The 46,358-nt window shown below is 63.2% G+C and carries 40 protein-coding genes; 26 read left to right on the top strand and 14 right to left on the bottom strand.

Annotated features, from left to right (window positions below):
• Positions 1–110 precede the first annotated feature (110 nt).
• Positions 111–512, bottom strand: a complete 402-nt coding sequence (locus M3B90_RS08215) for a YccF domain-containing protein (protein WP_259889764.1) — start codon at positions 510–512, stop codon at positions 111–113.
• A gap of 216 nt (positions 513–728) precedes the next feature.
• On the opposite strand from M3B90_RS08215, the gene M3B90_RS08210 reads away from it, so the two are divergent.
• Complete coding sequence (locus M3B90_RS08210) at positions 729–2,306, top strand: MATE family efflux transporter (protein ID WP_259889762.1); 1,578 nt, start codon at positions 729–731, stop codon at positions 2,304–2,306.
• A 102-nt stretch (positions 2,307–2,408) separates the two neighbouring features.
• A complete protein-coding gene (locus M3B90_RS08205; RefSeq protein ID WP_259889760.1) occupies positions 2,409–2,879 on the top strand; it encodes a MarR family winged helix-turn-helix transcriptional regulator in 471 nt (156 codons plus the stop codon).
• Here M3B90_RS08205 and M3B90_RS08200 read toward each other — a convergent pair.
• The 6 genes from M3B90_RS08200 to M3B90_RS08175 form a co-directional block, all read right to left on the bottom strand.
• A complete protein-coding gene (locus M3B90_RS08200; protein ID WP_259889759.1) occupies positions 2,876–3,199 on the bottom strand; it encodes a DUF2516 family protein in 324 nt (107 codons plus the stop codon). The two genes, M3B90_RS08205 and M3B90_RS08200, sit on opposite strands and share 4 nt — an antisense overlap.
• Positions 3,196–4,446, bottom strand: a complete 1,251-nt coding sequence (locus tag M3B90_RS08195) for an aromatic acid exporter family protein (protein WP_259889757.1) — start codon at positions 4,444–4,446, stop codon at positions 3,196–3,198. The genes M3B90_RS08200 and M3B90_RS08195 overlap by 4 nt, the downstream gene beginning before the upstream one ends.
• Complete coding sequence (locus M3B90_RS08190) at positions 4,443–4,880, bottom strand: hypothetical protein (protein WP_259889755.1); 438 nt, start codon at positions 4,878–4,880, stop codon at positions 4,443–4,445. Before M3B90_RS08190 ends, M3B90_RS08195 begins: the two co-directional genes overlap by 4 nt.
• A gap of 17 nt (positions 4,881–4,897) precedes the next feature.
• Positions 4,898–5,992, bottom strand: coding sequence for a folate-binding protein YgfZ (locus M3B90_RS08185; protein ID WP_259889752.1), 1,095 nt, complete (start codon positions 5,990–5,992; stop codon positions 4,898–4,900).
• The gene (locus M3B90_RS08180; protein ID WP_259889750.1) at positions 5,989–6,669 is read right to left on the bottom strand and encodes an FABP family protein; all 681 of its coding nucleotides are present in this window, start codon (positions 6,667–6,669) and stop codon (positions 5,989–5,991) included. The genes M3B90_RS08185 and M3B90_RS08180 overlap by 4 nt, the downstream gene beginning before the upstream one ends.
• Before the next feature lie 82 nt (positions 6,670–6,751).
• Positions 6,752–7,555: a hypothetical protein gene (locus tag M3B90_RS08175; protein WP_259889749.1), complete on the bottom strand. Its 804-nt coding sequence runs from the start codon at positions 7,553–7,555 to the stop codon at positions 6,752–6,754.
• Positions 7,556–7,685: 130 nt separating this feature from the next.
• Between M3B90_RS08175 and M3B90_RS08170 the strand changes: the two genes are divergently transcribed.
• The 10 genes from M3B90_RS08170 (at position 7,686) to M3B90_RS08125 (ending at position 17,413) form a co-directional block, all read left to right on the top strand.
• Positions 7,686–8,621 carry an NUDIX hydrolase gene (locus M3B90_RS08170; RefSeq protein WP_259889748.1) on the top strand — a complete coding sequence of 312 codons (936 nt, stop codon included), beginning with the start codon at positions 7,686–7,688 and terminating at the stop codon, positions 8,619–8,621.
• A 227-nt stretch (positions 8,622–8,848) separates the two neighbouring features.
• On the top strand, positions 8,849–9,970 hold the full coding sequence (gene pstS / locus M3B90_RS08165; protein ID WP_259889747.1) for a phosphate ABC transporter substrate-binding protein PstS: 1,122 nt from the start codon (positions 8,849–8,851) through the stop codon (positions 9,968–9,970).
• Positions 9,971–10,075: 105 nt separating this feature from the next.
• Complete coding sequence (gene pstC / locus M3B90_RS08160) at positions 10,076–11,074, top strand: phosphate ABC transporter permease subunit PstC (RefSeq protein WP_259889744.1); 999 nt, start codon at positions 10,076–10,078, stop codon at positions 11,072–11,074.
• Positions 11,075–11,085: 11 nt separating this feature from the next.
• Entirely contained in the window at positions 11,086–12,276 is a 1,191-nt protein-coding gene (gene pstA / locus M3B90_RS08155; protein ID WP_259889742.1) for a phosphate ABC transporter permease PstA, read from the top strand.
• A gap of 33 nt (positions 12,277–12,309) precedes the next feature.
• A complete protein-coding gene (gene pstB / locus M3B90_RS08150; protein WP_259889738.1) occupies positions 12,310–13,089 on the top strand; it encodes a phosphate ABC transporter ATP-binding protein PstB in 780 nt (259 codons plus the stop codon).
• 246 nt (positions 13,090–13,335) lie between these two features.
• Positions 13,336–14,061, top strand: coding sequence for an ABC transporter ATP-binding protein (locus tag M3B90_RS08145; RefSeq protein WP_259889736.1), 726 nt, complete (start codon positions 13,336–13,338; stop codon positions 14,059–14,061).
• Positions 14,058–15,413, top strand: a complete 1,356-nt coding sequence (locus M3B90_RS08140; RefSeq protein ID WP_259889734.1) for an FtsX-like permease family protein — start codon at positions 14,058–14,060, stop codon at positions 15,411–15,413. The genes M3B90_RS08145 and M3B90_RS08140 overlap by 4 nt, the downstream gene beginning before the upstream one ends.
• Positions 15,414–15,511: 98 nt before the next feature.
• Entirely contained in the window at positions 15,512–15,853 is a 342-nt protein-coding gene (locus M3B90_RS08135; protein WP_259889733.1) for a rhodanese-like domain-containing protein, read from the top strand.
• Between the two features lie 52 nt (positions 15,854–15,905).
• Entirely contained in the window at positions 15,906–16,622 is a 717-nt protein-coding gene (locus M3B90_RS08130) for an SDR family oxidoreductase (protein WP_259889731.1), read from the top strand.
• Positions 16,623–16,702: 80 nt separating this feature from the next.
• Positions 16,703–17,413 (top strand): DUF5067 domain-containing protein, encoded by a 711-nt coding sequence (locus tag M3B90_RS08125; RefSeq protein ID WP_259889729.1) that lies wholly within the window; start codon positions 16,703–16,705, stop codon positions 17,411–17,413.
• Between the two features lie 79 nt (positions 17,414–17,492).
• On the opposite strand, the gene ppdK is transcribed toward M3B90_RS08125, so the two are convergent.
• From ppdK to purB, 3 genes are all read right to left on the bottom strand, one after another.
• Positions 17,493–20,225 (bottom strand): pyruvate, phosphate dikinase, encoded by a 2,733-nt coding sequence (gene ppdK, locus M3B90_RS08120; RefSeq protein ID WP_259889727.1) that lies wholly within the window; start codon positions 20,223–20,225, stop codon positions 17,493–17,495.
• Positions 20,226–20,378: 153 nt separating this feature from the next.
• A complete protein-coding gene (locus tag M3B90_RS08115) occupies positions 20,379–20,693 on the bottom strand; it encodes a metal-sensitive transcriptional regulator (RefSeq protein WP_259889726.1) in 315 nt (104 codons plus the stop codon).
• Between the two features lie 7 nt (positions 20,694–20,700).
• Positions 20,701–22,101, bottom strand: coding sequence for an adenylosuccinate lyase (gene purB, locus M3B90_RS08110; RefSeq protein ID WP_259889723.1), 1,401 nt, complete (start codon positions 22,099–22,101; stop codon positions 20,701–20,703).
• Between the two features lie 56 nt (positions 22,102–22,157).
• On the opposite strand from purB, the gene M3B90_RS08105 reads away from it, so the two are divergent.
• From M3B90_RS08105 to M3B90_RS08075, 7 genes are read left to right on the top strand one after another with little or no spacing between them, the layout of a single operon-like run.
• Positions 22,158–23,240: a histidinol-phosphate transaminase gene (locus tag M3B90_RS08105; RefSeq protein ID WP_259889722.1), complete on the top strand. Its 1,083-nt coding sequence runs from the start codon at positions 22,158–22,160 to the stop codon at positions 23,238–23,240.
• Positions 23,241–23,272: 32 nt separating this feature from the next.
• Positions 23,273–24,418, top strand: a complete 1,146-nt coding sequence (locus tag M3B90_RS08100; protein WP_259889720.1) for a thiamine pyrophosphate-dependent enzyme — start codon at positions 23,273–23,275, stop codon at positions 24,416–24,418.
• Entirely contained in the window at positions 24,415–25,398 is a 984-nt protein-coding gene (locus M3B90_RS08095) for an alpha-ketoacid dehydrogenase subunit beta (protein WP_259889719.1), read from the top strand. The genes M3B90_RS08100 and M3B90_RS08095 overlap by 4 nt, the downstream gene beginning before the upstream one ends.
• A gap of 34 nt (positions 25,399–25,432) precedes the next feature.
• Entirely contained in the window at positions 25,433–26,848 is a 1,416-nt protein-coding gene (locus M3B90_RS08090) for a dihydrolipoamide acetyltransferase family protein (RefSeq protein WP_259889717.1), read from the top strand.
• Positions 26,849–26,865: 17 nt separating this feature from the next.
• Positions 26,866–27,429 (top strand): fluoride efflux transporter CrcB, encoded by a 564-nt coding sequence (gene crcB, locus M3B90_RS08085; protein WP_259889768.1) that lies wholly within the window; start codon positions 26,866–26,868, stop codon positions 27,427–27,429.
• Positions 27,426–27,815, top strand: coding sequence for a CrcB family protein (locus M3B90_RS08080; protein ID WP_259889714.1), 390 nt, complete (start codon positions 27,426–27,428; stop codon positions 27,813–27,815). The genes crcB and M3B90_RS08080 overlap by 4 nt, the downstream gene beginning before the upstream one ends.
• Positions 27,812–29,614 (top strand): CopD family protein, encoded by a 1,803-nt coding sequence (locus M3B90_RS08075; RefSeq protein WP_259889712.1) that lies wholly within the window; start codon positions 27,812–27,814, stop codon positions 29,612–29,614. Before M3B90_RS08080 ends, M3B90_RS08075 begins: the two co-directional genes overlap by 4 nt.
• Here M3B90_RS08075 and M3B90_RS08070 read toward each other — a convergent pair.
• Positions 29,583–30,989: an NAD(P)-binding domain-containing protein gene (locus tag M3B90_RS08070; protein ID WP_259889710.1), complete on the bottom strand. Its 1,407-nt coding sequence runs from the start codon at positions 30,987–30,989 to the stop codon at positions 29,583–29,585. The two genes, M3B90_RS08075 and M3B90_RS08070, sit on opposite strands and share 32 nt — an antisense overlap.
• A gap of 122 nt (positions 30,990–31,111) precedes the next feature.
• Here M3B90_RS08070 and M3B90_RS08065 point away from each other — a divergent pair, with 122 nt between their 5' ends.
• The 3 genes from M3B90_RS08065 to M3B90_RS08055 are packed head-to-tail and all read left to right on the top strand — an operon-like array spanning position 31,112 to position 37,234.
• Positions 31,112–32,518: an HAD family phosphatase gene (locus tag M3B90_RS08065; protein ID WP_259889709.1), complete on the top strand. Its 1,407-nt coding sequence runs from the start codon at positions 31,112–31,114 to the stop codon at positions 32,516–32,518.
• 1 nt (position 32,519) lies between these two features.
• Positions 32,520–34,448 carry a thioredoxin-like domain-containing protein gene (locus M3B90_RS08060; protein WP_259889707.1) on the top strand — a complete coding sequence of 643 codons (1,929 nt, stop codon included), beginning with the start codon at positions 32,520–32,522 and terminating at the stop codon, positions 34,446–34,448.
• Complete coding sequence (locus M3B90_RS08055) at positions 34,445–37,234, top strand: hypothetical protein (RefSeq protein ID WP_259889705.1); 2,790 nt, start codon at positions 34,445–34,447, stop codon at positions 37,232–37,234. Before M3B90_RS08060 ends, M3B90_RS08055 begins: the two co-directional genes overlap by 4 nt.
• Before the next feature lie 228 nt (positions 37,235–37,462).
• Here M3B90_RS08055 and M3B90_RS08050 read toward each other — a convergent pair whose 3' ends face one another.
• A complete protein-coding gene (locus tag M3B90_RS08050) occupies positions 37,463–39,097 on the bottom strand; it encodes an HNH endonuclease (protein WP_259889767.1) in 1,635 nt (544 codons plus the stop codon).
• A gap of 3 nt (positions 39,098–39,100) precedes the next feature.
• Between M3B90_RS08050 and M3B90_RS08045 the strand changes: the two genes are divergently transcribed.
• The gene (locus M3B90_RS08045; protein WP_259889770.1) at positions 39,101–39,316 is read left to right on the top strand and encodes a hypothetical protein; all 216 of its coding nucleotides are present in this window, start codon (positions 39,101–39,103) and stop codon (positions 39,314–39,316) included.
• Positions 39,317–40,102: 786 nt separating this feature from the next.
• Here M3B90_RS08045 and M3B90_RS08040 read toward each other — a convergent pair.
• Both M3B90_RS08040 and M3B90_RS08035 read right to left on the bottom strand, forming a co-directional pair.
• Positions 40,103–40,726 (bottom strand): response regulator transcription factor, encoded by a 624-nt coding sequence (locus M3B90_RS08040; protein ID WP_259889704.1) that lies wholly within the window; start codon positions 40,724–40,726, stop codon positions 40,103–40,105.
• Between the two features lie 48 nt (positions 40,727–40,774).
• Positions 40,775–42,028 (bottom strand): sensor histidine kinase, encoded by a 1,254-nt coding sequence (locus M3B90_RS08035; protein WP_259889703.1) that lies wholly within the window; start codon positions 42,026–42,028, stop codon positions 40,775–40,777.
• A 139-nt stretch (positions 42,029–42,167) separates the two neighbouring features.
• Here M3B90_RS08035 and M3B90_RS08030 point away from each other — a divergent pair, with 139 nt between their 5' ends.
• From M3B90_RS08030 to M3B90_RS08020, 3 genes are all read left to right on the top strand, one after another.
• Positions 42,168–43,262: an ABC transporter permease gene (locus tag M3B90_RS08030; protein ID WP_259889702.1), complete on the top strand. Its 1,095-nt coding sequence runs from the start codon at positions 42,168–42,170 to the stop codon at positions 43,260–43,262.
• Between the two features lie 57 nt (positions 43,263–43,319).
• Complete coding sequence (locus M3B90_RS08025) at positions 43,320–44,075, top strand: ABC transporter ATP-binding protein (protein WP_259889701.1); 756 nt, start codon at positions 43,320–43,322, stop codon at positions 44,073–44,075.
• 172 nt (positions 44,076–44,247) lie between these two features.
• A complete protein-coding gene (locus M3B90_RS08020; protein ID WP_259889700.1) occupies positions 44,248–46,260 on the top strand; it encodes an FAD-dependent oxidoreductase in 2,013 nt (670 codons plus the stop codon).
• Positions 46,261–46,358 lie beyond the last annotated feature (98 nt).

The raw sequence follows: 46,358 nt of genomic DNA, 5'->3' as shown, positions 1-46,358 counted from the left end.
TGGCAGGGGCACCTTCCTTTCTTACTCGGCGATGACCACGTGCGAATCCTCGTTCGTCAAGTTCTCGCCCCCGATCGTGAATCAGGCATAGTTCGCGATCGACGGACTAATCAGATGACGCTCGCGTCACCTGTCGTGACAATCTCTTTGCCGAAGGGGAAGCACGTAATGGGAATGAGCTTGATGTTCGCCCAGGCGAGCGGGAGGCCAATGATTGTTACTGCTTGCGCGATTGCGGTCACCACGTGGCCCGCGGCGAGCCAGAGCCCCGCGATGAGGAACCACACGACGTTGCCGAGAGTCCCGACCGCACCGAGGGGCCGTACCTGAACGGCCTCTCGACCGAAGGGGAGAATGACGTAGTTCGCGATGCGGAAGCTCGCGAGACCGAAGGGAATCGTGACGATGAAGATGCATGCCACGATGCCAGCGAGGATGTAGCCGAGCCAGAGCCAGAAACCGGCGGTGATGACCCAAATGATGTTGAGGATGACATTAATGATGGTGCGCATGCCTCCAACTTACTCTCCGAACGCTGACATTGTTTGGTAGATCCACGAGACACCGGTAGTCAGTATCCCGAGCATCGCGCGAGGTGGCTACAGGTCCGAGGCGCTCACGATGTGAACACATGGAACGCGTTTTCCGCTTCATCACGCTCGAGCCGTAAGCGGGATTAAACTGGACGAACTTCAGGTCACCCTATGCGCGAGGAAGGCGGAGCTCACGTGCCACAATCGCAAGGCCTCTTGAAGGGAACGCCGTGGAAAGCGATCGTGCTCTTCTCGGTGCCGCTCTTGATCGGCAACGTCGTGCAACAGCTCTACCAGTTCATCGACGCGATGGTCGTGGGCAGATACCTCGGCGTCCTGTCCCTCGCGTCGGTGGGGGCGAGCATGAGCCTCCTGTTCCTCATTACGGGTTTTGCATGGGGCATGACGAGCGGTTTCGCGATCCCCGTCGCGCAGGCTTTTGGCGCAAATGACGTGAAGGGCGTTCGGCGCTCAGTTGCAGCAGGCGCAATTCTTTCGGCACTTTCGAGCCTGGTCATGACCCTCGTGGGCACGATCTTCATTCGGCCCCTGCTCCAGCTCATGCAGACACCGCCGGAACTTTTAGACGATGCCGTGACCTTCGGGTTCTGGAGCTTCCTTTTCATGTTCACGCTCGTCTTCTTCGACTTTCTTGCCGCCGTGATCCGTGCAGTCGGAGACTCTCGCACGCCGCTCGTATTCCTCGTGCTTTCGTGCCTGCTCAACGTTGTCCTCGTGATTCTTTTCGTCGCGGTCTTCGAGTGGGGAATCGCGGGTGCGGCAATCTCCACGGCGGTCTCACAACTCACGTCCGTTCTGGCGTGCGTGGTGTGGGTTCGTAGCCGAATTCCCGTTCTTCATTTGAATCGAGACGACTGGAAGGTGACGCTTCCGGAGCTTCGCGAACATCTCTACCTTGGCCTCCCGCTCGGCTTCCAGACATCGGTCATCGCGATCGGGACGATCGCCGTGCAAGTGCGCCTCAACGCGCTCGGGCCCGATTCCGTCGCGGCGTTTACCGCCGCGGGGAGGGTCGACGGCATCGCCATCACCTTCCTCGCCTCGCTCGGCCTTGCTACCTCGACCTTTGTTGCGCAGAACTACGGTGCTCGGCAGATCGCGCGCGTGAAGCTTGGTGTGCGGCAGGCTCTTGTCGTGAGCATCGTCGTGTCGGTCGCGATTGGAACTTCGCTCTTCATGCTCGGTGGCGTGTTTGTCGAGATGTTTGTCGGCGATGGCGAACCGGGCGTTTTGACACTCGCCCACGACGCGCTCAAGATCTACTCCGTGGCGTACTGGACCCTCGGCATTCTGTTCGTCGTTCGAGGCTCCCTCCAGGGCCTCGGGCACATGAAGCCGCCGTTTTATTCCGGCATCGCCGAGCTCATCATGCGCGTGTTCACCGCCGTGGTTCTCGGTGCATCCTTTGGCTTTATCGGCGTTGCGTGGGGCGGGCCGCTCGCGTGGGTCGGCTCGATCGCGCTTCTCATTCCGTCCTACATCGTGATCAGCCGCAAGCTCAATACCCGCACCTACCGTCAGGGCCCGCGCACCGAAGAGATCGAGGTGCTATCCGCACCGTTCCTTGCTGAGAAAGGTGTCGTCGCCGACCCGACGATTCTTCAGGGCGAGAGTTTCGAGGATGTGCGTACGGGTGCGATCCCGATCGTGCGCGATCGCGGTGAAACGGGGCAGTTCCCCGCGCTTGACGAGGGCGATCTTCTTGACGCGCACGATCATACTTCCGAGGATCCGGAGGATGAACACCGGTAAAACCCCAGGTGTCGCGGGAGTGATTCTTTACCAGGTTTGATGGGGCATACTTGCGTGTGCCCCGGGCGGGGAGAGTACTCGCCACCGAGCAGAAAGGTCACCGTGTCTGCCGAAAGCCGCACACTGACACCACTCGTCGAGATCATCGACGAGATGCTCCTCATTTCGCGTCGGATCCAAGCGCTCCCGGTTGATATTCCCGGCATGCGCGGTCTTTCAACGGTCGAAGCAATGATTCTTCGTCACATCGGGCGAACCCCGGGCGTTACCCCGGGCAAGGTCGCCGAGGACATCATTCTGCGCCCCTCAAATGCGAGCGCCGCGATCCGCGACCTCGAAATAAATGGGCTCGTTGGGCGCGTACCCGATATGGTCGATCGCCGCTCCAACCACCTTTTTATTACGGAGAAGGGCGAGCAGGCCGTCGCAGCGATGCACAAGACCTGGGAAGAGTACTATTCGGGAGCCCTTGCCGCGGACGACCTGGACGAAGCCCGTGCGGTTGTGCATGCCATGGGGGAGCGGGTGCGCGCCACAATGGCAGGCGACAGTGCGGGGAGCGACGAAAGCTAACGTGAGCGGGGTCCCCGTGCGTTTCCCATGACCTGGCGCAAGGCCGGGAGCACGTCGGCGAGAAACACTCCCGCCATGACGAAACCAATGATCTGAAGCATGATCGTGAAAGGACCCACGCCGCGGCCGAAGCCCGTGACTACACCGATCACGAGTGCGCCAGCCGTCATGAGCGACCAAAATGTTTTTGTTCGCTTGAATGCCGCATCGTAGGCGTTCGCCGGAAAGCGGAGCGCGTTGATGAGTGCCCAGGCCTCGATTCCCACGAAAACCACGGCGAGGGCTAGGGACAGGTAGTAGGCAATGGTGTAGGTAATCACGGCTTCATCCTACGGTCGGGATCGGTGCGATCGGTGATGAGCAGCTCGAGCGCTTCCGTAGAGGCAGGGGGCTCAACCGCCTTCATCTCGCGAGTAATGGGGCGCGGGCCCACAATATTGGCGTCGGCAACAACGATGAGGGAGGGGAGGAAGCGGCGGGCATCCGAGCTCGGAAGACCCGTTGCTTCAAGAAGGTCCACCGCGAGGGCTCGCATTTGAATTACGAGGGAGACCCCTTCAAAGTGGCCGAGGCGCCCGACGGTTCCTTCCGCCGTAGCGAGCAGAGTTTCCGGGGTGAGGTGCGCGCAAAAGATGCGGAGTTTGCGCCTGGCAATCGTGAAGTCAGCCTCTGAATCGACCCCTGCCTGAATCTCGTCGACCGCGTCGACTGCAGCCGTGAGAGCCTCGGCGAGGTTCGGGAAGGTGTGGGGTTGCGTGACGCGCAGGAACTCACCCTCTCGCCTCGCAATGACCCGGGCGTTGCGCATAGCGCGATCGCTTCCCACGAGGAGGTGTTGCACGCGGCTCACGTGCTCATAGTGACGGTGAAGCGTGGGGGAGTAGCTCGTGAGCTCGTTGGCGGTCTCGTTCGCGAGGGCCCACGCGTCGGTATAGCGCTGGGAAGTCGTGCGGATCTGGGTGAGGACCTTCGTTGCGAGCCGAGAATCGCCCTTGCGTGCGGCTTCGCTCAGCTTCGTGAGCGCGCCTTTGAGCTCCGTGAAGAATTTGTCGGCCGCTTTGCGCTGCTCGCGGCGCGGGTCACGCGAGAACGCAATATGGACGAGAAGACCGAGCGAGATACCCGTGATCGCGTCAAGAGCCCTTCCCTGCGGAGTCATCATAGGGGTTTGCGGCAGGAGCAAAACGATCATGGACTGGATGCCCACCTGAATCGAGAAAATCACGCTCGCTTTGATAAACCGCGCGAGCATGAGCGAGGCAAAAAGAGTCACAAAGAGCTGCCATGTTCCCGAGCCAATAACGAGACGCGCGAGTTCGCCAAGAATGATCCCCATGAACACCCCCGTGCTCATGTCAATACTCTTGCGAATCTTCGTTTCGAGTGTGAGGCCGATGATGAGGAAGGCCGTGATGCTCGAATAAAAGGGTGCGACGTGCCCCCACACATGCTCGGAGATCCAATACGCGGCCGCCGCGGTCATAGCAGCGAGAAGAATTTGCCATGCGCCACCGCCCGAGCGCGAAGCACCCGCGCGCAGCCAGTCCCTCACCTTCGAGCTTTTCACGCCGTCGGCCTCCTTGCCGGGGCAACGGGTTCGCGAAGGCGCAGTTCGAGGAGCTTATCGATCTCGAACCATTCGCCGTCTCGGCCCCCGCGACCCACGATGAGGGGTGCGCTCTTAGGTTCGAGCGTCGCGCCTTTCAGCCGAGTCACAAGATCGCCCGGGGCGGAGAGAATGTAGTAGTTCCCCTCGGTGTCGATGCCGACCGTGCGATCGGACTTCAAGTACCAGCCGACATGGGTGGTTTTTACGGGACGCGAACCCCTGTAGGGGAGTGCACGCAAAGGATGGGGGTCGATGCCGGCCTCGCGAAAGCGCGCAATACCCTTAAGGATGATCGCCGTGGCCTTTTCGTGTTCCTCGCGCGCGGCACGGCGCAGATTACGTTCTTGGACTTCGAAAATCTCCGCCTTGCGGGACTTCCACTCCTCGTCCACGTGGGGACTCCTCCTGACTACCTGCGAAGTTGGGCCGCTTTCGGCCTCTCACCATGGTCACGCTCGGTCACGATCGTGACCTGTGAGGCGTCGAGTTTCACGCTCGCCTCACCGACCTCAAAGGCCACAATGAGCGCTGCATCGTGAGGCACCGCGCGCTTTATAACAGCAAGGGCGACCGGGCCTTCGTCGGCATGGAGCGCACTTGACGTGAGCGTGCCTACCTTCTTAGCGCCGAAGAAAACTTCCGCGCCCACGGGGGCGGGTAGGTCCTGGGAGCCGTCGAGGTGGAGACGTACGAGGCGCCTCGGCGGTTGGCCGAGGTTGAGGACCTTCGCGACCGTCTCCTGGCCACGATAGCAGCCCTTTTGCGTGTGAACGGCGGTGCGCAGGAGGTCGAGTTCGTGCGGGATGGTTTTCTCGTCGACCTCGTTCGCGAGGCGTGGCCTGTGGTTCACGATTCGCACTGCTTCGGCTGCCCAGAGGCCCGCGAAAAGCTCGGGTTTCCGCCAGGGTGCGTCGGGAGTGCGAAGCTCGGCATCGCTTACAAGCGTGAGATGCCACGGCTCGGGAAACTCCGGATCGGGGCCGTAGGCGACACCACCGGGGGCGACCTCGGGCCACGACTGGCTCCACACGGCGACTGGAGCGGGAAACCCTTCGCCAAATACTTCGGCGAGCGGTGCACACGAGCCGAATGCATGGAGGTCGTCGCGCTCGAAGAGTTCGATGCGGTTCGCGAACGTCATGAGCGCGAGGTAGGCGCGGAGATTTTCGCGTGTTTCGGGATCTGTCACAAGGAAGAACGACTCGGGCCCCGTTGCCACGTGAACGAATGATTCGACGCGTCCCTGTGGGCTCAATACGCACGCCTCGAACGAGTCCCCCTCGCAGCGGTCAGAGAACACCTGGGACGTGACTGTCGTGAGCCATGATGCGCGGTCAGCACCGCGCACTTCGAGTATCTCGAGGTGGGCGAGGTCCACGGCGGCTTCGCCTGCGATAAGACGGCGCTGCTCGCGTATGGGGGCGCCGTAATGCGCGGGAACCGCGGCGTCCGGGCCCGACTCCTCGTGGATTGCGCGGTGAGTGATGAGCGGAGCGGGGCTCACGCTTCGCCACCATCCTCGTTCGCGGCGCGGTCGAGTTCAACCGAAAGGTAGGGACGCAAGGTCGTGAGGGACGAGCCGACCTCTTGAAGCCACATGAGCCGCCCGCCCACGAGCCCAAACATGCGAGCACCGTACGAGTCGGCGCCGGCTTGTGAAGCAAGGTCCTGGGTCGCGACTTGGATGCGGGGCCCTCGGACTTCGCCCGTCCAGTGTTCGGCGGGCGTATCGCCAAATGCGCCTCTACGCTGTATCGTGAGGGTCACTCCGTGCGAAAGATAGCTTTCGGGACTCCCCGGTTTCGCATTCTTCGCTGCTTCTTCGTCTTGGCCGGGGAGCACGCCAGTTGTGCGCCACGTCCCCCTCTCTTCGAGAAGAAGCTCGCGAACGATTTCGGCATCGTCTGTCGTCGAAGAAGCGTCGGACCCCCCTTCAGTTTTCTCGTAGAAAGCCGATGTGGGCGGTTCGGGCGCGGGCGAGTCGAGTACCCACGTGCGCATCGTCCACGTGAGCCCTCCCGTGGAATCCGGGGCTACACTGAGGCGCTGTTCGATCCTCCGACCAACGTCCTGTCCGCTTTCGCCCTTGAGCTGCACGGCGCCTGTGCCCTTCCACGCACCCACGAGCCACGCGAGCGGGTAGAGCGACGGATCGAGGTTCTCATCGATGACAATCGGCACGGAATCTCCCTGGTGGGTATTGGTGAAGGAACTCTTCTTTAACGCTGGGTACGGCGTGAGTATTCCTTCGCGGGACTCCCACTCACGTGCGTGGGATGACGGTGAGCCCGAGATCGGTGGGAACGTAGCTAAGGGCAACTTCGAGAAAGAGGAGCGCAAGAATGCCCGTTAGTGCGATGGGGGCGATTGCGACTGCGAGCGACTGCACCGGGTGAGCGGCACCGATTACGCGCGAAAGCAGGAAAAACACGAAAAGCGCGGCCGTGCACAGAACTATGCCTGCGACAGCGGACATCGTGATGATCGCGAGCGGATAATTCAATGCCCACGCGAGAAAACCCGAAGTGAGCGCGCTAAGGGTGAGCGCGAAACTCACGCGCGCTGCGGAGGGGAGCGGGAGCGCCAGGCACAGGGTCCCGAGTGCAAGCCCCATGGTCATCGTGAGAAGGAATCCGACGCTTGCCGGCCCGTTGGCCGAGGCGAGAGCCCAGCATTTCAGCCAGGTTACAGACAGAGTCGTAATAAGAGCGCCACTCGCTGTTCCGGAAATCGACAGTGTGAGGCGCGAGCGCTCTTGCCGCAGCATTTCGTGAGCGAAACTCAAGAAGAGCGCGACAGCAATGATAATGACGAGTTTCGTTGTGAGGCCCGTCGTGCCGAACGCGAGGGCGATGCCGAGTGAACCGAGGCCCGAAAGCGCCATGATGATGCCGCTGCCCACGCGGCTCGGGAGCTCGAGAACTTGTGGCCAACTTATGCACAAAAGCCCAACGAGCAGGGCCAAGATTCCCGCGAGGGCCGGATCGTTGAACGCGGGAAGTGCCATGGCGGTGGCGAGCGCGAGTGCACACGCGCCCGTGAGGGGTGCCCGCTCACTCGTTGTCATACATCAACCAATCGTTCGTATCGATTACGCCTCATGAAAGTTTACGGGGCATTCAGCGTGAAAAGCACGTAGGAGGGGCGTACTACACTGGGGGCGGCCCTGAGCTGTCGTTCCGAGGAGAGTTAACCCCGTGGCACGCGAACAGTCCCCGATCCTCGCTGCGGGTGCCCTCGTCTGGCGTGAAAAGCACGAGAGGCTTCAGGTTCTCCTCGTGCACCGCCCCAAATATGACGACTGGTCGATTCCAAAGGGGAAGCTCGAGGCGGGCGAATCGTTCGTCGCTGCGGCAGTTCGGGAAGTTGAAGAAGAGACCGGGTATCGGGTTCGCCTCGATCGCCCTCTTCCTACGGTCGACTACCGCACCCATGGCCGCCACAAAACGGTGCGCTACTGGGTTGCGAGGGTACGTGCGCAAACCGGTCCGGGCCCAAAGAACCCCAAGGAAATCGACAAGGTCGAGTGGGTTGACGCCTCAAAAGCGCGGCACGTTCTCACGCGGGCGTCTGACCGTGATCTGCTCAAGCGAGTGCTCGAATTTGCCGATGGTGGCGAGCTCTGCACAACCCCGGTGATCGTGCAGCGGCATGCGGCAGCCCAATCGCGTGCGAAGTGGCGCAAGGGTGACGAAAAGACTCGACCCCTTCGACGAAAGGGTCGCAAGCAGGCTGCTGCGCTGCCGCCCCTCCTAGCCGCGTATGCTCCGAAAACCGTCGTGACCTCGCCGTGGCGCCGCTGCCTCGAGACGATCGAGCCGTTCGCCCTCGAAGGCGGGATCGACATCGTCGAAAAGCCGGAGCTCACCGAGCACGCGCACGCAAAGCGGCCCGCGCGTGCGGCCGCGGTCATGGAACGAGCGATCGCTGAGGCGGCGCGAACAGTCGTGTGTACGCATCGACCAGTGCTTCCCACGATTATCGCGGTGGCGCGGCATGCCTGTACGAAAGACGCGCGGGGGAAGCTGCCTCGTGAGAACCCGTATCTCGCACCGGGGGAGATGCTCGTGCTCCATACGAGTGAGCGAGGCCGCATCGTGGACGTGGAAAGGCACCTCCCCAATATTGGCTAGGATCGCCGCAACGGTGATGTGCCACACGTTTCACTGTCGCCAATCCGGCCAAAAAGACTTGCTGAACTGGCTATATGTCTGAACTCAGGCTGATTGCTCAGAAATTCTTGCATGAGTTCACCTTTTGTTCACCTGGGAATACTCGGGCCTTCACTTCCGGCTTCTACCTTCGTTGATGTCCACTTACGACCCGTATCCCAGGCTCGAAGAGCCTCGAAAGGACACTCGTGAACCTCAAGAAGAAGTTCGTTTCCGCTACCGCCCTTGGCCTCGCCGGCGCCTTCGCCCTCGCTGCTTGCGGTGGCGACTCCGCTGAGAATGGCTCGAGCAACAGCTCGGACGGCGGCTCGGCGGCCGCTCCCGCTGACGTCAAGGGCACCCTTGCCGGCGCCGGCGCCTCCTCGATGGAAGACGCGCAGGGCGCCTTCATCGGTGGCTTCATGGCTCAGAACTCGGGTGCCACGGTGACCTACGACGCCGTCGGCTCGGGCAAGGGCCGCGAGCAGTTCCTCGCTGCCGCTACCAACTTCGCTGGCTCGGATGCCTACCTCAAGGACGAAGAGGTTGAGAAGTCCAAGGATCGCTGCTTCGGTGGCGAGGCCTTCGACATCCCCGTCTACATCTCCCCGATCGCGGTTGTCTACAACCTCGAAGGTGTCGACGATCTCCAGCTCTCGCCCGATACCCTCGCGAAGATCTTCGCCGGCGACATCACCAAGTGGAACGACGAAGCCATTAAGGCCGACAACCCCGATGTTGAGCTCCCCGACACCGACATCGTTCCCGTGCACCGTTCGGACAAGTCGGGCACCACCGAGAACTTCACCGAGTACCTCGCTGCTGCCGCTCCCGATTCGTGGAAGCACGGCGCTATCGAGACCTGGTTCGAGGATGGAGGCCAGTCGGGCGAGAAGACCTCGGGCCTCATCAACACCGTTCAGGGTGGCCAGGGCACGATCGGCTACGCCGATGCCTCGAAGGCTGGCGACCTCGGCACCGCCAAGATCAAGGTTGGCGAGGAGTACGTTGGTTACAGCGCCGAGGCTGCTGCCAAGGCCGTTGAGGTTTCGCCCAAGGCTGAAGGCCGCGGTGAAAAGGACCTCGCCCTCGACCTCGCTCGCGACACGACCGAGTCGGGCTCCTACCCGATCGTCCTCGTGTCCTACATGGTCATGTGTGACACCTACGAGAACCAGGAAGATGCCGACCTCGTGAAGGCCTACGCTTCCTACGTCATCTCGGAGCAGGGCCAGAATGACGCGGCTCAGGCCGCCGGCTCGGCCCCCATCTCGGACAAGATCCGTGAGGACGCTCAGAAGTCGATCGATTCGATCAAGGCTGAGAAGTAATCTGCACTTGACGCCTAAGGCGTAACGGTGCGCCGCCGAGCCCACCAGGTTCGGCGGCGCACTTCTTTTTGAGAACATTCCACCCCTACTGTGAGGAGCGTGCGCGTGAGCACAGCGGCTGCCGAAAACAGCACTCCCGCCAAGGGCGCCCCCCAACCTCCGGGCAATGAAAAGAACGAGAGCTTCAAGAGCTCCGGTGCGCGTCCTGGGGACGCGATCTTCTCGTCGCTCAGTGTCGGCTCTGGCCTCATCATCTTTGCCGTGCTCGCGGCAATCTTCATCTTCCTTCTTATCCAGTCGCTGCCGGCGATTGAAAATTGGAACGCGATTCCCACCAACGGTGGCACGCAGAACATTTTCGAGTTCGTGGGGCCGCTCGTGTTCGGTACGGTGCTCGCTTCGCTGCTCGCCCTCATCATTGCAGCGCCCGTCGCCGTGGGAATCGCGCTGTTTATCTCGCACTACGCCCCACGCAAGCTTGCGACCCCGATCGGGTACGTCATCGACCTTCTCGCGGCCGTGCCGTCGGTTGTCTTCGGTCTGTGGGGTGGCGTGTGGCTGGTGCCGCTCATGCAGCCGCTCTATACCTTCCTCAATACGAGTCCGCTTACCTCCTGGATTCCGTTTTTCCAGGGGAACCCGCATGCTCCCATGCGCAACGTTATGACCGCCGCAATCGTGCTCGCGGTGATGATTCTCCCGATCATCACAGCGGTGAGCCGCGAGGTGTTCCTCCAGGCACCGGGAGCGCAAGAAGAAGCGGCGATCGGTCTTGGCGCCACTAAGTGGGAAATGGTGCGCATGGTCGTGCTCCCCTTCGGCCGCAACGGTGTCGTTTCGGCCTGCATGCTTGGCCTTGGCCGCGCGCTCGGTGAAACGATGGCGGTTCTCATGGTGCTCAGCCCCGGCTTCACTTACTCGTTGCATCTCCTCGAGGTCGGCAGGCACATGACGATTGCCTCGTACATCGCCTCGCAGAATGCCGAGTCGACCGGCATCGACATGTCGAAGCTCATCTTCGCGGGCCTCGTCCTGTTCCTCATCACGTTCGTCATCAACGCGCTTGCCCGCTGGATCGTGGCCGCTAGCGCACGGAAGAAGTAGGGGGATCAGCAATGAGTGAAGCATCAGCAACCCTCAACACGACCAACCTCAACCCGAAGGGTTCGGGCCCTAAGCGCACCCGTCTCGCGAACGCGGGCGAGCGGCGCCTTCCGTGGTGGCACATGGTCCTCACGGGCGTCATAGCCTTCGCCGTCGTGTCGGTGTTCCTTCTTCTCACTGGCGCGTTTACGATTCCCGCGCTCCTTGTTCTCGGCTTCTTCGCGCACCTCGTCATCGGCTACATCTACTCGCGCGTGCGCGAAGGTGAGCGATGGGCCAAGGATCGCCTTATGACCCTCATCCTCGTGGGCGCGTTCGCTACCGCGATGATCCCGCTGATCTCGCTGCTCGTGGAGGTCATCACGAAGGGTGGCCCGCGCTTGCTCACACCGGGCTTCCTCACGGGCGATATGCAGGGCTTCAACGGCGGTGCTGACGGCGGAGGTATTCTCCACGCGATCGTTGGAACGCTCATCATCACGCTTGGTGCCTCGATCATCTCGATCCCGATCGGCCTTCTCACTGCGGTCTTTCTCGTCGAGTACGCGCAGGAGGGCTGGCGAAAGACTCTCGGCAAGGGCATCACGTTCCTCGTCGACGTTATGACGGGCGTCCCCTCGATCGTCGCGGGTCTGTTTACGCTCGCACTTTTCACGACGCTCTCCGGCGAAGCAGGCCTTCGTATGGGTGCCATGGGTTCGGTTGCCCTTTCGGTGCTTATGATCCCCACAGTAGTGCGCTCGAGTGAAGAAATGATTCGCCTTGTGCCGCTTGAGCTGCGCGAAGCGGCCTACGCCCTCGGTGTGCCGAAGTGGCTGACGATCGTGCGCGTCGTGCTTCGAACTGCGATCGCGGGCCTGACGACCGGCGTGACCCTCGCGATCGCGCGTGTGATCGGTGAAACCGCGCCCCTCATGTTCACGATCGGCGCCTTCCAGATGATGAACACGAACCCGTTCGAGGGTCGAATGATGGCGCTCCCGACCTTCATCAACCAGCAGTACGGCTTCGGCCACGCCGTCTGTGGCAAGAACGGTGAGAAGGTCCTGAACTACTTCACGCGCGAAGAGTTCGCGTGTAACCCGGATATCAACTATCAGCGTGCGTGGGCGGCAGCATTGACGCTTATCGTGATCGTCATGGTGTTGAACATCTTTGCCCGCTTCGTCTCCTACTACTTCTCGCCGAAGACCGGCCGCTGAGCCCTTCCAGGCTGATCTTTGAAAGGATTCAAGATGTCACAGAGCATCGACGTGAAGAACCTCAACGTCTACTACGGTGATTTTCTCGCCGTTGAGGACGTCAACGTCAAGATCGACGCGCGCAGCGTCACCGCCCTCATTGGCCCCTCGGGCTGTGGCAAGTCCACGTTCCTCCGTACCCTCAACCGCATGCACGAGGTCATTCCCGGCGCCTACGCTGAGGGCGAGGTCAATATCAACGGTGAGAACATCTACGGCCCTGGTATTGACCCGGTGAACGTTCGTCGCCGCGTGGGTATGGTGTTCCAGAAGGCGAATCCGTTCCCCACGATGTCGATCGCCGAGAATGTGCTCGCGGGAGCGAAGCTCAACAACAAGCGCATGTCGAAAAGCGAGGCCGATCAACTCGTTGAGGAGTCGCTTCGTGGCGCAAACCTTTGGGAAGAGGTAAAGAACCGCCTCAACAAACCCGGCGGTGGCCTCTCAGGCGGTCAGCAGCAGCGTCTATGCATTGCCCGCACGATCGCCGTGAAGCCTGACATCGTCCTCATGGACGAGCCTTGCTCGGCACTCGACCCGATCTCGACCCTCGCGGTTGAGGACCTCATCCACGAGCTTAAGTCCGAGTACACGATCGTGATCGTGACCCACAACATGCAGCAGGCGTCGCGTGTGTCCGACAAGACCGGCTTCTTCAACATCGCCGGCACGGGCACCCCGGGCAAGCTCATCGAGTTCGACGATACGACCAAGATCTTCAACAACCCCGCGCAGGAAGAAACCGAGCGTTACATCTCCGGTAAGTTCGGCTGATCGGCGGGCCCTTTCACGGGCATCGTTCGCGATGAAGGCGCGGCCACGGGAAATCCCGGGCCGCGCCTTCCGCATTCCAGAGGCGCCCTTCACGTGCCACGCTGTGGCACGACAAAAGTATGAGCGAGTCTCCTTCTCCTGGTGTAACTGGCAGCGATGGGTGCTGCGAAACATCCGCCATGCGATGGGCGTACGCGGTCCTCGGGACTGACGCGCCGAACCCTTCCTGCACGGGAATGTAGAGGCATGACAACAACGCACATGTATTCGCCCCAGTCCACCGCCCAGTCAACCGTCCGCACCGTTCTTTCGGCGCGCGACCTTTCACTCGCCTACGACCGCAACACCCATGCCCTGCGCGGCGTGAACCTCGACATTCACGCCGGCCAGAGCCTCGCGATCATGGGGCCCTCGGGTTGCGGAAAGTCGACCCTCCTTCACTGCCTCGCGGGCATCCTCGCCCCTACGGGAGGCCGTGTGATCTATGGCGATCGTGACCTGAGCGAAATGCGCGACGCGGCCCGCACAAAGCTGCGCCGCACCGACTTCGGGTTCGTGTTCCAGGATGGCCAGCTCCTTCCCGAACTGAGCGCTCTTGAGAACGTCATGCTTCCGCGCATGCTCGCGGGTGTTTCGCGCGGCAAAGCGAAGAAGGTAGCCAGGCAATGGCTCGCAGCTCTTGGGCTCGAGGGCCTCGAGGATCGCCGACCGGGCCAGCTTTCGGGTGGTCAGGCCCAGCGCGTCGCGATCGCACGCGCTCTCGCGGGGGAACCGTCGGTCGTGTATGCCGATGAGCCCACGGGAGCTCTTGACCAGCAGACCGGCCAGGAGGTCCTTGCGCTGCTTCTTCAGGCCACGGCCAATGCGGGCAGCGCGCTCGTCATGGTGACCCACGACCCGAACGTCGCTGCCGCGTGCGCACGCACGATTACAATGCGAGACGGCCAGATCGAGCGAGAGGTGACGCGATGAAGGCTCTTCCCATGCTCGTACGGGGGCGAAACTCCCTCGCCAATGCCCTTCCCGTCATTGCGTTTGCGGCGGCAACCGCGATCGTGTGCACCGTGCTCGCGGGCACGGGTGCGTTCTACGGGCGTCTTGGCGCCGAAGGTTTTGACCTTTCGAGCGCGAATGCATCCCCCGAGGCGCAGATCATGCCGATGCTCGTGATATGCGCGGTCTTCGCGTGCGTTCTGCTCGTACCGAACGCAATCGCGCTCGGCGGGGCGGCGGCTCGGCTTTCGCTCGCTCGCCGCGAGAAGGATTTGGCGGCGGTGAGGCTCGTTGGGGGAACGCGCGCGCAGGTCGCGGGGGTCGCGGTGTCCGACGTTGCCTGGCAATCCATCGTGGGAGCAGCGATCGGTGCTGGCGTGCATGTTGCCGCGGCGTGGCCTCTTTCGCACCTCGATTTCGGGATCCGAAAGTTCACGGTGGGCGAGCTCATCTTGCCATGGTGGGCGCTCGCACTCACGCCTTTTGCGCTCGCGCTCTTCGCGGCGCTGTCCGCCGCCATCACTCTCACGGGTGTCGCCCTGAGTCCCCTCGGCATCGCGCGCGGCGCGCATACGGTGCGCATGTCTGTCGTGCGTCTTCTCGTGTGGGTGCTGAGTATCGTCGTGTTCCTGGTTGTGGCAACCTTCCTCCCGAGAATCGAGGGCGTCTCGCTCGGTGCCATCATCGTGGGCGTCCTCGCGACCGTGGGCACGATGGTGTTTGCCGTCAATCTCGCGGGCCCGTTCATCGTGTGGATCGTGGCGCGGTTCGCCGCGTTCCTTGCACCGACCCCGGGCCTCCTTGTGGGGGCGCGGCGCCTCACCTCGGATCCGCGTGCGGGCTGGCGAGCGGTGTCTGGCGTGACGATCGCTCTCGTCGTCGCCGGGTTCGCGTCAATCATCACGACCTTCCCGAATGGTGATGCAGTCGCGCAGCTCATGAATCAGGCTCTCGTGACGGGCGCGCTTCTCACGGTCGGGATCGCCGCGGTGCTTGCTGCCGTGAGCACGGGTGTGACGCAGACCGCGCGCGTGATCGACCAGGCACCGAGGTATCGCGCCCAGCACGTCGCGGGGGCGAGTGTGAGCCAGTTGCACCGCGCGCGCATTGCCGAAATCGCGATTCCCGTGGGGATTTCTCTCGTGGTCTCCGTGTTCATGGCAGCTCTCGTGCTGCTCGCTCTCATGGGGTCGTCGGCCACGAATCCTCTCGTGGCTCTGGGCTTCCTCGTGAGTGTCGTGGCGGCGCTCGGCCTCGTGGCGGCGTCGGCGCTTGTAAGCTCTCCGCTCGTGGCGCGCGCGGCCCGTGCGCGCGTGCGTGCAGCTGGCTAGGAAGCCATAATGTGGGCAGATTTTGCGCCGGCGCGTGGGGTACCCCTCGCGCCGGCGTTTTGCGGTCCGTATGGAGCCCTCGCGTCTACGCTGAAGGCATGGACTTTGAGACTGTAGACCCCCTGAGCGTCCCCGAAGGTGCCGTGCTTTTCGACATCCGTGAGCAGGATGAGTGGGACGCCGGGCACGCCCCAAGCGCCCGCCACCTTCCCGCGAGCAGCCTCGCCGCACACCTCGATGAGCTTTTCGTTGAGGACGATGAAGGCCGCGAACGGGATGTCTACCTCGTGTGCCGCTCCGGCGGGCGCTCGTCGCAGGTCGCCCAGTGGCTCGCGATGCAGGGTATCGAGGCAATCAACGTTGGCGGCGGCATGGACGCCTGGCTCACGCAGGGCCTACCCGTCGTCACAGACGCGGGGGAGCAGGGCCGCGTACTTTAGCCTCGAGTTTCCGGGGCAGGTTTCCTCGAGGCGCGCGTGACACAGTGGGGGCATGACGAATTCGAAGCCCCGCATCCTGATCACGGGCGCCACGCGCGGCATCGGCCGCGCGACCGCCTTCGCTCTCCAAGACTTCGCCCACCTCGTGCTCGTGGGCCGGAACGACAAAGCTCTCGAAACATTGGTGGCCGAGCTACCGTCGGCAGAATACGTGCTTGCGGACCTCGCCGATTCGCAGAAAATCATCGACGGCATGCGTGAAGCCCGCGAAAAGGGTGCGCTTGGAACCGGCAACGGTGGTCTTGACGGCGCCGTGCTGAGTGCCGGCGTGCTCGCCGGCGACACCGTCGAAAACACCAAGCCGAGCGACTGGGAGTTCTTGCTCCACATGAACGTGACGTCGCAAGCTGTGCTCACCGCGCAAATCCTCCCGGAACTTCGCGAGGCGCGCGGCACGATCCTGTTCGTGAACTCCGGTTCAGGTTTCACGTCGAAGCCCGGCAATGCCGTGTACTCGGCGACCAAGTTCGCGCTTCGGGCCCTCTCCGACGCACTTCGCGAAGAGGAACGCGCAAACGGCGTGCGCGTGGTGTCGCTTCACCCCGGCCGCGTCGCGACGGACATGCAGCGCGAACTTCGCGCCTACGAGGGCGGCGAATACGTTGAGAGCGACTACATGAAACCCGAGACCATCGGCGAGGCAGTGCGCTACGCACTTACCGCGCCGCCCGAGGCAAATGTGGACGTGCTCTCAATCCGCCCGCGATAGGAATTCTGGGCCAAAAGTCTGCGCAGAGCAGGGTTAGGATAAACCCGCCTATCCCCTTCTCATGCCGTGTGAGGCCTCCGTTGAAAAAGACCCTTATTTCTCTCCTCGCCGCAGGTTCCCTCGTAAGTCTCACGGGCTGCGGTGCGCTTGTGTCTGTCGCGCTTTCTGACCAGCCTTCTTCACAGTCCTCAGCTTCCGAGACGACCGCTGCTGAAGAGACGACGCCGGCTGAAACGACCGAGGCTGCCGCCGCGCAGGCGACCGAAACGCCAGAGGCAACGCCCACGCCTACCCCCACGCCCGAAACGGCAGAGCCCGCTCCGGCGCCGACGACCGAGGCCGCGCCAGTTGAAGCAGCAAAGCCAGCCGAGGCTCCGGTTGAGGAGGAGCCCGCCGATCCCAATGCCCTCGAAGTCGGCAAGGAAGTCCAGGTAGGCGACTACTCCGTCACCGTGACGAAACTGAAAATCGTGAAGGACTGGAACGGCGACAAGGTCCTCAAGGTGACCTACGACTGGAAGAACAACAGTCACGAGGCTGTTGCCCCGTTTTTGTCGATCTCCTTTAAGGGGTTCCAGGATGGAGTCGAGACCGACTGGCCGTCGGTCAGCGACCATATCGACCTTTCGATAAGCCAAAGGGAAGTCAAGCCCGGCTCCGCCGTGACTGGTGTCCAGGATGCCGTAGGTATCACCGATATGTCGAAGCCTCTTGTTATTGAGCTTGAGGAAGCGTTTTCCTTCGAAACGAGGACGCTTTCGATGACGATCGACGACCTCAACGCGCTCTAGACCTACACAAGACAGCAAAAGGTGGCCGCGAGCATTGCGCATCGCGGCCACCTTTTCTTTATCCTGAGCCTGCCTCGCGCTAGTGGCTCATCTCGAAGTCATCCACGCTAAGCGTTGCGCGACCCGCCTCAAGGCGGGCGACCGGCACGCGAAACGGTGAGCACGAAACGTAGTCGAGGCCGAGCCAGTTGAAGAAGTGAATCGAACGCGGATCGCCGCCGTGTTCGCCGCACACACCCACGTGGAGGTGGGGGTTGACGGCGCGGCCTCGCTCGGTGCCGATGCGCACGAGCTCACCCACGCCGAACTGATCGATCGACTCGAAGGGGCTCGTGAGCAGGATCCCGTGTTCTTTGTAGGTGAAGAAAAATCCGGCCTCGACGTCGTCTCGCGAGAAGCCCCACGTCGTTTGCGTGAGGTCGTTCGTGCCGAAGCTGAAGAACTCGGCTTCCTCGGCGATCTCGTCGGCGCGAAGCGCCGCGCGCGGAAGCTCAATCATTGATCCGATCACGGTCGTGAGCTTGAGTCCCGTTTCCTGCGTGACGGCATCGCGCACCGCGAAGATTTCTTTCTTGATCTCGCGCAGTTCACGCACGGAGCTCACGAGCGGGATCATGATCTCCACCTGGGGGTTGAGGCCCTCGGCTCGGGCTTGTGCTTCCGCTTCGAGAATTGCGCGCGTTTGCATGCCGAACAGGCCGGGAATCGAGAGTCCGAGTCGCACGCCCCGCAGGCCCAGCATGGGGTTTTGCTCGTGGAGTCGCTTGACGGCCTCGAGAACCTTGATCTCGTGCTCGTTGTGCTCGCCGCGCTCTTCGGCCTTCGCGATCCGCACCGAGAGCTCGGTGAGGTCGGGAAGGAACTCGTGGAGCGGAGGATCGAGCAGTCGAACGGTCATGGGAAGGCCGTCCATCTCGCGAATCATGTCGAGGAAGTCGCCGCGCTGGAGTGGGAGCAGCGCCGCAAGCGCAGCCTCGCGCTCCTCGGGGCTCGCCGCGAGGATGAGGTCCTCGACGAGTTTCCGCCGGTCGCCGAGAAACATGTGCTCGGTGCGCGTGAGGCCGATGCCCTGGGCACCCATGCGGCGTGCGCGGGCAGCATCCTCGGGAGTGTCGGCATTCGCGCGTACGAGGAGAGCGCGCTCGCGATCGGCGATGCGCATGAGGCGGTCGACGCTCGTCACGAGCTCGGCCTCGGATTCTTTGAGGTTCTCGAGTCTCATTTCGGCAGCGCCGTCGAGGCTCGCACCCGATTCGAAATAGGCCGCGACGGCGCTCGGTTGAACGGGAACTTCGCCGAGGAACACGTCGCCATTCGTGCCATCAATCGACACGAGATCCCCATCGCGCAGGACGACTTCGCCGTCAACGCGCACCTCGCGGGCAGCTTCGTCGACCGTGAATGCCTCGACGCCGCACACGCACGTGCGGCCGAGCCCGCGTGCGACGACCGCGGCGTGAGAGGTCTTGCCGCCGCGAGCCGTAAGCACGCCCTCGGCGTTGATCATGCCCGCGAGGTCGTCGGGGTTCGTCTCGCGACGCACGAGAATCGAGCGCGTGCCCGATTTCGCGCGCTCGAGCACGTCCTGGGAGGTGAAGGCAACGTGGCCCGTCGCGGCGCCTGGCGAGGCGTTCATGCCGCGCGCGAGGAGAACCCGCTTCGCGTTTGGATCGAACGCTGGGAACATGAGGCGCGAAAGTTGATCGCCGTTCACGCGCATGAGCGCCTCGTTTTCGCTGATCGCGCCTTCATCGAGAAGGGCAGTCGCGATGCGGAATGCGGCCGCGGCGGTGCGCTTGCCCACGCGGGTTTGAAGCATCCACAGCTTGCCCGATTCGATCGTGAACTCGATATCGCACAGGTCGCGGTAGTGCTGTTCGAGCCGCTCCATAATGCCGATGAGCTCGCGGTAGTTCTTAGGCAGTAGCTTTTCCATGTCGGGCAGGCTCAGTGTGTTGCGGATTCCCGCAACGACGTCCTCACCCTGCGCGTTGATGAGGAAGTCGCCGTATTCACCGCGTGCTCCGGTCGCGGGGTCACGTGTGAAGGCAACGCCCGTCGCGCTCTGATCGTCGAGGTTGCCGAACACCATCGAACACACGTTGACGGCCGTGCCAAGGTCGTGGGGAATGCGTTCGGTATTGCGGTACACGATCGCGCGGGGCGAGTTCCACGAGTCAAACACCGCGTGAATACTCATCGTGAGCTGCGTGAACGGGTCTTGTGGGAACGGCGCGCCCGATTCGAGTTCAATGATCTCTTTGAAGCGTGCCACGACCTTCTCGAGGTCACCCGCTGAAAGCTCGACGTCGCTCGTCGCGCTTGCCGCCTCCTTCGCCTCGTCGAGGACTGCTTCGAAAAGTTCGGCGTCGATGTCGAGCACGGTGCGCCCGAACATCTGCAGTAGGCGTCGGTACGAATCGAGCGCGAAGCGCCGTGAATGCGAAAGCTCCGCGAGACCCTCGAGAGTCTCGTCGTTGAGACCGACGTTGAGCACGGTCTCCATCATTCCGGGCATCGATACCGCTGCGCCGGAGCGCACGCTTACGAGAAGCGGATTGCGCGGGTCGCCGAACGTGCGCCCGAGTTCCTTTTCGACGCTCGCGAGCTCACGCTTGACCTGGTCGTCAAGCACGCCTGGCTCGTGCCCGTGGTGCATGTAGTACCGGCAGGCGTCGGTGGTAATCGTGAAACCGGGCGGCACGGGCAGCCCGAGCTGGGTCATTTCGGCGAGATTCGCACCTTTGCCGCCGAGCAGGTCCACCTGCTCGCGCGAACCGGCGCTAAAAGGGTAGACGTACTGATCGCTCATGGTGATCCGTCCTCTCACACGTCATTGTGGTGGGTAGGGTGGCACCATTGTGCGCCCACGCTTCGGTACGCGCGAGGGATTTTCCGCGGGCAGCATCCGGGTGATCGGAATATTGGGAGGGTCCGACGCTTGCCCGGCCCTTCCTGAACCCGGTTACATGAGTCGTTTGACAGCCGTGAGCACCTCGGTGAGCTTCTCATCAATCACGTCTGGGTAGCCGTCGGCGGCCGCATCCCGCACGCAGTGGCGCACGTGATCCTCGACGAGGCCGAGCGAGACCGCTTCGAGGGCGCGCTTGACGGCGCTCACCTGGGTGAGAACGTCGATGCAGTACGTGTCATCTTCGAGCATTCTCTGGAGCCCGCGCACTTGCCCCTCGATACGCTTCAGGCGTCGTACGTAAGCGTCCTTTTCGGCGTGGTAGCCGGGCGCGTGGTCGTCGGCGGATGAGCCGTGGCAGTCGCTCATGCGGTGTTTAGTCCTCGAGATAATCCACGAGTGAGGCCGCTAGGCCCACGTAGGTCGCGGGGGTGAGGGCGAGGAGTCGTTCGCGCTCCTCCTCGGGCAGATCGAGGGAGGTGATGAATGCGCGCATCGCCTCGCCGTCGACGCGCTTTCCACGCGTGAGGTCCTTGAGGCGTTCGTACGGCGAGTCCATGCCGTCGACGCCCTGGATGCTGAGCGTGCGCATGACGGACTGGACGGCTTCGCCGAGGACCTCCCAGTTCGCGTCGAGGTCGCGAGCCATCTGCTCAGCATCGGTGTCGAGGCCGGCGAGGCCGCGCTTGAGGTTGGAGATCGCGAGGAGCGAGTGCCCGAAGGCGGGGGCGATGTTGCGCTGCGTGGTCGAGTCGGTGAGGTCACGCTGGAGGCGCGAGGTCACGAGCGTCTGGGCAAGGACGTCGAAGAGGGCTCCCGAGATTTCGAGGTTGGCCTCGGCGTTCTCGAAACGGATCGGGTTGACCTTGTGGGGCATGGTCGAGCTTCCCGTTCCACCCTGGGCGCTCAGACGCTGGCGGAAGTAGCCGAGGGAGATATAGGTCCACATGTCGGTTGCGAGGTTGTGGAGGATGCGGCCCGCGCGTGCGACGTCCGCGTAGATTTCCGCTTGCCAGTCGTGGCTCTCGATCTGGGTCGTGAGCGGGTTCCAGGTGAGACCGAGGTGTTCGACGAAGCTTCTCGCGACTTCGGGCCAGTTGGTTTCGGGAACGGAGATGGCGTGCGCGGCCCACGTGCCGGTCGCGCCGTTGATCTTGCCAAGGATCTCGTCGGTTTCGAGGCGGGCGATTTGCCGCTTCAGGCGGTAGGCGAATACCGCGAGTTCCTTGCCGAGCGTCGTGGGGGTTGCGGCCTGGCCATGGGTGCGGCTCAGCATGGGGATCCCGGCGCACTCGCGCGCGAGATTTTCGAGATCGGCGGTGAGGCTGGCGAGGGCGGGAAGCCACACGTCTTCGAGGGCACCCTTCACCATGAGGGCGTAGGAGAGGTTGTTGATGTCTTCGCTCGTGCAGTAGATGTGCACGATTTCGGCGAGGGGCTCGAGGCTTGTGCCCGCGAGGCGGCGCTTGATGTAGTACTCGACGGCCTTGACGTCGTGCACGGTTTCACGCTCGATTTCGGCGTGCTCGGCGATGCCTTCGGCGCCGAAGTCTTCGGGGATTCGGCGAATAAGGGCGCGTTCGTCGTCCGTGAGGGACCGCAGGCCCGGGATCGCGCCCTTATCGAGGAGGTGGATCATCCACTCGGTTTCTACGACGATGCGAGTGCGGTTGAGGGCGGCTTCGCTCAGGTGGTCCACGAGCGGGGCAACCTGGGCGCGGTAGCGGCCGTCGAGCGGGGTGAGCGGAAGGGCGGGGTCGATATCACTGAGGCGCATGCAGCCATTTTGGCACGGACCGCGCGCGGATGCCCCCCTGCACGTACCATTCCTGCATGGCTGAAAACATTCACGTGCGCAGCGCGCTCGAGTCGATTCCCTCCTACGTTCCGGGCAAGCCCGCCCCGGCCGACGCGTTCAAGGTGAGTTCGAACGAGTCGCCATTCGAGCCGCTCCCCGAGATTCGCGCCGCGCTCGAGAATGAGCTCGTGGGGCTCAACCGCTACCCCGACATGGCGGCGACCACGCTCCGCGGGCTCCTCGCGGCCGAGCACGGAGTCGGCCCCGCTCAGATTCACGTGTCAACGGGAGCTTCGGCTGTTCTCGGTGACCTCGTGCGCGCGCTCGCGGACCAAGGCGATGAGGTGATTTTCCCGTGGCGCAGCTTCGAGGCCTACCCGATCCTTGTGCAGTCGCACGGCGCCGTGGCCGTCCCTATTCCCCTTACGGCGCGCGAGGAGCACGACCTCGAAGCGATCGCTTCGGCCGTCACGGAACGCACCCGCCTGATTCTCCTGTGCTCACCGAACAACCCGACGGGTACGGTGCTCGAGGAGGTAGAGCTCGAGACCTTCCTCGCACGCATCCCCGATCGCGTCACGGTCGCGCTCGACGAGGCCTACGTCGAGTTTGCCGATCCCGAGGTGCGCGCGGATTCAGCGCGGCTCTTTGAGAGGTTCGACAACCTCGTGCGCGTGCGCACGTTCTCGAAGGTGCACGGCATCGCGGGGCTGCGCCTGGGCTACGCGATCGCGCATCCTCGCCTCGCCGAAGCCCTCGACAAGGTGGCGATCCCGTTTGGCGCCTCGAGTCTCGCGCAAATCGCCGCGTGCGTGGCGCTCGAGGAACCGGCCCGCACGGAACTCGCCGCGCGAGTCGAGTGGATCCGCGGGGAGCGCTCGCGCGTGGAGAGCGCACTCGAGGGCCTGGACCTCGGCTGCGCGCGCGTTCCTTCGCACGGCAACTTTGTGTATCTCCCGCTCGGTGAGCGTACGGGGGAGTTCGTGCAGTTCGCGCTCGAGCGGGGACTCGTGGTGCGGGGTTACGGGTCCGACGGTTGCCGGGTGACGATCGCGGAAGAGGCCGCAAACGCGCGCTTTATTGACATTGCGGAGGCGTGGCAGGACCAGAAAGGCTGAAACCTACGCCACCGTAGGTTAGGCTTGGGGCCGTGAGTGTTTTCCAGACAGCGATACCGACCCCCGCCTCGAGTGAACCGACGCTCCAGCTCCTTTCGCCCGACGGCACGCGCACGCCGAACCACGAGCTCGACGCCGTGCTCGCCCATCTCGACTTTGATGACCTGCGCGGTTTCTACCGCGACATGGTGATCGTGCGCGCCGCCGATCACGAGGCGACAGCCCTTCAACGCCAGGGTCAGCTTGGTCTCTGGGCGAGCGCCGTTGGCCAGGAGGCCGCGCAAATCGGTGCGGGCCACGCCGCCCGTGCCCACGACTACCTCGTGCCGACCTACCGCGAGCACGGCGTCGCGTGGGCGCGCGGCATCGAGCCGTGGAAGCTCCTCGAGGTGTGGCGCGGCATCAATCACTGCGGCTGGGACCCCCGCGAACTCATGACGCACCCGTACATGATTGTGCTCGGCGCACAAGCACCCCAGGCCGTGGGCTACGCGATGGGCATTACGCGCGACGGTGCGTGCGGCACGGGCGATCCCGAGGTCGACACGGCGGTTCTCGCGCTCTTCGGCGATGGCGCGAGCTCCGAGGGCGAGGTGTCCGAGGCTTTTACGTGGGCCGCGAGCTTTGAAGCGCCGATCGTGTTTTTCACCCAGAACAATCAGTGGGCAATCTCGACCGCGACGAGCGTGCAAACGCGCGTTCCGCTCGCGCAGCGCAGCCGCGGCTGGGGCATCCCTTCGGTGCGCGTTGACGGCAACGACGTGCTCGCGAGCTACGCCGTGAGCCGTCTCGCGCTCGATGCCGCGCGCGGGGGTGAGGGGCCGCGCTTCATCGAAGCCCTCACTTATCGCATGAACGCGCACACGACGAGTGATGAGCCGCGCATTTACCGCGATGAAGATGAAGAGAAGCACTGGGCGACCCTCGATCCGATCGCGCGTTTCGAGGCGTACTTGCGGCGCGAGGACCAGCTCGATGACGCCTTCGTGGAGCGCTGCAAGGATGAGGGCCACGACCTTTCGATGAGCCTCCACCACCACATTCACGCCCTCGAGGATCCGGACCCGATCCAGATTTTCGACCACGTGTACGTGGACGAGCATCCCCTCGTGGCCGAGGAGCGTACCGAGTACATCCGCTACATCGAACAGTTCGAAGAGGAGGGCGAGGGCAAGTGAGCATCGAAAAGCTCCCGATCGCCCGCGCGATCAACCTGGGGATCCGCGATGCGATGCGCGCGGACGAGAAGGTCATGCTCATGGGCGAGGACGTCGCCCGGCTCGGCGGCGTGTTCCGCGTAACGCAGGGTCTGCTCGACGAATTTGGCGAGTTGCGCATCGTGGACACCCCACTCGGTGAGGCCGGTATCGTGGGCTCCGCCGTGGGTCTCGCGTATCGCGGCTACCGGCCAATCTGCGAGATCCAGTTCGATGGTTTCGTGTTCCCCGCCTACAACCAGATCACGACCCAGCTCGCGAAAACCCACTACCGCACCGAGGGCCGCGTCCGCATGCCCGTCGTCATCCGTATCCCCTACGGCGGAGGGATTGGCGCGGTCGAGCACCACTCGGAGAGCCCCGAGGCCCTCTTCGCCCACACGGCTGGCCTGCGCATTCTCACGCCGTCGAACGCGAACGACGCCTACTGGCTTACGCGCCAGGCGATCGAATCCGACGACCCCGTGATCATGTTCGAGCCGAAGCGGCGCTACTGGGTCAAGGGCGAAGTGGACACCGAGAACCGGCCCGCGCTCAAGCACTTTGAGGCGAACGTTGTCCGCGAGGGGGCGGATCTCACGCTCGTCGCATGGGGTCCGACGGTTCCCGTCGCCCTCGAGGCAGCCCAAGCGGCGGAGGACGACGGCCTCTCGCTCGAAGTCATCGACCTGCGCAGCCTCAACCCGATCGATTTCGATCGAATCCAGGCCTCCGTGACGAAGACGGGCCGTCTCGTGATTGTGCACGAGGCCCCCGTGTTCGGTGGCCTTGGCGGCGAGATCGCGGCGCGCATCACCGAACGCTGCTTCTATAGCCTGGAGGCACCCGTCATGCGCGTGGGTGGCTATCACACGCCGTATCCGCCGGCGCGCATGGAACACACGTACCTGCCTGATCTTGAGCGCGTGCTTGACGCCGTCGACCGCTCCCTCGAACACTGATTCCCGAGTACTGACCCACCCGAAAGGTTCCCTCATGAGCAGCATCACGCAGATTTGCCTCACCGATCCCGGCGAGGGCCTCACCGAGGCGGAAATCATTGAGATCAAGGTCAAGGAGGGGGATCGGGTCGAGATTAACGATCCCGTTGTCACGGTCGAGACCGCGAAGAGCGCGGTTGAGCTTCCCTCGCACGTCGCGGGCATCGTCGCGAAGGTTCACGTTAAAGAGGGCGATGAACTGAACGTGGGCGAGCCCATGTTTGACATTGAAACCGCACCGGGGGCCGAGCAGGCGTCGGAACCCGAGACTCCCGAAAGTGCCGCCGAAAACGCCGACACCACCGAACCTACGGGCGCTTCGGAGGACACCGCAGATGCCGAGCCGAAGACCCTCGTCGGTTACGGCGCGCGTGAAACACCGACCCCGCGCCGGAAGAAGCGCGCAATCGCGCAAGGTGCCTCCGAGCCCCAGGTGCCGATCGATCGGATCCTCGCGAAGCCGCCCGTGCGTAAACTCGCGAAAGACCTCGGCGTTGCCCTCCACGAGGTGCTCGCGACCGGTCGCGGGGGGGTCGTGACCCGCCAAGACGTCATTGCCGCCTCGCAACGTTCGCTCGAACAGCACCCTGCGCAGAGTCCTGAACAGTCCGGAAGCTTCTTCCCGGGAGAGGAAAAGCAGGCGCCCGAAAACCTTGCGGGGCAAATGAAGACCCCGAAAAGCCAGCCGTTCCCGGGCGTCACGAGCGACGAACAGACCACCCGCGTGCCGATCCGCAGCGTGCGCAAGCGCACCGCGGAGGCAATGGTGAGCTCGGCGTTTACCGCACCGCACGTCACGGTGTTCAACGAGGTCGACATGACCGAAACGCTCGAGCTCCTCGACACGCTCAAGAAGAGCCGCGAGTGGAAAGATGTCAAGATCTCCCCGCTCGTCGTGCTCGCCAAGGCGCTGCTCGTGGCGATTCGCCGCAATCCCGAGGTCAATGCCTCGTGGGATGAGGAGAACCAGGAAATCGTCTACAAGCACTTCGTGAACCTCGGTATCGCCGCGGCGACTCCGCGCGGGCTCATCGTGCCGAACATCAAGGACGCCCATCTGCTCACGCTGCGCGAGCTTGCCGTGAGCATCAACGACCTTGCCCAAACGGCGCGCGCGGGCCAGACGCCGCTCTCGGCGACGCGCAACGGTACGATCACAATCACAAACTTCGGCGTTTTCGGTATCGATTCCGGGACGCCGATCCTCAATCCCGGCGAGTCGGTCATCCTTGGCTTCGGCGCGATCAAGGACAAGCCGTGGGTTGTGGACGGCGAGATCACCTCTCGCAAGGTGTGTTCGCTCGCGCTGAGTTTCGACCACCGCCTCATCGACGGGGCGCTCGGCTCCGAGCTTCTGCGTGATGTCTCTGCCGTTCTCGAGAATCCGAGCCTCGGGCTCGTCTGGGGCTGACGTACGCTAGAGCGGTGATGGACGAAGAAGGACTCGAGAGCCCCCGCCGCGAGGATCCACTCATGCGAACGGCCGAATTTGCGGCCGTCACGAGCACGGAAACCACGGCGATGCGTATCGTGCGCGCCCAACCTCAATCGCTGCCGTTTCACAAGGGCGTTGCGTGGGTCGCCCTCGGCGGAGCCGTAGGTGCAGTCGTGCGTTACGGCTTGTCCGTCATCCTCCCCACGACAACGACGCTCACGCTCGTCGATCTCCCATGGGGCACACTTGTCGCGAATTTCCTCGGGTGCCTGATCCTCGGCGCGCTCACGGGGTACTGGGACGAGCGACCCCCGAAGCGCACGCAATACACACTCGTTCTCGGTCCGGGCTTGTGCGGCGGATTCACGACGATGAGCACATTCACGAGTGAGATCGCCGCGATCATCGGCGCGGGCTTCCCCCTCGAGGCGTTGAAGTACGTGACCGTGAGCGTCCTCATGTGTGTGCTCGCGGTCGTGGTGGGGCTCATGGCGGGTAACCGCGTGGGTGCGATGAACAATCCTGAGGATGTTGAGGAAGGTGAGCAGTCACCATGATCGCCTTCATCGTCGCGCTCGGGGCTGCATTCGGGGCAGCTGCACGCTACGGCCTCACTTTCGTGCCCGCTTTGTGGCAGGCTTCCAGTGCCAACAAGGAGCCCTCGCCGATCCCGTGGCCGACGTTCGTCGCCAACGTCGTCGCCTCTTTTCTCCTCGCGATCGTGCTGCGTCGCCTCGGCGGCAATACCGACCTCGTCGCCTCGAGCCTCGCGGCGCTGTTTGGTGCTGGCTTTTGTGGGGCGCTCTCGACCATGTCGACTTTCATGCTCGAAATCGTGATGCTCGTGCGCTCGCGCGCGACGGTAACCGCCCTTGGTTACTACGCGCTGAGTCTCGGCTCGGCACTCGCAGCATTCTGGCTTGGCATCGTGGTGACCGCGTGAGCCGTGCGCACACGCGCGCGGTCCTTGCCGCGCTTCTGATCACGTGCGTGGCCCTCGGAGGTGCTGCGGTTCTCGCGCTCGCCGGTGCACGCTACGCGGTGGGGGACGCAGAAATCCTTCTCGTGAACGCCGGGAGGGTCACCGAGGCATTGCTCCCCGTGAGTGCGGCGCTTGCCGCAGCCGCAGGAGCGCTCACCCTCGGCGGGGCGATCCTTGCGGGCTGGCTTCTTGATGATGACCCGCCCGAGCCTTGCACGTGGACGGTGCACGCGAGGGAGCGCGCCATGACTTTCGCGTTCGCGAGCGCGATCGCGTGGACATTCCTGCTCATCGTGCAGTTCATCCTCGCGTATTCGCTATCTTCTGGACAGCCGCTCTTTACGGCCCACTTCGGTTCCGACATTGGGGTGTTTGCCGCGAGTGACCTCGGCGTATGGAACATCACCGCGATCATTGCGGCGGCCCTCGCGAGCGCGGTCGGAGTCTCGGGGACCGGCAAACTCACGGCGCGCGCCACAACACTCACGGCTCTCGGGGCGATCGTTGCCAAAGCGATGACGGGGCACGCTGCGGGAAGTGTGAGCCATGAAAGCGCGACGAGCTCGATGTTTTTCCACCTCCTCGCCTTCTCGGCGTGGGTCGGGCCGCTTCTCGTACTCCAATTTCTGCCCGGGCTCGGCCCCGGGGATGAGCCCGCGATGCGCCGCACGATCGGGCGCTTTTCCTCCCTCGCGCTCGTCGCGTGGATCGGCCTCGCAGGCTCGGGCATGCTCGCGATTCTCGCGCGCCTGAGCACTCTCAGCGAGCTCATCACCCACCCCTACGGACAACTCGGCCTCGTCAAACTGGTGCTGCTCCTTGCACTCGGCGTGTGCGGCTATGCCCAGCGGCGCGTGCTCGCGCGGCGTGCATCCCTTGCCCGCTCGGGCTTCCGCGAACTCGCTCTCTTTGAAATTCTCCTCATGGGCGCCGCGCTCGGCATCGCCGCCGCGATGTCGAGCGCGCCCCCGCCCGCGCAAGACATCTCGCCGCCTGCTACTCCCGCAGGGATCCTCACGACCTATGCGCTGCCTCCCGATCCACGAAGCCTTGCCGTTCTCACACAGATCAGGCCCGATATTTTCGCGATAGGCGCGTCGATCCTCGCCCTCACGTGGTTTCTCATGCGCGGCGTGGCGCGCGGCGTTCACGCCGCCAAACAGCGCTGGATCATTCTCGCGCTCGTGCTCTACCCTCTCCTTGCCTCGAGTGCGCTCGCGGTCTATTCACGCGTACTCTTCAGTGCGCACCTTGCGCTCGCGCTTAGTCTCTTTGTGCTTCCTGGCACCGCCCTCGCGCTCGGGGCAAGCGACGCCTTCGTCGAGCGGGTTCGAGATGCGCTTGGCAAGCGTCGGATCCTCGCCTACGGGCTTGCGCTCGTGCCCGCGCTCACCCTCGCGTGCGCATACCTCGTGCCGCCAATCATGCGCAGGCTGCTCGAATCCCATCCCGCGAACCTCGGTCTCGACCTCGCGATGATTGCGTGCGGTGCCCTCATTGCGGTGCTCGCCCGTGCGGGAGAGAGGTGGGCTCTCTTTCCTGGTACGGTCGCCCTCGTGGGCGTGCTGGTATGGATCGCGCTCACGCCGTATGCGATCGCACCGAGCTGGTTCGGTGCGACGGGACGAACGTGGTTCGCTGATACGCTTCGCGACCAGCATGTGGGAGCGGGTATCGCCGCGGCGCTGATGGCGATCTACGGCGCGGTGGTCTTCGCTCGTGCCGTGCTTACTTCTCGAAGATTGCCCGCGCGGTCGTGAGGCGCGCGAGGAGCCGCTCGCGATCGGTGAGCGGTAGGCGGATCGGCTGATCCTCCGGCAGCAAGTCGAGGGCGTTCTGCGCGGCCCACGGCGAATCCTCCGCAATGCGGGATGAACGCATCGCGGTACGCACACGAGAGGCTACGCCAGAGACCGCACCTCGAATGCCAGCTCCGCTCTGCTTAGGGGCGGTGCGTCGCACGTCGGCATCGGCCCGTGACTTGAGCTTTTCGAAGCGCGCGAGCGCAGGCGAAGCGGACCCAGATTCGAGTTCGTCGAGGAGCTCCTTCATTGCGTAGGCCGCGATGTCCGCCTGTTGCGTGAGGATCGGCGTGACGCCTCCGAGCACGCGTACCTGGCCGAGCACGGCGAGGTCGCGGCGCGAACGGGGGAATGCGCCGAGGAAAAGATCACTCGTGTACGCGGGTTCGAGGTAGTCAACTCCGGGTTCGTACCCGGTTGCGAACACGATCAGATCGAAGCGCGTAAGAGGCAGGTGCGCGCCATCCTGGAGAACCTCGATGCGACGCTCGTTCACAAGCTTGAGGAGTGAGTCCGAGACGATCGGCTCATCCTCCATGACTGAAACTTCCGGCTTCGGCAGGCCCACATTTTCGGGGCGGCCGATCCCACGCTCAAGAAGTTTTTCGGCGACGGTGTCGTTGAAGGTGCGACCGAGGAAGGTCGGCTCAAGGCGTGCAAGCGAGTCGCCGGCGAAAGGACCCCACGTGCGCGGGACAACCCAGTGGGCCTCGGTGGGATGGAGGGCGACGCGGCGGTTCGCTTTCGCAAGCTCAACGGCGATGTCAGCGGCCTCTTGATTACCGCCGATAACAAGCACGTTCTTTTCGCTCGTCTCTTCGGCACCAAGGTAATTCTTCGAGTGGATCGTGCGGACACCCGATTCGCGGGCTTCGTGCCAAAGCGGCGGCAGGAACGGCCGCTGCGAAACTCCGTGTGCGGCGATGATGCCCGCGTAGGGCCTTACTTCGCCGGAGGAGAAATCGACCTCCCACTGTCCCTCGCCGAACGAGCGGGCACTGCGCACTGCCTTGTTCGGCTCAAAGTGCTCCGTGAGACCGTGGTGGGAAGCGTAGGCGCGAAGGTAGGTCGCGTATTCGTCGGTGGAGGGAAACGAAGGGAAGCCCACGGGCATGCGTAAATCTTCGAATTGCGTGTGCGACTTCGACGTCGCGAGCTTCATGCTTGGCCACGTTGGGGCATCCTCGTTCGCGACGTTCCACACGCCACCTACGTGGTTTTGCGCATCCACCAGATCGAACTCCACCCCGAGCGAGGAAAGGGCGGCGGCAGCCGCGAGACCCGAGGGGCCGGCTCCGATCACGAGAACGGATCCGCGTGTGAGTGCAGTCATGGCGGGGGTTTGCCTTCCAGAACGACGCAAGATTAACGTTCCACATGTTAGGGCGCTCGAGTGCACAAAAGCTGTGATGGAAGCGGTCTCCTTTCAGGGCTGCTGCGTATGGTGGAGACACTATGAGCGACTACTCAAAGCCACTCTCACCCAGCCTTGCGCCCTTCCAAGAAACGTTCGGCACCTTCACCCCCGAAGCGATCGTTTTCGATTGCGACGGCGTTCTCCTCAATACTCAGAGCCTATGGGAAGAAACCCAGGTCGAGTACCTTGAGGCACGAGCGCTCGCGATGAGCGAGGATCGCCGCCGCTGGCTCGTAGGCCGCGACGTGATCGACGTCGTCGTCGCCATTGCGGAGCTCACGGGGGAGAAGCCCGAAGAGGTCGGCGAGGCCCTCAAGAAGATCTACTTCGCGAAGCTTGCCGAAGGCATCCCCGTGCTCCCTGGAGCGGCCGAGCTCCTCGAGGCGGCGAGTTCGCGCATCCCCGTTGCGGTCGCGTCCAACAGCAACCGCACCCCGCTCGTGAGTGAACTTGCCGACGTCGGTCTCCTTCCCTACATCGACCACGTTGTCTCTCTCGACGACGTCCCGAACCCCAAGCCGGACCCTGATATCTATCTGCGCGCGTGCGAGTTGCTCGGCGTCGCCCCCGAACGGACCCTCGCGATCGAAGACTCGGAAACGGGCGCGAAGGCGGCATCGATGGCCGGGTGTCGACTCATCGTCGCTCCCACAATTCCTGGGCAGCAGCCCGAGGGCGAGCTCGAGATCGAGGCGATCGGCGATGCGGGTCTTCGCGAGTGGGTCGCCACCTGGCCCGATCGCCGCGAAGGCTATTCGCCCGTGTACAACACGCTCGGGCTCGTGCGCCATGAGATTCCCGAAGCGATCGTGACTGATTGCGACGGCCTCCTTCTCGATACCGAAGCACTCTGGACCGAGACCCAGCTCAAGGTCCTCTACGACGCGGGAGTAAGCCCCTCCGAAGAGGACCTCGGCACGCTCATGGGCACGACCCTCGAGCAAACCGCCGAAATTCTCGGAGACATGACCGGCCAGGATCCCGTCCACGTGCAGAAGCTCGTAACCGACGACTTCCAGGCGCGGCTCGGAAGTCATGTCCCCGTTATGCCGGGCGCGCGAGAATTTCTTGAGCTCGCCTCGACCAAGGTGCCGATCGCGGTCGCCTCGAACTCGTGGCAAGAAATTCTCGAGAAGAAACTCACGGGCGCTGGGCTCATCGGATATTTTGAGAGCCTCCAAAGCGCGAGTACCGTCGGAAATCCTAAGCCCGCCCCCGACATGTACGAGGCCGGCGCGAAAGCACTCGGGAGCGAACCGTCCCGGTGTCTCGCGTTTGAGGACTCGCCGCTTGGGGCGCGTGCCGCGAAAGCCGCGGGCCTCACCCTCATCGGAATTCCCTCGACGGGGCAGCCGATCGACGTGGCGGACGTGACGCTCTCCTCCCTGAGCGATCCCGACCTCCTCGCGTGGGTGAAGAGCTGGCCAAACCGAAAGCAGGACTGACATGACGAGCGAGAACTTCCGAGAAACCGCACGCCCTCGCGCTTCCGAGCTGCTTGGCCGCGGGTGGCTCAATATAGGCGGGGTCGATCTGAGCCTCGAGGATTTGCGCGGTAAGATCGTGATCCTCGACTTTTGGACGTTTTGCTGCGTGAACTGCCTGCACGTGCTCGACGAACTCCGCCCCCTTGAGGAGAAATGGTCGCAAGAGGTCGTTGTGATCGGCGTGCATTCCCCGAAATTCACGTTTGAGCGCGACCGCGACGCTCTTGTCGCGAACATCAATCGCTACGGCGTTGAACATCCTGTGCTCGACGACCCCGACCTGCGCACGTGGAGCGAATACGGCGCGAAGGCTTGGCCGACCCTCATGGTTCTCGACACGCACGGTCGTATCGCCGCGTCGATGTCGGGCGAGGGGCATGCGGCGAACCTCGACGGGATCGTCGCGCGGCTCGTGAGCGAGGGGGAGTCCGACGGCAGCCTCGTGCGTGGCGATGCCCCAACCGTGCTCGAGCAATCCGAGCTCCATACGTTGCGCTTCCCCTCGAAGGGCGGGCTTTTGCCCGATGGGCGCATCATCGTGAGCGACGCGGGGCAGAATCGACTCGTGGTGTTCGAAGCCGATGGCGTCACCGTCGATGAAATCATCGGCTCGGGCGAGCGCGGTTGGGCTGACGGCTCCGCGGCCGAGGCACAGTTCTCGCAGCCGAACGGCATCGCAGTGCTCCCGCCCGAGATCGCCGACCAGGTTGGCTACGACCTCGTGATCGCCGACACCGGCAATCACCGTTTGCGCGGTGTGCAGCTTGGCAGGCGTCGGCTCTTGCGCCCCCGCATTGAAAGTCACGTGTTTACTCTCGCCGGCAATGGCGAACAGTGGATGCAGGGCCAGGCGTTGCCGACCGGTACGGGCACTCCGATCCAGTTTGCCCTTTCGACCCCGTGGGATGTGGAGTGGGACGACGTCTCCGGGCAGATCGTGATCGCGATGGCGGGGATCCACCAGATGTGGACCTACCGGCCTGCGGCCCTCAATGACGACGGCGAGTTCGTGGATGTGGGCGCCCTCGAGGTGCTCGCGGGCACAACCCAGGAGGGGCTCGTGGACGGGGCGCTCGTGCGCTCGTGGTGGGCGCAGCCCTCGGGCGTCACGGTCGATGCGAATGGGACGGTTTTCGTTGCCGATGCGGAAACGAGCGCGGTGCGGGTGATCGCCGCGGACCGCGGCGAAGTCTCGACTCTCGTTGGTGAGGGGCTCTTCGACTTCGGACACGTGGATGGGCCACTCGAGAAGGCGAGGTTGCAGCATCCGCTCGGCATCACGGTCCTTGTTGACGGCCGCCTCGCGGTTGCTGACACCTATAACGGCGCGGTGCGCATCATCGACCCGATCCACGATTCTGTGGTGACGGTCGCGACGGGGCTCTCGGAGCCGAGTGATCTCATCGTCGTTGACCCGATCGATGGACTCGCGCAACTCATCGTCGTCGAATCCGGCGCTCACAGGCTCACGTGGATCTCCATCTCGCCCGCCGCCGAGCAGATTATCGACGAAGGTGCCCAGCGGACCGAACGGCCCACGACTGCCGTTTCGAACAAGGTACCACTCACGGTGGAGGTCGCGTTCACCCCGCCGGAGGGCCACAAACTCGACGACTCATTCGGGCCGTCGACCCAGGTCAGCATTTCCACGACACCCGCCGCGATGCTCGTGAGTGGCGGGGGAACCTCGAGCGATCTCGTGCGCGAGATCGAGCTCGATCCCAGCTATGCGGAAGGAGTTATCCACGTGAATGCTCGCGCAGCTTCGTGCGATGCCGATCCGACCATCGAATTCCCTGCGTGCCACATGCACCAGCAAGACTGGGGCGTGCCCGTCAAACTTACCGAGAAGGGTACGCGCACGCTCCTCCTCTCCCTTCTCGCATGAGCGCCTTCGTACTCGGAGCCGACACCGGCTGGATGCTCGTCGCGGCCGCAGTTCTTTCGCTCATTGCTCTCGCCCACCCGTGGGTGTGGCTCGCGCGCGGCGATGCTGGCGTCGATGAACGCGCGCCTCGCATTGGCGCGCTCGTGACCGCGGCTTCGCACTCTGCCCTGTGGGGAGGCTTCGGCGCCGGAATCCTCGTGGGGCTCGCGCCAGGAGATGCCGGTGACCGGCTTTTGCGCGGCGGATCCGTGTTTATAGGCAGCATCCTCGCCGTTGTCATTGCGGCGCTCGGCGCGCTTCTCGTGGCACGCGCGAGCGGGGCTGCTCAAGGATCGAGCGCAGGGGAGGAGCCCTCCGAAAGGTCGCATTTTTCGCGTTCGCGGGCGCTTCCTGGAAGCGTGCGAGGTATTGGCGTAGCAGCGACCGCGCTCATGCTCATCGCCCTTGTCGTCGTCAAGCACGCCGACGCGGGCCCCCTTCTGCTTCTGGTCGCACTCGGCCTCGCAATTGGCGCAGCTGCGTTGCGCTCCGGTGTCGCACTATCCTCGCTCGGAGAAACGGGCGCGCGAATCGATGTCGGCGCGCTCGAACGATCGCATGCGCGAGATGACGCCCCCGTCCCGAGTCTCGCGCCGCGACTCGCCCGCGGTCCGCTCCGCGCGGTTGACTCAGCTGCACTTGCCGCCCTTCTCAGTGGTGCGATCATGACGCTTGGCGTGCCCATCGTGGGGCTCGCGGGAATTGTGTCCGCCCTGCTCCTTCTCTGCGGCGCTCTCGCGGCGCTCATCGCCTCGTGCTTCGTGCCCGCCGGGGAGACGCGCTCCTCGCACCTCGTCAGTGCAGCGCTCACGGGGATCATCCCTCTAGCGCTGGTCGGTTCCGTGCTTAGTTTGTGGCTCCCTGCAAGCTATTCGAAGCTTCGCATGGCTGAAGTGGGTCTCGGAAACTTCAACGACCCGCTTCTTGTGTCGCTCTTCGTCGACTCGAGCACGCAGCAGGCGCCCAGTTCGCTTCCGCGCGACGAGGTTGAACCGCTCATCGAGAAGATCCTCGCGCAGTTCTCGGATTTCTACGCCAACGTGGGGGACGCTCCCGAAGCGCAAAGCGTCGTCGACACCATCATGCTGCACGGGATCAACCCTTCCTTCGCCACTGGTCTCGCGCTCGTTGTTGGGGGCGCTCTCACGCTTTTTGCGGGTCTCGCGATCGTGTGGCCACACGTGCGCACGGAAACTGCCATGACGGGTGGCAGTCAGCGCGGGATCGTTGCGGCGCGCTTCGGCCGCATAAGCCCGTCGTCCGTAGGACTCGGTTCGGGCCGAACGTTCGCCGCGCTTGCCGTATGGGTGCTGCTCGGCATCGCCGCCGCTTGGGCGCTCGCCACGGCCGCCGCGGGCATCGCCTACCTCGGCTACTACTTGCTCGCGCTCGCTGTCGCCGGCGCCGCGGTGATGTGGGGCGGTTTCTCGGCGCTCGCGGGTACCACGGGTGACCCTCGTGGGGCCGACGAAGGCGTGGCAAGCGTCGGACTCCCATCTTCCGGACGCTCCCGCACCACCGCCAAGCGCTCAGGTGACGCCACGCCCGCACATACGCACGCCGATTTTTCCGCCGAGCATTCCTCTCACGAGGCCCTCGCCGGTGCATTCCTCACGTTCCTGGCGAGCGCTGCGGCGCTTCCGCTCGTTGCGCCGATTACGGGCGCGGTGCGCGCGGCGCCGAAACAAGGTGAGCTGTGGGCCGACAGGCAGTTGCGTGCGTTGAGCATCGATTCGCCAACAGTTGTGCTCGGTTTTGCCTTCGGCGTTGCCGCAGTTCTTGTCGTTGCCGCGTTCGTCGCGACGCCCACTCGGGCCGTGCTCGCCAATGTCGTGACGGAAGCGCGCGTTGCGCTCACCGAGGTGCAACGCGGCCGAGCGGGGGCTGAGGGCCCCGAGGATTCTGGCGATGAAGTGGTCTTTGAGGGGCTTGAGAGCGCGCTTCGGCGCACGTCGGCAATCGCTGTGATGTGCGCACTGCTGGCCCCTGCCTTGTGCGGCTTCGGGCTCGGTGCGGCCTCGCTTCCCGCTTTTGCTGTCGGTGTTGTGGTGACATCCGGTGTCGTTGCGGCCGCGGCGCACATGCGCGTTGCCTCAAGTGAAGCGGCCCTCACCAGAGTTGAGCAGGGTGCGGCCGGTGGCATGGACTCACTCGCGTATTCGAACGTGCTGACGGAGGTATCGGAGGCGCGGGCGCGCTTAGCGTTGGTGTTTTCGCTATCCGGCGCTTCAGGTTTTGGCGTCATCGCAGTGCTCATGACGCTTGCGGCCGCGCCCGCGGTTGTCTCGCTCACGGGTGACGACGCGACGCATCCTCTCGTGCGGGTCATCATCGTGGTTGCGGCACTCATGGTGCTGGTCGTTCCAATCGTGCTTTCGCGAGGGCTCGAGCAGGTCGACCTTGCCGACAATCTGCGAGATGCGACCGATCGGGATGACCAGGATTCCCGCGTCTCGAACACGTCGCGCGGGAAAGCTGCGAGTGTGCAGGCACAGTCGAAGAAATTGGCGACGAGCTCGAAGCGTGGCGCGGCTGGTGGCAATGCGCCCAAAACCTCAAACAGGCGCGACGGCCATGGGGCGTTAGACGACCGCGATGAATCTCGCGAATCGGATGAACCCAGCGCAGAACTTCCCGAAACGTCTGACGCCGAGGACGATCTCCCCGATTCCGGCGATCTTGGCGACGACATCTTTGGCAAGCCTGAAACGTCGAAGAAGAAGCAAGGCCGGGGGAAACGAAAGTAAGGCGCGCGCTCGCACGGACCTATTCCCATTTTCGCGTGAGCTCTCGTTCGCGCGTTCGTTAGCTCGATCCGGCTGCTTTCGAAAGCTGGGTCTCACACCCGACTGCTGGGTTCGCAAACTTGGATGCTGGGCTGCATTCTCTCCCGGTCCGGTTCGCCTCGGCGCGTTTTTCGTTACTTTCCTTCCTTCTTTCCTAACTGCGGCGTTCTTCGTCGTTCATCTGGTTTTTCAGGTGTCGTATCTGGGGGTGGTGCTGGTGTAGGTGCGGCCTGTTGGGGTGGTCCAGGTGGTGGTTGTGGTGTCGGGGTTGGTTGTGTGGGTTGTGTTTGTGGTGTCGGGTTGGTGTGGGTTGGTGTTGGTGTTTGTTTTGTTGGTGTGGGTGACGGTGAGGGCTTCTTTGGCGAGGTTGCATCGGGTGCAGAGGCCTTGGGCGTTGGTGAGGTTTGTGGGGCCGCCTTGGGCGTGGCGGTGGATGTGGTCGATGGTGGTGATGGGTGCGTCGCAGTAGGGGCCGCGGCAGGTGCGGTCCCTGAGCCTCACGAGTTCAGCGAGGGCTTTGGGGAAGAGTCTGGAGCGGGAGTCCATGGCGAGGACTTCCCCTGTCGCGGCACTGGTGAAGATTCGTTTGTATTTGACGAGGACGTCGTTGTCGAGAAGTTCGTTGAGGTAGTCGAAGCCAGTTTTCGCGGTGATGGGCCCGGCTTCGGGAATATAGCCGCTGGAAGTATCGGGGTTGACGGGCACGAGCAGCCCGATCTCGAACCTGCGGGCACGACCTGACCCCCGAACACCCAAAGCAGTGTGCCCGGTTTCTATGTTTGCTGTCGGTTTCCCGGTGTCGGCTCTTTGCTCGATGCCTGTTTCTTTGTGTGGGGTGTTGGGTGGTGGATCGGGGTTCGTGTTTTCCCTGTTCTCGTTGTTGTTGTGTGGGTGGGGTAGTGGTGTCCAGGGATCTGTGGTGACGCCGGGTGCGGTGGTGGCGGGTGCGAAGTATGTGGCGGGGTGGTCGGGTCTTGTGTTGAGGAGGGTTTCGACGAGGGCGTCGATGGCGAGATTGTGTTTGGTGTGTGCTGGTGGTTGGTAGTGGCGCCGCCACGCCCCAGCACGGGCCACCACGCGCACCTCTGGTGGCCCGTTGGTGTTGTTCGTGATTGTGAGGCGGAGTTTTTCCTGCTCGAGCTTGGTGAGGAAGTCTTTGGCTTTGCTGCGGGCGGCATTGTCGGCTTCTTCCAGCTCGAGTTCGTTGATCCTGGTGGATTTTGTGGGGCGAGTGAAGATGCCGGGTTGTGGGGTGGGGTGTGTTTCGGTGAGGTGGTTGAGGGTGAAGTCGCCTTGTGCGAGAAGCGTGTGGAGTTTGGTGGTGGTGTGTTGGGCGTGGTTGTCGGCTTCTTTTTTGGCGGTGGTGATTTCGTGTTGGTGGAGAGTGTTGTAGGCGTGGGTGGCGTGGGTGTTGAGTAGGTCGTGGATTCTTTTGGCGTCGAGGGTGCGCATGGTGAGGGTGAGGCTGCTCATCCCGTTACGCAGGGTTCTCAGGGTGAGGCGGCGTTTGGTGAATGCTTTCTTTTCCCGCTCCAGCGCAGTCGCCGGGTCGAGGGAGAGTAGTGCGTTACTGGTGAAGGCGCGCCAGTGTGTTTTCCCGGCGTGTGGGGAACGCTCCAACTCCCGCGCGATCGGGTGGTCTAGTTGTTGGGCGTGGATGCTGGTGGCATCACGCAGACTGGTCGTGATCGCGTGGGTTTCGTTGATCGAGATCCGGCCCGCCTCGAGGTTCGCCAGGAGCATCGGCAAGTTCTTCGTGAGCATCCGTGCGCGGGCAATCTCGACACTTGTCGCGTAGGGGGATTGTTTGAGGATCAACGACACCTCATGCGCGAGAGCACGACGCGCCGCAAACACCCGTGCTCGGTCCTTATCACTGAGCGAATCCACACCATCAGAAGGATCCAGACCACCATCTTCCGCGTTTTCGGTGCCGGCGGTGTGCTCTTTGCCGTTGAGGTGACCGATGCCGTCGGTTTCGTCAAGCTCGGTAAGAATATGTGCTTTGACTGCTTCAGTCAGTTCCGCAATCCGCGTGAGTGACTCCAACACATCCAAACGCGTAAGCAAATCCTGCCCATCAAGAACACGCGCAGGCGTCGTTGCTGGATGCGCCACCGTCTCACCCGGAGAAACCCCAGACGAAGATGCCGTGAGTGCAGGCGGTGAAGCCTGCGAAGGTAGCGTGGCCGCCGGGACCACAGCTGGATCATGTGCCGAGGCCCGGTGAGCGGGAGCGGTGGGGAAGGCGTTGAGCATGCCCGAAAGCGAAGCCTGCCAACCCTCAGAACGAGCGAGAAGAAGGTTCAAAATATCCGTGCGGGTCGTGACCGCATCGAATCGCTCGCTGTCAGCAGTAGCGCTATTCATGGTGGCTGCGCCCGCGGCAGTGGCAGTGTGCTCGAGTATCGGTGCATTCATAGCTCCTGAAATCCCCCTTCCTCTAAAGATGGCCCTCATATCGAGAGTTCGTGTTGTTCATTGATGCCTCGAGCCTAGAAGAAGGGTGAGACATTTAAACTCGCCCACCCCCAAAAAGAACCCCGCTGTCAGCCCAGAGAATGTGGATAACCAGCAACCACAGAATTCGCGCGTGTGGAAAACCGGAAATGTTTGTGGATAAAAACGGATTGTGGAGCACCAGCCACCACACAAACCCCCGCTCCAAGAAACACCACAAACCGAAACCGCCTATACGGGTGTTGATAAACCGACCCCGAAAAACAACAGAGTGAGGGGCATCACAAAGGTCAAGAAGGGGGGGCGAAAGAGGAGGAAGAGGAAAGTCAGGGACGAACGCACGCGATCGGCATCGCCACATTCGCGTCGCTAGTCGAGCAGACCCTCCTCGCGTGCCCGCGCGAGCGCCGCCGTACGGCTCGACACCCCAAGCTTTCCGTAGAGCCGCGCGAGGTGCGTCTTGATGGTTGTGGGGGAGAGGAAGAGCTCCTCACTGATTTCTCGATTGCTCAAGCCTCGGTCGAGAGCCAAAAGCACGTCTCGTTCGCGTCCCGTGAGCGTAATGCGGTCCTTGCGCATCTCACTCAGCAACTTGTTGGCAACGACGGGCGCGAGCACCACCTCTCCACTCGCTGCCCGTCGCACCGCACTCGCAAGCTCCGCCGGCGCGGAATCCTTCAAAAGGTAACCCTGAGCGCCAGCCTCGACTGCAGCGAGAATCTCGGAATCGTCGTCGTAGTTCGTGAGCACGAGGATGCGCGGCAGATCCCCGCTAGAGCGAATCGCGCGAATCGCCTGCACCCCGCTCATGCCGCCATCGGCAAATCGCAAGTCCATGGTCACGAGATCGATGTCGCCCTCACGCACTCTCTCGACCGCCTCCTCGGCGCTCGGCGCTTCGGCCACGACCGTGAACTCGTCGTGGCTCTCGAACACGGCGCGCAAGCCCGCGCGCACAACGGGGTGGTCGTCGGCGATCAGGATGGAAATCATGCGTGGGCTCCTTGCTCGGTGAAAAAGGAGAGGGGAAGAGAAGCGAGATCAGCTTGTCGGATTCGTGGGGTCCGACGGTGCTGTGGGCACAGGGATTGTCACGCTTATGAGCGTGCCCTCCCCTGGGGCCGCGATGATGGCGGCATTTCCGCCAAGCTCACGGGAGCGTTGCACAACGAACCCTAATCCGTAGCCGCCGTTATCTCCGCGAGAGCCGAGGAGCGCCTCGTCGACGTCGAAGCCAAGGCCATCGTCTTCAATATCGACGTGGAGCTCAGCGCCCTCGGCGAACGCACGCACGTCGATTCGCGAGGCATGCGCATGTTCAAGTGCGTTTGCGAGCGAGGATTGCACGATGCGCACGAGGCTCGTTGCCGTCGTCATGTCGAGCTCCGGGAGCTCGGGTGCAACGCTGCACTCGATCACCGGGGCGGATTCACCTGGGCCCGCTACCGCCCTCGATCGCGCGGTTTCAGCGACGCGCACGAGGGCCGCCTCGAGTCTCGTGGAGCCCGATCCTTTGGGCGTGAGGTGCGTGATCGCGTTTCGAATCTCGCTCAAGGCTTCCGAGGTGGCGTCGGAAGCGGAACGCACATGCTCGAGCGCGCCCGCGCTTTCACCTGCCCCGAGTGCCTCTTCCGCGAGCCCGAGCCGCAAGACCACGCTCGAAAGCGATTGGGCTGTCGTGTCGTGAAGATCGCGCCCGAGACGTTCGCGCTCGGCGATGCGAGCTTTCTCGCGTTCCGAGTCGACGAGCTGGCCCTGCGCGTCGCGGAGTTCAGCAATCACGGCGTTCTTTTGGAGTGCCTCGGAGCGCATCGCCCTATACATGTGCATGAACGCGAGCATGAGCACGGCGATGAGGAGCGGCCCCACGATCGTGCCCGTGGAAGCTCCGTGGTGGAAAACCTGGCCTGCGATCGTGAAGGCAGTGAGGCCGAGCGTCACGAACGACCCGGTGCGTTCGGGCAGTAGCCACTGGGAGGTGCCGATGAGTGCGAAGAGGAAGTAGGTCGCATGGGGCGTCTTTGCGATGACCATCGCCCACGCTGAGGCGAGCACCGCGATGTACACGAGGGGGCGCCATGAAAAAACTGTTGACGGTTCCGCGCGAATATCGCCCACGCGCATAAGCCACACACCGCCCGCGAGCATGACGAAAAGCGTCACGAGGCTGAAAAGCACGACGCTCGTGGTGTGTGGCGCAGAGGTGACGACGCTTTCGATGACGGGGATCGCAAGGAGCGCGCACGCGAGCGAGGCGGCACCTGCGACGTACGAGGTGCGGGCTGAGGTGGGCATGTCTTCGATCCTAATTCCCACACCCGAAGGGCTGTTCCTCCAAAAGGATGAACGAAGCAGGTACCGGCGGGAGGTACCGGCGAATGGGGCCAGATCGCACAGTAGAGGCATCATCAACCGCGTATAAGGAGTTCACCTCATGTTTTTGGCTGTTCGTGACTTGCGCTTCGCGAAAGGACGCTTCGGCCTCATCGTCGCCGTCGTCGCCCTCATGACGTTCCTCGTGACGTTCCTCGCCGGCCTCACCGGCGGCCTCGCGATGCAGAACATCTCCGCCATGCTTTCGCTGAACCCCGACAAGGTCGTCCTTTCGGTCGACGACGGTGAGAAGGAAGAGTTCTCGAACTCCACCATCGATAAGGAGCAGTACAAAGCGTGGGCCGCGAAGGCCGGAGATGATGCGGTAACCCCGCTCGGCATCTCGAGCGCGCTCCTCGACACCGGCAAGAAAACCGAGTCGGTGGTACTCATGGCCGAGCCCACTGGTGCTGACGAACGGATCCCCGAAGCTGGAAAGCTCGTGCTCGGCGAAACCGTCGCCGACTCTCTCGGCGTGAAAGCCGGTGACACCGTCGACGTTGCGGGTGGGCCCCTCACGATCGACCGCGTGATGAGCGACGAATTCCATTCGCACCGCCCAGTCGCGTTCACGAGCCTCGACACGTGGCACGACTACCTCGAGCGCACACACCAACCGCAGGACTTTGCGAGTGCGCTTCTCGTGGGGGCGAACGGGGCCGACGGTTCTTCGGCGCTCAGCGACAACGACATCACCACGCTCGATAGCGACCAGTCCACGACAACGAAGGACCTCTACCCGTCGCTTCTCGCGATCGGCTCGTTCCGCTCCGAGATCGGTTCGCTCGCGATGATGATCGCGCTCCTCGTCGTGATCTCGACCCTCGTGATCGGCGTGTTCTTCCTCGTGTGGTCGATGCAGCGCCAGCGCGACATCGCCGTCCTCAAGGCGATCGGCGCACGCACGGGCTGGCTCGCGGGCGATTCACTGTGGCAGACCCTCATCGTGCTCGGCATGGGCTCACTTATCGGCGTAGGCCTCACCGCGGGGCTTGGCGCGCTTGCCGCGAACGCCATGCCGTTCGTCATGAACGTGCTCACGCTCGTGGGTGTCCCCGCTCTCATGCTTCTCGCGGGTCTCGTGGGCTCGCTCGTGTCGGTCCGCACCATCACGAAGGTGGATCCGACGAAGGCCCTGCAAGCGTCGGCGACCTAACTTCGCACGTCGCACCCGCGCCCCCGCACCCACACTTTGATGGATAGGACGAAAGCCATGCTGAACCTCACCGACATCACCCTCACCTACCCCGATGGTGGCTCGAGCGTCACCGCGATCAACCACGCGAACCTCACCGTGAAGCCCGGCGAGTTTGCCGCCGTGACCGGCCCTTCCGGCTCCGGCAAATCCAGCCTTCTGACGGTCGCCGCGACCCTCACGAGCCCCGATTCGGGAAACGTGCAGATCGCCGGGATCGAAACGACGTCGCTCAACCAGAAAGAGAAGACAGCGGTGCGCCGCGATCACGTGGGCATCGTGTTCCAGTCGCCGAACCTCATCCCGTCGCTCACCGTCGCCGAGCAACTTGAGATTGTCGCGCGCCTCGGCGCGGGCACCTTCAAGGGCATCTCGAAGAAGGAACGCAAGGAGCGCATCGAGTCGGCGCTCGACGCCGTCGGCATGCTCGACCGCGCGCATCACCGCCCAGGTGCTCTCTCGGGCGGGCAGAGGCAAAGGGTGAATATTGCGCGCGCGATCATCCACCAGCCCGAGGTGCTTCTTGTTGACGAGCCGACGAGCGCCCTCGATCAGGAACGGTCGCAGGCGATCATCGAGCTGCTCGCGGAGACGACGCACAAGCGCGACCTCGCAACGGTCGTCGTGACCCACGCCCAGGAGCAGCTCGCAGAGTTCGATTCGGTGTATCGGATGGTTGACGGCGTGCTGAGTGCGGATGGTGATGCGGGCAAGGCAAACGTCGGAACTGGCTCCCACGCCCACACGCACGCGAAAACACCCGAATACGTTTGAGAAAACTCCTTTAAGGGCCGCCCTATGGTTCCCGATATCGGGACCAAGGGGCGGCCTTTTTCGATGTGACGGAGGTAACGTGAGAGGTGGGAACGCCGGGCGAGAGCGCCCTCGCTCGACGCGACATATCGACACCAACAACGCCGTGCATAGTCGTGAATGAGGAGCAGTCATGAGCCAGAAATACCCCGAACTTTTCTCCCCAACCGTGATCGGCTCGATCCCCGTCAAGAATCGTTACGCTATGGGACCCATGGGGCCGCTCGGTTTTGGTGACGCCAACGGCGGCTGGAACCAGCGAGGCATCGAATACTACTCGGCCCGCGCGAAGGGCGGCATTGGCCTGATCATTACCGGTGTGTGCCAGGTCGTGAACGCCGCCGAGAAACTTCCCGGCGGGCTCATGCCAAACCCGAGCCTTAACCCCGGCGTGTTTCTCTCAACCTCGCGCGAGCTCGTCGAACGCGTGCACGCCTTCGATTCGAAGATTGTGCTCCAGGCCGGTGCGGGCTTCGGCCGCGTGCTCGTGCCCGCCGCGGTTCCCCCGGGGCAGAGCCCCGCCGCACCGAGCGCGATTCCCTACATGTGGGATCCGAGCATCACGTGCCGCGAAATGACGAAAGACGAGATCAAGCAGATCGTGAAGCAATTCGCGATCACTGCGCAGATCGCGAAGCAAGCCGGTTACGACGGCATCCAAGTGCACGCCGTTCACGAGGGCTACCTCCTCGACCAGTTCGCGATCGAGTTTTACAACCGCCGCACTGACGAATACGGTGGCTCGCTCGAGAATAGATTGCGCTTCGCGCGTGAGATCGTGGAGATGATCCACCACGTCGCGGGCGATGACTTCCCCGTGCAGCTGCGCTACTCCGTGCGGTCCATGGTTAAGGACTTCAACGACGGCGCCCTGCCCGGCGAGGAATTCGAGGAGAAGGGCCGCGACTTCGAGGAAGGCGTCGAGGCCGCGAAGCTCTTGCACTCCTACGGCTACGAAACGCTCGATGTTGACCAGGGCACGTACGATTCGTGGTTCTGGAATCACCCGCCGATGTATCAGGAAAAAGGCATGTACATGCCCGATGTGAAGCGCCTCAAGGATGCTGCCCCCGAGATCCCGATCATCATGGCCGGCCGCATGGATAACCCTGAGCTCGCGCACAAGGCGATCACGGAAGGCTATTGCGACATGATCTCGCTCGCCAGGCCGACGCTTGCCGACGCCGACATCGTCAACAAGCTCGAAGCGGGTAAGCCCGAAACGGTCCGCCCGTGTATCTCGTGTCAGGAAGGCTGTATTGGTCGCATCGCGAGCTATCTCTCGATCCGCTGTGCGGTGAACCCGCAAGCGGGCCGCGAGAGCGATGCGGTGCTTTTGCCAACGCCGCGCCACCGCGCGAAGAAAGTCATGATTGTGGGTGGTGGCCTCGCGGGTCTTGAATCAGCACGCGTGCTTGCCGAACGCGAGCATACGCCCGTCTTGTATGAGGAAAGCGACCGTCTCGGCGGGGTTGTGATCGCCGGTGGCCAACCAAGCTTCAAGGAAGACGACCTCGCGCTCATCGCGTGGTACGAGCAAGAACTCGAGGCGCTCGGAGTCGAGGTGCATCTCAACACCGAGGTCACGCCCGACATGATCAAGAGCGGCGACTGGGACCACGTGCTCGTGGCAACCGGGTCGAACCCGCGGATGCTCGATCTTGGTGACGCGACAGAGGTCGTTGAGGCGACCGATGCCCTGCTCGCTCAAGATGACTTGGGCAAGAAGGTTGTCGTCATCGGCGGTGGTCTCACGGGCTGTGAGCTCGCACTTTCGCTCGTGGAGAAGGGGCGCGAGGTCACGATCGTCGAGGTTGAGAAGGATCTGCTCGCGAAGAACGGTCCGTTGTGCCACGCCAACCACGACATGCTCCACAAGCTCGTGCCGTACCGCGGCATCGAGGTTCTCACGGAAGCGTCGGCTATTCGCACGACAGACAAGGGCCTGCTCGTGAAGGTTGACGGCGAAGAGCGTGACCTCGAGGCCGATTCGGTGGTGTCCGCGATTGGCTACGTGCGCGATAGTGAGATGTGGGAAACGATCACGGATGTGAATATCCCGAAGAACATCCTCGGTGATGCGCGCAAGATCTCGAACATCCAGTACGCGATTTGGGATGCGTACGAGGTGGCTTCGAAGCTCTAGCTTCCTCTTCCTTTGTGAATTCCAGAGGGTTTGTGGGGGTTATTTCGGTCGTGAGGGCCGGAATAACCCCCACAACGTCTATGCAATTCGGTGAAGTT

The organism is Dermabacter sp. p3-SID358 (genome assembly GCF_025147465.1).
Taxonomy (GTDB): domain Bacteria; phylum Actinomycetota; class Actinomycetes; order Actinomycetales; family Dermabacteraceae; genus Dermabacter.
Note: the sequence above shows the minus strand (reverse complement) of the source record. Positions and strands in the feature narration are given on the sequence as shown.

Excerpts from the sequence above, each read along its gene's own strand:
- M3B90_RS08115 (WP_259889726.1), bottom strand. The coding sequence starts at position 20,693 with ATGAGCGACTGCCACGGCTCATCCGCCGACGACCACGCGCCCGGCTAC.
- M3B90_RS08030 (WP_259889702.1), top strand. The coding sequence starts at position 42,168 with ATGTTTTTGGCTGTTCGTGACTTGCGCTTCGCGAAAGGACGCTTCGGC.
- M3B90_RS08040 (WP_259889704.1), bottom strand. The coding sequence starts at position 40,726 with ATGATTTCCATCCTGATCGCCGACGACCACCCCGTTGTGCGCGCGGGC.
- M3B90_RS08045 (WP_259889770.1), top strand. The coding sequence starts at position 39,101 with ATGCGCGAGAGCACGACGCGCCGCAAACACCCGTGCTCGGTCCTTATC.
- crcB (WP_259889768.1), top strand. The coding sequence starts at position 26,866 with ATGGACGAAGAAGGACTCGAGAGCCCCCGCCGCGAGGATCCACTCATG.
- M3B90_RS08020 (WP_259889700.1), top strand. The coding sequence starts at position 44,248 with ATGAGCCAGAAATACCCCGAACTTTTCTCCCCAACCGTGATCGGCTCG.
- M3B90_RS08025 (WP_259889701.1), top strand. The coding sequence starts at position 43,320 with ATGCTGAACCTCACCGACATCACCCTCACCTACCCCGATGGTGGCTCG.
- M3B90_RS08055 (WP_259889705.1), top strand. The coding sequence starts at position 34,445 with ATGAGCGCCTTCGTACTCGGAGCCGACACCGGCTGGATGCTCGTCGCG.
- M3B90_RS08080 (WP_259889714.1), top strand. The coding sequence starts at position 27,426 with ATGATCGCCTTCATCGTCGCGCTCGGGGCTGCATTCGGGGCAGCTGCA.
- M3B90_RS08070 (WP_259889710.1), bottom strand. The coding sequence starts at position 30,989 with ATGACTGCACTCACACGCGGATCCGTTCTCGTGATCGGAGCCGGCCCC.
- purB (WP_259889723.1), bottom strand. The coding sequence starts at position 22,101 with ATGCGCCTCAGTGATATCGACCCCGCCCTTCCGCTCACCCCGCTCGAC.
- ppdK (WP_259889727.1), bottom strand. The coding sequence starts at position 20,225 with ATGAGCGATCAGTACGTCTACCCTTTTAGCGCCGGTTCGCGCGAGCAG.
- M3B90_RS08175 (WP_259889749.1), bottom strand. The coding sequence starts at position 7,555 with ATGACAACGAGTGAGCGGGCACCCCTCACGGGCGCGTGTGCACTCGCG.
- M3B90_RS08035 (WP_259889703.1), bottom strand. The coding sequence starts at position 42,028 with ATGCCCACCTCAGCCCGCACCTCGTACGTCGCAGGTGCCGCCTCGCTC.
- M3B90_RS08065 (WP_259889709.1), top strand. The coding sequence starts at position 31,112 with ATGAGCGACTACTCAAAGCCACTCTCACCCAGCCTTGCGCCCTTCCAA.
- M3B90_RS08215 (WP_259889764.1), bottom strand. The coding sequence starts at position 512 with ATGCGCACCATCATTAATGTCATCCTCAACATCATTTGGGTCATCACC.
- M3B90_RS08145 (WP_259889736.1), top strand. The coding sequence starts at position 13,336 with ATGACAACAACGCACATGTATTCGCCCCAGTCCACCGCCCAGTCAACC.
- M3B90_RS08135 (WP_259889733.1), top strand. The coding sequence starts at position 15,512 with ATGGACTTTGAGACTGTAGACCCCCTGAGCGTCCCCGAAGGTGCCGTG.
- M3B90_RS08105 (WP_259889722.1), top strand. The coding sequence starts at position 22,158 with ATGGCTGAAAACATTCACGTGCGCAGCGCGCTCGAGTCGATTCCCTCC.
- pstB (WP_259889738.1), top strand. The coding sequence starts at position 12,310 with ATGTCACAGAGCATCGACGTGAAGAACCTCAACGTCTACTACGGTGAT.
- M3B90_RS08090 (WP_259889717.1), top strand. The coding sequence starts at position 25,433 with ATGAGCAGCATCACGCAGATTTGCCTCACCGATCCCGGCGAGGGCCTC.
- M3B90_RS08140 (WP_259889734.1), top strand. The coding sequence starts at position 14,058 with ATGAAGGCTCTTCCCATGCTCGTACGGGGGCGAAACTCCCTCGCCAAT.
- pstA (WP_259889742.1), top strand. The coding sequence starts at position 11,086 with ATGAGTGAAGCATCAGCAACCCTCAACACGACCAACCTCAACCCGAAG.
- M3B90_RS08130 (WP_259889731.1), top strand. The coding sequence starts at position 15,906 with ATGACGAATTCGAAGCCCCGCATCCTGATCACGGGCGCCACGCGCGGC.
- M3B90_RS08060 (WP_259889707.1), top strand. The coding sequence starts at position 32,520 with ATGACGAGCGAGAACTTCCGAGAAACCGCACGCCCTCGCGCTTCCGAG.